This is a genomic window from Pseudomonas sp. 14P5.3.2, from assembly GCF_057799175.1.
The window spans coordinates 1-55,908 of record NZ_JBYOKU010000006.1 but is presented as its reverse complement, the minus strand read 5'-3'; the positions used below and the strand labels follow the sequence as shown (position 1 = coordinate 55,908).

53 protein-coding genes are annotated in these 55,908 nt (G+C 61.4%); 32 read left to right on the top strand and 21 right to left on the bottom strand.

Features of this window, described 5'->3' with window-relative positions:
* Positions 1–371 precede the first annotated feature (371 nt).
* Together AC27VU_RS06790 and AC27VU_RS06785 are read left to right on the top strand one after the other, a co-directional pair.
* Complete coding sequence (locus AC27VU_RS06790) at positions 372–764, top strand: GFA family protein (RefSeq protein WP_045122797.1); 393 nt, start codon at positions 372–374, stop codon at positions 762–764.
* A gap of 84 nt (positions 765–848) precedes the next feature.
* Positions 849–1,301, top strand: coding sequence for a hypothetical protein (locus tag AC27VU_RS06785; protein ID WP_400505473.1), 453 nt, complete (start codon positions 849–851; stop codon positions 1,299–1,301).
* Here AC27VU_RS06785 and AC27VU_RS06780 read toward each other — a convergent pair.
* Positions 1,294–2,199: a LysR substrate-binding domain-containing protein gene (locus AC27VU_RS06780; RefSeq protein ID WP_488723734.1), complete on the bottom strand. Its 906-nt coding sequence runs from the start codon at positions 2,197–2,199 to the stop codon at positions 1,294–1,296. The genes AC27VU_RS06785 and AC27VU_RS06780 overlap by 8 nt on opposite strands.
* 188 nt (positions 2,200–2,387) lie before the next feature.
* On the opposite strand from AC27VU_RS06780, the gene AC27VU_RS06775 reads away from it, so the two are divergent.
* From AC27VU_RS06775 to AC27VU_RS06765, 3 genes are all read left to right on the top strand, one after another.
* Positions 2,388–3,008, top strand: a complete 621-nt coding sequence (locus AC27VU_RS06775; RefSeq protein ID WP_103485879.1) for a LysE family translocator — start codon at positions 2,388–2,390, stop codon at positions 3,006–3,008.
* 74 nt (positions 3,009–3,082) lie between these two features.
* Positions 3,083–3,922 carry a glutathione-dependent disulfide-bond oxidoreductase gene (gene yghU, locus AC27VU_RS06770; RefSeq protein WP_488723733.1) on the top strand — a complete coding sequence of 280 codons (840 nt, stop codon included), beginning with the start codon at positions 3,083–3,085 and terminating at the stop codon, positions 3,920–3,922.
* A gap of 465 nt (positions 3,923–4,387) precedes the next feature.
* Positions 4,388–4,744, top strand: a complete 357-nt coding sequence (locus AC27VU_RS06765) for a hypothetical protein (protein WP_488723732.1) — start codon at positions 4,388–4,390, stop codon at positions 4,742–4,744.
* On the opposite strand, the gene AC27VU_RS06760 is transcribed toward AC27VU_RS06765, so the two are convergent.
* Positions 4,741–5,469 (bottom strand): type 1 glutamine amidotransferase, encoded by a 729-nt coding sequence (locus AC27VU_RS06760; RefSeq protein ID WP_488723731.1) that lies wholly within the window; start codon positions 5,467–5,469, stop codon positions 4,741–4,743. The genes AC27VU_RS06765 and AC27VU_RS06760 overlap by 4 nt on opposite strands.
* A 121-nt stretch (positions 5,470–5,590) precedes the next feature.
* Positions 5,591–6,787: an MFS transporter gene (locus tag AC27VU_RS06755; protein ID WP_488723730.1), complete on the bottom strand. Its 1,197-nt coding sequence runs from the start codon at positions 6,785–6,787 to the stop codon at positions 5,591–5,593.
* Between the two features lie 243 nt (positions 6,788–7,030).
* Between AC27VU_RS06755 and AC27VU_RS06750 the strand changes: the two genes are divergently transcribed.
* The 5 genes from AC27VU_RS06750 (at position 7,031) to AC27VU_RS06730 (ending at position 13,145) form a co-directional block, all read left to right on the top strand.
* Complete coding sequence (locus tag AC27VU_RS06750) at positions 7,031–7,963, top strand: AraC family transcriptional regulator (protein ID WP_488723796.1); 933 nt, start codon at positions 7,031–7,033, stop codon at positions 7,961–7,963.
* Between the two features lie 89 nt (positions 7,964–8,052).
* Entirely contained in the window at positions 8,053–8,508 is a 456-nt protein-coding gene (locus AC27VU_RS06745; protein WP_488723729.1) for a (2Fe-2S)-binding protein, read from the top strand.
* Positions 8,508–10,760, top strand: coding sequence for a xanthine dehydrogenase family protein molybdopterin-binding subunit (locus tag AC27VU_RS06740; RefSeq protein WP_488723728.1), 2,253 nt, complete (start codon positions 8,508–8,510; stop codon positions 10,758–10,760). Before AC27VU_RS06745 ends, AC27VU_RS06740 begins: the two co-directional genes overlap by 1 nt.
* Positions 10,761–10,777: 17 nt before the next feature.
* Entirely contained in the window at positions 10,778–12,130 is a 1,353-nt protein-coding gene (locus AC27VU_RS06735; protein WP_488723727.1) for a c-type cytochrome, read from the top strand.
* A gap of 10 nt (positions 12,131–12,140) precedes the next feature.
* Positions 12,141–13,145, top strand: a complete 1,005-nt coding sequence (locus tag AC27VU_RS06730) for an XdhC family protein (RefSeq protein WP_488723726.1) — start codon at positions 12,141–12,143, stop codon at positions 13,143–13,145.
* A 39-nt stretch (positions 13,146–13,184) separates the two neighbouring features.
* Here AC27VU_RS06730 and AC27VU_RS06725 read toward each other — a convergent pair whose 3' ends face one another.
* Positions 13,185–13,850, bottom strand: a complete 666-nt coding sequence (locus AC27VU_RS06725; RefSeq protein WP_488723725.1) for an O-methyltransferase — start codon at positions 13,848–13,850, stop codon at positions 13,185–13,187.
* A 111-nt stretch (positions 13,851–13,961) separates the two neighbouring features.
* Between AC27VU_RS06725 and AC27VU_RS06720 the strand changes: the two genes are divergently transcribed.
* Positions 13,962–14,597, top strand: a complete 636-nt coding sequence (locus tag AC27VU_RS06720) for a TetR/AcrR family transcriptional regulator (RefSeq protein WP_488723724.1) — start codon at positions 13,962–13,964, stop codon at positions 14,595–14,597.
* Positions 14,598–14,710: 113 nt separating this feature from the next.
* Here the strand turns inward: AC27VU_RS06720 and AC27VU_RS06715 are convergent, their stop codons facing one another.
* Both AC27VU_RS06715 and AC27VU_RS06710 read right to left on the bottom strand, forming a co-directional pair.
* Complete coding sequence (locus AC27VU_RS06715; RefSeq protein ID WP_103484147.1) at positions 14,711–15,052, bottom strand: YajG family lipoprotein; 342 nt, start codon at positions 15,050–15,052, stop codon at positions 14,711–14,713.
* 86 nt (positions 15,053–15,138) lie between these two features.
* Positions 15,139–15,783, bottom strand: coding sequence for a hypothetical protein (locus tag AC27VU_RS06710; protein WP_003225851.1), 645 nt, complete (start codon positions 15,781–15,783; stop codon positions 15,139–15,141).
* A 170-nt stretch (positions 15,784–15,953) separates the two neighbouring features.
* Here AC27VU_RS06710 and AC27VU_RS06705 point away from each other — a divergent pair, with 170 nt between their 5' ends.
* From AC27VU_RS06705 to AC27VU_RS06670, 8 genes are all read left to right on the top strand, one after another.
* Positions 15,954–16,202 carry a hypothetical protein gene (locus AC27VU_RS06705; RefSeq protein WP_488723723.1) on the top strand — a complete coding sequence of 83 codons (249 nt, stop codon included), beginning with the start codon at positions 15,954–15,956 and terminating at the stop codon, positions 16,200–16,202.
* Between the two features lie 56 nt (positions 16,203–16,258).
* Entirely contained in the window at positions 16,259–17,287 is a 1,029-nt protein-coding gene (gene ahr, locus AC27VU_RS06700; protein ID WP_103521990.1) for an NADPH-dependent aldehyde reductase Ahr, read from the top strand.
* Positions 17,288–17,395: 108 nt separating this feature from the next.
* Positions 17,396–18,553 carry a GGDEF domain-containing protein gene (locus tag AC27VU_RS06695; RefSeq protein WP_488723722.1) on the top strand — a complete coding sequence of 386 codons (1,158 nt, stop codon included), beginning with the start codon at positions 17,396–17,398 and terminating at the stop codon, positions 18,551–18,553.
* Positions 18,554–18,561: 8 nt separating this feature from the next.
* Positions 18,562–19,056, top strand: coding sequence for a PaaI family thioesterase (locus tag AC27VU_RS06690; RefSeq protein ID WP_488723721.1), 495 nt, complete (start codon positions 18,562–18,564; stop codon positions 19,054–19,056).
* Between the two features lie 227 nt (positions 19,057–19,283).
* Positions 19,284–19,649, top strand: coding sequence for a 50S ribosomal protein L7/L12 (gene rplL, locus AC27VU_RS06685; RefSeq protein ID WP_488723720.1), 366 nt, complete (start codon positions 19,284–19,286; stop codon positions 19,647–19,649).
* A 276-nt stretch (positions 19,650–19,925) separates the two neighbouring features.
* Positions 19,926–20,798, top strand: a complete 873-nt coding sequence (locus AC27VU_RS06680; protein ID WP_488723719.1) for an AraC family transcriptional regulator — start codon at positions 19,926–19,928, stop codon at positions 20,796–20,798.
* Positions 20,799–20,883: 85 nt separating this feature from the next.
* Entirely contained in the window at positions 20,884–22,428 is a 1,545-nt protein-coding gene (locus AC27VU_RS06675; protein ID WP_488723718.1) for a methyltransferase regulatory domain-containing protein, read from the top strand.
* Between the two features lie 225 nt (positions 22,429–22,653).
* Positions 22,654–24,783 carry a TonB-dependent receptor family protein gene (locus AC27VU_RS06670; RefSeq protein WP_488723717.1) on the top strand — a complete coding sequence of 710 codons (2,130 nt, stop codon included), beginning with the start codon at positions 22,654–22,656 and terminating at the stop codon, positions 24,781–24,783.
* 37 nt (positions 24,784–24,820) lie between these two features.
* Here AC27VU_RS06670 and AC27VU_RS06665 read toward each other — a convergent pair whose 3' ends face one another.
* Positions 24,821–25,189, bottom strand: a complete 369-nt coding sequence (locus AC27VU_RS06665; protein ID WP_003225866.1) for a lysozyme inhibitor LprI family protein — start codon at positions 25,187–25,189, stop codon at positions 24,821–24,823.
* A 41-nt stretch (positions 25,190–25,230) separates the two neighbouring features.
* Here AC27VU_RS06665 and AC27VU_RS06660 point away from each other — a divergent pair, with 41 nt between their 5' ends.
* The 5 genes from AC27VU_RS06660 (at position 25,231) to argE (ending at position 29,459) form a co-directional block, all read left to right on the top strand.
* Positions 25,231–25,461, top strand: a complete 231-nt coding sequence (locus AC27VU_RS06660) for a hypothetical protein (protein WP_096796409.1) — start codon at positions 25,231–25,233, stop codon at positions 25,459–25,461.
* 248 nt (positions 25,462–25,709) lie between these two features.
* Positions 25,710–27,029, top strand: a complete 1,320-nt coding sequence (locus AC27VU_RS06655; protein ID WP_226500237.1) for a flavin-containing monooxygenase — start codon at positions 25,710–25,712, stop codon at positions 27,027–27,029.
* A 58-nt stretch (positions 27,030–27,087) separates the two neighbouring features.
* Positions 27,088–27,504, top strand: a complete 417-nt coding sequence (locus tag AC27VU_RS06650; RefSeq protein ID WP_095136459.1) for a RidA family protein — start codon at positions 27,088–27,090, stop codon at positions 27,502–27,504.
* Between the two features lie 129 nt (positions 27,505–27,633).
* A complete protein-coding gene (locus tag AC27VU_RS06645) occupies positions 27,634–28,311 on the top strand; it encodes a DUF1028 domain-containing protein (RefSeq protein WP_488723716.1) in 678 nt (225 codons plus the stop codon).
* Positions 28,308–29,459 (top strand): acetylornithine deacetylase, encoded by a 1,152-nt coding sequence (gene argE, locus AC27VU_RS06640; protein ID WP_488723715.1) that lies wholly within the window; start codon positions 28,308–28,310, stop codon positions 29,457–29,459. Before AC27VU_RS06645 ends, argE begins: the two co-directional genes overlap by 4 nt.
* Before the next feature lie 19 nt (positions 29,460–29,478).
* On the opposite strand, the gene AC27VU_RS06635 is transcribed toward argE, so the two are convergent.
* Positions 29,479–30,390 (bottom strand): LysR family transcriptional regulator, encoded by a 912-nt coding sequence (locus AC27VU_RS06635; protein WP_045122508.1) that lies wholly within the window; start codon positions 30,388–30,390, stop codon positions 29,479–29,481.
* A 363-nt stretch (positions 30,391–30,753) separates the two neighbouring features.
* Between AC27VU_RS06635 and AC27VU_RS06630 the strand changes: the two genes are divergently transcribed.
* Together AC27VU_RS06630 and AC27VU_RS06625 are read left to right on the top strand one after the other, a co-directional pair.
* The gene (locus AC27VU_RS06630) at positions 30,754–32,169 is read left to right on the top strand and encodes a purine-cytosine permease family protein (RefSeq protein WP_488723714.1); all 1,416 of its coding nucleotides are present in this window, start codon (positions 30,754–30,756) and stop codon (positions 32,167–32,169) included.
* 104 nt (positions 32,170–32,273) lie between these two features.
* On the top strand, positions 32,274–32,897 hold the full coding sequence (locus AC27VU_RS06625; protein ID WP_262143538.1) for a glutathione S-transferase family protein: 624 nt from the start codon (positions 32,274–32,276) through the stop codon (positions 32,895–32,897).
* A gap of 60 nt (positions 32,898–32,957) precedes the next feature.
* Here AC27VU_RS06625 and AC27VU_RS06620 read toward each other — a convergent pair whose 3' ends face one another.
* The 3 genes from AC27VU_RS06620 to ptrR form a co-directional block, all read right to left on the bottom strand.
* Entirely contained in the window at positions 32,958–33,386 is a 429-nt protein-coding gene (locus tag AC27VU_RS06620; protein WP_262143537.1) for a TOBE domain-containing protein, read from the bottom strand.
* 137 nt (positions 33,387–33,523) lie between these two features.
* A complete protein-coding gene (locus AC27VU_RS06615) occupies positions 33,524–34,186 on the bottom strand; it encodes a M24 family metallopeptidase (protein WP_488723713.1) in 663 nt (220 codons plus the stop codon).
* 82 nt (positions 34,187–34,268) lie between these two features.
* The gene (ptrR, locus tag AC27VU_RS06610) at positions 34,269–35,147 is read right to left on the bottom strand and encodes a putrescine utilization regulator PtrR (RefSeq protein WP_045122799.1); all 879 of its coding nucleotides are present in this window, start codon (positions 35,145–35,147) and stop codon (positions 34,269–34,271) included.
* A gap of 103 nt (positions 35,148–35,250) precedes the next feature.
* On the opposite strand from ptrR, the gene AC27VU_RS06605 reads away from it, so the two are divergent.
* The gene (locus AC27VU_RS06605; protein WP_488723712.1) at positions 35,251–36,642 is read left to right on the top strand and encodes an aldehyde dehydrogenase family protein; all 1,392 of its coding nucleotides are present in this window, start codon (positions 35,251–35,253) and stop codon (positions 36,640–36,642) included.
* Positions 36,643–36,774: 132 nt separating this feature from the next.
* On the opposite strand, the gene AC27VU_RS06600 is transcribed toward AC27VU_RS06605, so the two are convergent.
* Complete coding sequence (locus AC27VU_RS06600) at positions 36,775–38,319, bottom strand: MFS transporter (protein ID WP_003225875.1); 1,545 nt, start codon at positions 38,317–38,319, stop codon at positions 36,775–36,777.
* 160 nt (positions 38,320–38,479) lie between these two features.
* On the opposite strand from AC27VU_RS06600, the gene AC27VU_RS06595 reads away from it, so the two are divergent.
* The gene (locus AC27VU_RS06595; RefSeq protein ID WP_051018084.1) at positions 38,480–39,376 is read left to right on the top strand and encodes a LysR family transcriptional regulator; all 897 of its coding nucleotides are present in this window, start codon (positions 38,480–38,482) and stop codon (positions 39,374–39,376) included.
* A gap of 49 nt (positions 39,377–39,425) precedes the next feature.
* On the opposite strand, the gene AC27VU_RS06590 is transcribed toward AC27VU_RS06595, so the two are convergent.
* The 6 genes from AC27VU_RS06590 to AC27VU_RS06565 form a co-directional block, all read right to left on the bottom strand.
* Positions 39,426–39,752 (bottom strand): LysR family transcriptional regulator, encoded by a 327-nt coding sequence (locus AC27VU_RS06590; RefSeq protein WP_103484169.1) that lies wholly within the window; start codon positions 39,750–39,752, stop codon positions 39,426–39,428.
* Between the two features lie 9 nt (positions 39,753–39,761).
* Positions 39,762–40,061, bottom strand: coding sequence for an antibiotic biosynthesis monooxygenase family protein (locus AC27VU_RS06585; RefSeq protein WP_103521407.1), 300 nt, complete (start codon positions 40,059–40,061; stop codon positions 39,762–39,764).
* Entirely contained in the window at positions 40,058–41,557 is a 1,500-nt protein-coding gene (locus AC27VU_RS06580; protein WP_103521406.1) for an efflux transporter outer membrane subunit, read from the bottom strand. The genes AC27VU_RS06585 and AC27VU_RS06580 overlap by 4 nt, the downstream gene beginning before the upstream one ends.
* 10 nt (positions 41,558–41,567) lie before the next feature.
* A complete protein-coding gene (locus AC27VU_RS06575) occupies positions 41,568–44,822 on the bottom strand; it encodes an efflux RND transporter permease subunit (RefSeq protein WP_488723711.1) in 3,255 nt (1,084 codons plus the stop codon).
* 13 nt (positions 44,823–44,835) lie between these two features.
* On the bottom strand, positions 44,836–46,017 hold the full coding sequence (locus tag AC27VU_RS06570; RefSeq protein WP_488723710.1) for an efflux RND transporter periplasmic adaptor subunit: 1,182 nt from the start codon (positions 46,015–46,017) through the stop codon (positions 44,836–44,838).
* 116 nt (positions 46,018–46,133) lie between these two features.
* Positions 46,134–46,781 carry a gamma-glutamylcyclotransferase gene (locus tag AC27VU_RS06565; protein ID WP_003225884.1) on the bottom strand — a complete coding sequence of 216 codons (648 nt, stop codon included), beginning with the start codon at positions 46,779–46,781 and terminating at the stop codon, positions 46,134–46,136.
* A gap of 283 nt (positions 46,782–47,064) precedes the next feature.
* Between AC27VU_RS06565 and AC27VU_RS06560 the strand changes: the two genes are divergently transcribed.
* From AC27VU_RS06560 to AC27VU_RS06550, 3 genes are all read left to right on the top strand, one after another.
* The gene (locus AC27VU_RS06560; RefSeq protein ID WP_003225885.1) at positions 47,065–47,712 is read left to right on the top strand and encodes a glutathione S-transferase family protein; all 648 of its coding nucleotides are present in this window, start codon (positions 47,065–47,067) and stop codon (positions 47,710–47,712) included.
* A 293-nt stretch (positions 47,713–48,005) separates the two neighbouring features.
* Entirely contained in the window at positions 48,006–48,602 is a 597-nt protein-coding gene (locus AC27VU_RS06555; RefSeq protein WP_003225887.1) for a paraquat-inducible protein A, read from the top strand.
* Positions 48,599–49,288, top strand: a complete 690-nt coding sequence (locus AC27VU_RS06550; protein ID WP_003225888.1) for a paraquat-inducible protein A — start codon at positions 48,599–48,601, stop codon at positions 49,286–49,288. Before AC27VU_RS06555 ends, AC27VU_RS06550 begins: the two co-directional genes overlap by 4 nt.
* On the opposite strand, the gene ydiJ is transcribed toward AC27VU_RS06550, so the two are convergent.
* Positions 49,221–52,247: a D-2-hydroxyglutarate dehydrogenase YdiJ gene (ydiJ, locus tag AC27VU_RS06545; protein ID WP_488723709.1), complete on the bottom strand. Its 3,027-nt coding sequence runs from the start codon at positions 52,245–52,247 to the stop codon at positions 49,221–49,223. The two genes, AC27VU_RS06550 and ydiJ, sit on opposite strands and share 68 nt — an antisense overlap.
* Positions 52,248–52,406: 159 nt before the next feature.
* Here ydiJ and AC27VU_RS06540 point away from each other — a divergent pair, with 159 nt between their 5' ends.
* On the top strand, positions 52,407–53,291 hold the full coding sequence (locus AC27VU_RS06540; RefSeq protein ID WP_045122511.1) for a LysR substrate-binding domain-containing protein: 885 nt from the start codon (positions 52,407–52,409) through the stop codon (positions 53,289–53,291).
* Positions 53,292–53,482: 191 nt separating this feature from the next.
* Here the strand turns inward: AC27VU_RS06540 and AC27VU_RS06535 are convergent, their stop codons facing one another.
* Both AC27VU_RS06535 and AC27VU_RS06530 read right to left on the bottom strand, forming a co-directional pair.
* Complete coding sequence (locus AC27VU_RS06535; RefSeq protein WP_488723708.1) at positions 53,483–54,088, bottom strand: DUF6338 family protein; 606 nt, start codon at positions 54,086–54,088, stop codon at positions 53,483–53,485.
* Between the two features lie 118 nt (positions 54,089–54,206).
* The gene (locus AC27VU_RS06530) at positions 54,207–55,820 is read right to left on the bottom strand and encodes a GMC family oxidoreductase (RefSeq protein ID WP_488723707.1); all 1,614 of its coding nucleotides are present in this window, start codon (positions 55,818–55,820) and stop codon (positions 54,207–54,209) included.
* Positions 55,821–55,908: the final 88 nt, after the last annotated feature.

The window sequence follows — 55,908 nt, the reverse complement described above, 5'->3', positions numbered from 1 at the left end:
TATATCTGGCATCGATCAACTCGACTGATTCGATGACCGGCAATCTGGTTTTCGCCGGCGCTGCGGCCGGAAAAATCCACATGGCGTTCACTTCACACGTCGAACTGATACGCCTGCTCAACGCACTAATGCTTGCGCGTGTACCTTTTGCTGTCGGAGGCATGTGCCCGGGTCCTGCGGAGGAAGCAGGTTTGCTGATCACCAACGGAGAGCTTGCAGGAAATTATATCGAGCTTTCCTGGACTGGCCCGCAGGAATGGGTTCTACGCCAGATTACCAACCGCTGTGACCAATGGCAGTTGGAACCTGAGGTCAGCAAGATTGCCAACACGTCATTCGATCCGGAATCGCTAAAAACCTCTTCTCGGAACTTGCGAGGCAGTTGCCTTTGCGGTGCCGTCAAATACCAGATCAACTCAAATCCAAAAGCGGTTTCTCACTGCCACTGCACGCAGTGTCGCAAAAGCCATGGAGCCGCATTTGCCAGCTATGGCAGCGTGCTGCGTAAGGACCTTGAATTGTTGGAGGGCACCGAAGACATCAAGTCTTATCCATCCTCTGAAGCAGTGTTGCGCCAATTCTGCTCTCACTGCGGCGCTTCGTTGTTCTGGTCACGCATTCAAGGCGAGTTCTCGGAGTGGATCTCGATAGCACTGGGAACACTGGATACCGCTTTCACCCCCGGTAAACAGCAGCATGTCGAGGTGACATCCAAAGCGTCATGGTATGAAATTCAAGATCACTGGCCACATCGCGAGCGTTGAACCGTCGATCAGAGTCTCGTTTCCTGCCGCCGCGTCGATCTGCTTAACTGGAACATTGCAACTCCCCACCACAGGAGATCGGCAATGCAGCTCACAACCCCGTTTGCGGTGTTATTGATGACGACCAGCCTCGCCGGTTGCGCCGGGTCAGCTGGCTCCAGCGTGTACCTCCCGCTGACCGCCACCCGGCAGAACACCGGGCAGATCGGCAATGTCACGTTGGCCGACTGGGGCCAGCGGACCAATTTCAATTTCTTCATCAGCGGCGCGCCGAGCGGTACCTCACTGCCCTTGCGCCTTTATGCCTTCATCAACAAGGGCAGTTGCCAGCAACCCGGAGCGGTGGCCTATGCGTTGAACGACAGGGTCAATACCGAACGACAGGCGATTCGTGGCTGGACGTTTTCCCGGAGCGCGCCGGTGGCCCTGTCGCCGTTGCTGTCCGGCGATTACTCCGTGGTAGTGCGCACGGCGGCGACCGATGGCAGCGTGGATATTTTTTGCGCGGACCTGCGTCAGGGCAGCATCACTAAATAGCGCCGGGCGAATCATCAGCCCCTTGAAACTGCCAGCTACAGGCGCTCATCTGCTGGGTGATCCACTCGCGGAAAACCATGGCATTGGTGCTCTGCTCAAAGGGTTGCGGCGATAACAGGCAATAACTCGAGCCGTCGCGAATGAAGCCGAATGGCACGATCAATTGGCCGGATTTGAGCTCGTCCTGAACCATCAGAAACGACGCCATGGCGATCCCTTGCCCCGCTAACGCCGCTTGAATGCACAGATAGAAGTGTTCGTAGTCGACCCGACTGACCTGCACAGTGATCATGTCGGCCAGTCGAAGCCAGTTATCCCACGCCTGTGGGCGCGTCTTGCTGCGCAGCATGCAGGCACCGCGCAAATGATCGCTTGCAGGACGACTGGACGGCACGCAGACCGGGCCGATCCACTCCTCACAAAGGGTCACCCCATGCACGGTCTCGTCCCAATGAAAATCGTCGCGCCGGATCGCCAGATCCACCCCTGAACGGGCGAAGTCGATGGGCCCGCCGGCCGTCAGCAATTGCACCTGCAACTGTGGATGCGCGCTGTGGAAGTCAGGCAAACGCGGGATCAACCACTTCATGGCGATGGTTGGCTCGCAGGACACCACCAGTACGTCATCGTGGACTTCGCGTTGCAGACGATAAACAGCGCTTTCCAACTGCTCGAACATCGGCGCGGTGACATTGAACAGCAAGCGCCCGGCGTGGTTGAGAAAGATCGCCCGATTGCGCCGCTCGAACAATTCCACGCCGATCGCCTCCTCCAGCAAGCGCACCTGGCGGCTGACCGCACCATGAGTAACGTGCAGCAGCTCGGCAGCTTTTACAAAACTCTGGGTCTGGGCGGCGGTATTGAAGAAGCGAAAGGCAGCCAATGGAGGAAGGTTCATATAGGCGATGATTTCTCACAGATTTTCGCGACTATAAATCGTTTTTTTTGCCGAAGACACTTCTCCATCATGGCGCCGCTCGCAGACGCTGGAGCAGATTCGCATCAATGACTGTTGGTCATTGGGCAGATCGAAGCTCGACATCTGTGAATTCGAGTAGCGCAAATATCGTCATGGAGAGAGCAGGAATGAACGAGTTGTTTTTGGTAATCGCGATCACCATCCTGGCCGTGATCAGTCCAGGGCCGGACTTTGCCATGGTCACCCGCAACAGTTACGCCTATGGCCGGCGCAGTGGTTTGCTGGCTGCGCTGGGCATTGCCTGCGGCGTGCAGGTTCATGTGTTCTACACCGTGTTCGGGGTGGCGCTGATCATTACTCAATCGCCGGTACTGTTCTGGATGATGAAGCTGCTGGGTGCCGGTTACCTGGTCTATCTGGGCATCAAATCCTTTACCAATAAATCGGTGCTGATATTTGCCGATGCGAGCGCTTCGGCACCCCGCGCCTGGAAAGTGTTCTGCTCAGGTTTTCTGACCAATGCACTGAATCCGAAAACCATGCTGTTCGTGGTGGCGGCGTACAGCCAGGTGGTGGAGCCAGGCAGTTCCCTGACAGCAAACTTCGCCTATGGCTTGTTCATGTCGTTCACGCACTGGGCGTGGTTCAGCCTGGTTGCACTGTTTTTCTCAACGGATCGATTACGTCGCCGGATGCTGGAAAAACAGCGGCTCATCGACAAGGTGATTGGTACGGCACTGATTGGTCTGGCGGCGTGTTTGATGATTCCCGGGGTTGCACAGTCCTGAGGTAGAGCGTTTATGCTGTCGAGTCTGATACCTGTCGAGGTATCCCTCGGCAAACCCACGATGAGGCCCATTTCATGAGTAAAGCGCCCTACGTACCGCCCAAGGTCTGGAAACACGAAGCGCCGTCCGGCGGCCAGTTCGCCAACATCAACCGCCCGATTGCCGGGCCGACCCATGAAAAGACGTTGCCGGTGGGCAAGCATCCGCTGCAGCTGTATTCGCTGGCGACGCCCAACGGCGTGAAGGTGACCATCCTCCTGGAGGAATTGCTCGCACTGGGGCATACCGAGGCCGAGTACGACGCGTGGCTGATCCGCATCAACGAGGGGGATCAGTTCTCCAGTGGCTTCGTTGAGATCAACCCGAACTCGAAGATTCCCGCGCTGCTCGACCGCAGCGCGCAGCCACCGATTCGGGTGTTCGAGTCCGGTTCGATCCTGCTGTATCTGGCGGAAAAATTCGGCGCCTTCCTGCCGAAAGATCCCGCCGGTCGCACGGAAACCCTGAACTGGCTGTTCTGGCAAATGGGCGCGGCGCCTTATCTGGGCGGCGGCTTCGGGCACTTCTATGCGTATGCGCCGGAGAAGCTCGAATACCCGATCAACCGCTTCACCATGGAAGCCAAGCGTCAGCTTGATGTGCTTGACCGGCGCCTTGGCGAGAGCCGCTACCTGGCCGGCGACAGCTACACCATCGCCGACATCGCGGTCTGGCCGTGGTACGGGCAACTGGTGCGCAATAACGTGTATTCGGCGGCTGAATTTCTATCGGCACAGGATTACACGCACTTGCAGCGCTGGGCAGAAGAAATCGCCCAACGCCCTGCGGTGATCCGTGGCCAGCGCGTCAATCGCACCTGGGGTGACGAGGCCAGCCAAGTTCCTGAACGGCATCAGGCCAGCGATCTGGATTGACGCCGCGCTCCCACAGGGGTTCGGGTTGGACATGAGGATTTGAGAGCCCCAGCAATTACAGTGGGACTTGTGCTGGACTTGGGGATCCGGGATCACAGCAATCTTTGTGGGAGCGGGCCTGCTCGCGAAGGCGCCGGCTCAGTCAGCACTGGCATCACAGACCTACCGCTTTCGCGAGCAAGCCCGCTCCCACAGGGGTTCGGGTTGGACATGAGGATTTGAGAGCCCCAGCAATTACAGTGGGACTTGTGCTGGACTTGGGAATCCGGGATCGCAGCAATCTTTGTGGAAGCGGGCTTGCTCGCGAAGGCGCCGGGTCAGTCAACACTCACATCACAGACCTACCGCTTTCGCGAGCAAGCCCGCTCCCACAGCAACATGAGTGCGCGACGCGCAATGCCCTGTTTCGCAAGACCCACCGGATAAACCCATCTCCACACCACCACTGTCACTGAAGGATCTGCAATGCCCCCTGGAAAACGTGAACTGGCGCAAATCGAGCGGCGCTTGATTGCCACGCTCACTGACGCGTGTGAGACCGCAAAAGGCGAAATCAAAGGCTTCACCTGGCTCACCCACACCGCTGACCTGAACGCGTTGGCTCAAACCCTGAAAGTCATCTGGGTGTTCGAAACCGAAGCCGACAAAAATCTCGCCCTGACTGACGCCAAGGCACGCATCCAGGAACTGACGGCCGCTGCTCTGCATGAGGCCAACATCGATGTGCCTGTTTCAGACCGCAACGTGCGTTTCGACTCCGAAGAGGAATGCCAACGCACTCACGGTGGCAACTGGCGTAATCGTCTGGCTAGGTATTCCTAGCCCTTGCGCTGCTGCTGATACTGCGCAACCAGCTTGTCGAGGAACTCGAACAGTTTCAGGTTCATCTGCTCATAAGCATGGGTTCGTAGCATCGCCGGCTGCTGAACGAAACGCCGATCCACCGCCGCCGCCAACTCGTCGCCGGACGCGGCAATCAAGCGCTCCACGACCTCCGGCGTGAACTCCATATGGCACTGGAAGCCGTAGACCAGATCGCTGTACTCGACAATCTGACGCGGGCAGCCCTCACTGGCGGCAAGGATCTTCGCCTGCGCCGTCAGCCCCGGCATATCGTTGTGCCAATGCCCGACTTCGAGCTTATCGCCGAAGTGCGCAACCTTGGCGTTGCTCTTGCCCGCCTCCGTCAAGGTGATCGGAAAATTGCCGATCTCCTTTTCCGGACTATGGCCATGTGTGGCGCCCAGCGCTTCGCCGAGCAATTGCGCACCCAGGCAAACGCCGACCACTGCCTTGTTCGCGTTGATCGCTCTGACGATCAGATCGCACTCGGCGGCCGCATCGAAATGCGGGCATTGCTCTTTGCTCGTCGCCGGCGATTGCGGACCGCCCAACACCACCAGCAGGTCGATGTTCTCCACACTCGCAGGCAACGCGTCAAACGCATGAACCCGCGAATAGCTCGCTTCATGGCCACGTTCGCGAACCCAGGTTTCATAGGCGCCGGGCGATTCGAATGCTTCGTGAACCACGAAATGAACGTTCATTGGAAATCCTTGGTGAGGAGCCGGATGAGTGATGCGCGAAAGACTATATGACACTTGGTGTCATTGACAAGTCCGTTGCTGGAGCTGAGCTGCCAACTCCACAATCACTCTCTCACTTCTCTCAACCGGTCACGTTCGACTCGACAAGATGAACCTCAACTGCACTGCGCCCCGCTAACCACGCGAGCACCGACGCAACCACCAACACCGCAGCGCTCAGCTCGAAGGTGGCTTTATAGCCGCTCAGATCAAATGCCAGGCCACCGACAATGGCCCCGGCGGCGATAGCCAGTTGAACAATGGCCACGAGCAAGCCGCCCCCGGCTTCGGCATCCTCCGGGAGCGTCTGCGCCAGCCATGTCCACCAGCCAACGGGAGCCGCCGTGGCGACCAGCCCCCACAGTCCGAGCAGCACTGCGCTGAGCAACGGCGATGCGCCGAAGTTCACAAGGGCCAGCGCAATCACCGCCATGATCAGCGGAATAACCGTCAGCGTGCGGTACAGGCCTTCAGCGATGAATCGTTCAATCACAAAGGTCCCGATGAAACCCGCAAGCCCCAGCCCCAGCAGCATCAACGACAGGGTTGCAACGCTGACCCCGGTGACGACCTCCAGAAAGGGCCGCAGGTAAGTGAACAGCATGAACTGCCCCATGAAAAATACGCTGACGGCGACCATCCCCAAGGCGACCGGCCATTGCTTCATCAGCCGCAGGGCATTGCCGCTACCGGCCTGACGCTCGAGCTTGAAGGACGGCAGGCTGATCAGTAGCCACACAGCCGCCAGCGCAGCGACCGGAACCACACAGAAGAATGCGCCGCGCCAGCCTATCAACGCGCCGAGGAAACTCCCCGCCGGAGCGGCAATCACCGTCGCCAGCGCGTTACCGCCGTTGACGATGGCCAGTGCCCGAGACACTTGATCAGGCTGCACCAGACGCATCGCGGTCGCCGCCGACAACGACCAGAAACCGCCGATGGCGATACCGATCAAGGCCCGCCCGAACATGAACGAAGGGTAGCCCGGCGCGAACGCGACCACCGTCCCCGAGACGATCATCAGCAAGGTCAGACCCAGCAACAGCTTCTTGCGCTCGACGCGAGCAGCGACCGCTGCAATCACCAGGCTGGTCATCAGGGCGAACGCCCCGGACACGGAAATCCCCTGCCCGGCCTGGCCTTCGCTGATGTGCAGTTCGGCGGCAATCGGCGTCAGCAGACTGACCGGCATGAATTCTGAAGCGACCAGCGCGAAGGCGGCCAACGACATGGCCAGCACGGCGCTCCAGCCGCGTTGCTCTGTAGAAAGGGAAGTCATGGGAACTACCTGTATTGCGAGAGGCGTCCGGGCGATTGCCCGGACGCACTGTTTTTCACGGTGCCAGGATCGCGTTGTCGAATCGCGGCTCTCCTGTAATTGTTTGACACATTCTCCCGGTCGATTGACCTCTGCCCTAGTGCATTCCTCTTGAATGCTTGCCTGATCCTCTGAGGATGCAGGGTGATGTATAGGAAACGTCTGTTCAGCGGACTAGAGTTCGATCAACAGGAGTTGCCCGACATGATCACTACCCCGCTGCGCCACGAATCACCTTTGGCGTTGAACATTGACCCGCGCGTGAGCGTGCCGGGTGACTTCCCCACGGCCATACCCGGGCTGTCGCTGTTTCGTCGCGATCAGCCGGCGCCACCGGCCGTGTGCATGATCGAGCCGAGCCTGATTCTGGTGGGCCGTGGGGAAAAGCGCTTGTGGGTCGGGGGTGAGGGTTACAGCTATGACCCTTCGCGGTTTCTGGTCACCTCACTGGATCTGCCCGCCAACTCCGAAGTGCTGGTTGCCAGCCCCGAACAGCCCTGTGTCGGGCTGGTGCTGAAACTGGATGTGAGCATGCTCGCCGAGGTCATCACCAAGGTTGGCCTGCCGGCCAAGCGGCATTCATCCACGGGTGCAGGCGCTGGCATTGGCGACATGTCGTGCGCGCTGGAAGGCGCGCTCGAACGCCTGCTGGCACTGCTCGATGAGCCCGAGGCAATCCCGCTGCTGGCGCCGTTGGTGCTGCGGGAAATCCACTATCGGCTGCTCCATACCGATCAAGGTGCGCGGCTGCGGCAGATCACTGCCGTCGATGGTCAGGGTTATCGCATCGCCAAAGCCATCGACTGGCTCAAGGTCAACTACAGCGCGGCGCTGCGCATCGATGAACTGGCGGCGCGGGTGCAGATGAGCACACCGACCTTTCACCACCACTTCCGCCAGCTCACCGGCATGAGCCCGCTGCAGTACCAGAAGTGGCTGCGATTGAACGAAGCCCGCCGGCTGATGTTGATGGAGCGTCTGGACGTTTCGCGAGCGGCGTTTGCGGTCGGCTATGAGAGTCCCTCGCAGTTCAGCCGCGAATACGCACGCCTGTACGGCACCGCACCGAGTCGTGACATGGCGCTGCTGCGGGGCGAGCCATACGCCGCAGAAGCGCTGGGCAACGCGACCAGTTGAGCAAAAGAACACGCTTTACCGGTGAGGCGCCACGCCGCGTGTCACCGCTTATAAAAATGCACGTCAACCGATGATCGAGCGGGTGAACCATGGAACTACGAATCAACCAGAAAACCTATCAGGTCGATGCCGACGCCGATACGCCCCTGCTGTGGGTGATCCGCGATGACCTGGGCATGACCGGCACCAAATACGGCTGTGGACTGGCGCAGTGCGGCGCCTGCTCGGTGCTGGTGGACGGCAACGTGGTGCGCTCGTGCGTCACGCCGGTGGCCGGCGTGGTTGGCCGCGAGGTCACCACCATTGAGGCGATCGAGGCCGATGAAGTGGGCAAACGAGTGGTCTCGACCTGGGTCGATCTGCAGGTCGCCCAGTGTGGTTACTGCCAGTCCGGACAGGTGATGGCCGCCACGGCGCTGCTCAAGCATAACCCCAAGCCGAGTGACGCGCAGATTGAAGCGGCGATGGTCAACCTGTGCCGCTGCGGCACGTACAACGCCATCCATGCCGCCGTGCATGAGCTGGCCGGCAAGGGAGACGCCTGATGAACGTGCGTATCGATCCTGCTCAGGAAGCCTCGGCACTGGCTCTGCACGAACCGATCAACGTGTCGCGCAGACGTTTCCTGGCCGGCACCGCCGTCGGCGCACTGGTGCTCGGCTTCGGTCTGCCGCTGGGTGCGACTCGGGTGCAAGCTGCCGTGGCGGCCGCGACTGCCGAGCGCGGCACGCAAGTCCCGGCGTTTCTGGAAATCCGCCCGGACAACCGCGTGCGCCTGCTCTGCCCGTTCATGGAAGGCGGACAAGGTACGTTCACCGCGATGGCGCAGATCGTCGGTGAAGAGCTGGATGCCGACCCGGCGACTTTCCTGGTGGAAGCCGCGCCGCCCGGCGAAGCCTATGTGGTGATGGAAAACGGTATGCGCATCACCGGCGGCAGCATGTCGGTGCGCATGAGTTACCCGGTGATGCGCCGCCTCGGCGCCCTCGCCCGCGCCATGCTGCTGCAGGCCGGCGCGCAGCAACTGGGGGTGCCGGTGGGTGAACTGAGCACCGAACCCGGCAAAGTCGTGCACGCCAAGTCCGGGCGTTCGGTGGCCTACGGCGAACTGGCCGAGCACGCCATGGATCTGCCGGTTCCCGATCCGGCCTCGGTGCAGCTGCGTGATCCGAGCCAGTTCCGCTGGATCGGCAAACCGGTGAAGCGCGTCGATGCCTACGACAAGTCCACGGGCAAGGCGCTCTACAGCATCGACCTGAAGGTCGACGACATGCTCCACGCCGCCGTTCAACATGCCCCACGTTTGGGGATGACCGTGGGCAACTTGCGTAACGAAGAGCAGGTCAAGGCGATGAAAGGCGTGCATTCCGTGCATCGTCTGCCGGGTGCCGTGGCCGTGGTCGCCGAGCGCTGGTGGCACGCCAAACGTGCAGTGGAGGCGATTCAGGTCGACTGGCGGGAACCCACGGCCGACAGCAAAGTACGCTCGATGCCCGCTGACTTTTCCAGCGATGCCTGGCTCAAGCGCCTGGCTGACGACAAAGGCCCGGCCAAGGATGATGAAAATGAAGGCGACGTGGCTGCAATTCTGGCAAGTGCCAAGACCCGGATCGACGCCACCTACCACAACCAGTACCTGAACCACGGCCAGTTGGAGCCGCCGTCGGCGCTGGCCCGATTCAATCCCGATGGTTCGCTGGAAGTCTGGCTGCCGAATCAGGCGCCGGACATGTTCCTTGCGGACATCGCCAAACGCACGGGGCTGGACCCGTCGCGGATTACCTTGCATTCGCCATTGCTCGGGGGCTTCTTCGGTCGGCATTTCCTCTACGACGCCGCCAGCCCCTACCCGCAGGCGATCGAGTTGTCCAAGGCGGTTGGCCGCCCGGTCAAACTGATCTGGAGCCGCGAGGAAGAGTTCCTGCGCGACGTGCTGCGTCCCGTAGCCGCCGTGAATTTCCGCGCCGCGCTGGACAACGACGGCTGGCCGCTGGCGATCGAAGCGATCAGCGCCACCGAAGGTCCGACCGAGGCGCTTGCCGGCAAACAGGGTGAAAAGCTCGACCCGACGGCGCTTGAAGGGTTATCGGGCAAGTCCTACGCGATCCCCAACAAGCGCATCGCGCAGATCTACGCCAAAGGCCCGGCGATGCTCGGTTACTGGCGTTCGGTGGGCAATTCGCTCAACGACTTCTTCTATGAATCGTTCCTTGACGAACTGGCTGACAAGGGCGGCAAGGACCCGTTCGAACTGCGCCTGCATCTGCTGCGCGACAACCGTCGACTGACCACGCTGCTGCAAGCAGTGGGCGAGCTGTCGGGTGGCTGGAAGCGTGGGCCGTTTACCGCGGCGGACGGCAGCAAACGTGCCCGAGGCGTGGCGATGGCGTCGCCGTTCGGTACCCAGACGGCGGTGATCGCCGAGGTCTCCATCGAGAACGGTCAGGTCAAGGTGCACGACATCTGGCAGGCGATCGACCCCGGCAGCATCGTCAATCCGGCGATTGTCGAAGCGCAGGTCAATGGCGCCGTGGCGCTGGGCCTCTCGCAGACGCTGGTGGAGGAAGCCGTGTGGATTGATGGCAAACCGCGCGCGCGCAACTACGACCTGTATCCGATCCTGCCGCCTGCGCGGATGGCTCGGGTCCACGTGCGTGTTGTCGAGAGCGGGGAAAAAATGGGCGGCATCGGCGAACCACCGCTGCCCGCCGTCGCGCCCGCTGTCGCCAATGCGGTGGCAACGCTGACCGGGCAACGGGTGCGCAGCCTGCCCATGAGCCGACACACCTTCACTTGATCAGCGCCGGAGCGTCCATGAATAACCGCCGATTCGCAAGAACCGCTGGCTGGCTGGCAGTGCCGTGCCTGGTCGCGGCAGGCCTGCTGGCCTGGTATGTCACCCGCGAGCCTGTCTCGCCGCTTGAACACCAACCCCTCGCCGTGGCCGATATCGACCCGGCGCTGGTGGCCCGTGGCGAATACGTCGCCCGACTCAGCGATTGCGTCGCGTGCCACAGCGTGCCGGGCGGCGCACCGTTCGCTGGCGGCCTGGAAATGGCCACACCTCTGGGCGCGATTCACGCGACCAACATCACCCCGGAGCCGGAAACCGGCATCGGTCGCTACAGCCTGGCGGACTTCGACCGTGCGGTGCGCCACGGCGTGGCACCCGACAGTCGCCGTCTGTACCCGGCGATGCCCTACCCGTCCTACGCCAAGCTCAGTGACGACGACGTGCGGGCGCTTTACGCGTTTTTCATGAAAGGCGTGGCACCGGTCAAGCAGGCGAATATCCCGAGCGCGATTCCTTTCCCGTTGAACCTGCGCTGGCCGATTGCGCTGTGGAACGGTGTGTTTGCCGATACCGAACCTTACGTGGCCAAAGCGTCGCAGGATGAAGTGTGGAATCGCGGCGCTTATCTCGTTCAAGGCGCAGGACACTGTGGCAGTTGCCATACGCCGCGCGGTCTGGCATTCAACGAGAAGGCCCTGGATGAATCCGCCACGCCGTTCCTCGCCGGCGCCTTGCTCGATGGCTGGTACGCGCCGAGCCTGCGGGATGACCACAACACCGGCCTGGGCCGCTGGAGCGAGCCGGAGATCGTGCAGTTCCTCAAGACCGGGCGCAACAGACATGCGGTGGTTTACGGCTCGATGACCGAGGCGTTCAACAACTCCACGCAGTTCATGAGCGATGACGATCTGACCGCGATTGCCCGTTATCTCAAGTCATTGCCGGGGGACCCTCAGCGCGACGGCCAACCCTGGCAGTACCAAGCGGTTTCGGCGACGGAACGTCTGGACGCGCCCGGTGCTCATACCTACGTCACGCGCTGCGCCTCGTGCCACGGCCTCGACGGCAAGGGGCAGTCGGAATGGATGCCACCGCTGGCCGGCGCCACCTCGGCACTGGCCAAGGAAAGTGCTTCGGCGATCAACATCACCCTCAACGGTTCGCAGCGGGTGGTGGCCGCCGGAGTGCCGGACGCCTATCGCATGCCGGCCTTCCGTGAGCAATTGTCGGATCAAGAGATCGCCGAAGTGCTGACCTTCATGCGCAGCACCTGGGGCAATCAGGGCGGTGCCGCTGAAGCGCAGGCAGTCAACAAGCTGCGTGAACACACCGATCCGGCCAGCAGCAGCCCGATCATCCTGCAAATGCGTTAGAGGAACTTTGATGGAAAGCATCGACTTGCTGGTCCTGCGCACCGCGCGGGACTGGCTCGCCGCCGGCGAGCGAGTGTTGCTCGCCACGGTGGCGCGGACCTGGGGCTCTTCGCCGCGCCCGACAGGGTCGATGATGGCCTTGCGTAACGACGGCCGCGTGGTCGGCAGCGTGTCCGGCGGCTGCATCGAAGACGACCTGATCCATCGCTACACCACCGCGCATGGCAGCAGTGGCTTCAAGGACGCTGCGCCCGAGGTGATGCGCTACGGCGTCAGCGCCGACGAGGCGCATCGTTTCGGTTTGCCCTGTGGCGGCACGCTTGAGCTGATTCTCGAGTTCAACCCGTCGTGGCAGGTGCTGGACCAACTGCTGGTGCAACTGGATGCCGGGCAACTGGTGCGCCGCTGCCTGGCACTGGATAACGGTCAGGTCACACTGCAAGCCACGGCAACCCCGGAGCAATTCAGTTTCAACGGCCAACAGATGCTCAATACCCTCGGGCCGGGGTATCGGCTGCTGATGATCGGTGCCGGCGCGCTGGCCGAGTATCTGGCGACCATGGCGCTATTCAACGGCTTCAAGGTCGCGGTTTGCGACCCACGTGCGGAATACATCGAAACTTGGGCGGTGAACGGCGTGGAGCGGATCATCGGCATGCCCGATGACGTGGTGCGCGACTTCGCGGTCGATCTGCGCACCTGCATCGTCGCCTTGAGCCATGATCCGCGACTCGACGACCTGGCACTGCTCGAAGCCCTTCACAGCCCGGCGTTCTACATCGGCGCCATCGGTTCGCGGCGCAATAGTCAGCTGCGTCGCGAACGTCTGATCGAGCATTTTGGTGAAACCCAAGCGTCACTCGAGCGCCTGCACGGGCCGATCGGCATCTACATTGGCAGCAAGACACCGGCGGAAATCGCGGTCAGCGTGATGGCCGAGATCCTGGCCGCGAAGAATGGCGCCAGCCTGCCGAAAGAGTTTTCAATCGCCAGATCCAAGGCGCAGGAAGCCTGACTGACTGGAACAATAGCGATCATCAGGGCCTTTCGAGGCTTACGGGTAATCACCCAATCGCATCGACAGCTCGATGTCATCAGCAAACGGCACCGACAGGTAACCGTTCTGGGGCGCGCGCACATAAGCCAGATATTCCGGGCAATAGTTGGTGTTATCCGCCACCACTAGCGCGCCCGGTTTCAGGTGTTTTTCCACCAGTTTCAACACGTCGCCATACAACGCCTTGGCCCCGTCGAGCAGGAGCAAGTCGACTGACGGCGGCAGGTCGCTGGCGAGGGTGACGAGTGCATCGCCTTCGCGGATTTCCACCAGATCGCTGACGCCGCCCTCGATGAAGTGATGGCGTGCAAGGGCGATTTTCGACGATTCGAATTCGCTGCCGATCAATACGCCGCCACCGTTGTCGCGCAGTGCCGCCGCCAGGTGCAGAGTGGACAGGCCGAACGAGGTGCCGAACTCGACAATCGCTTTGGCGTTGGTATTGCGCGCCAGCATGTACAGCAGTTTGCCGGTGTCGCGCGAGACCGGCAGCCACAGGTCCTTGAGCATGGCGTAGAGTTTCAGGTACTCGGTCTTGCTGTGCATCAGGCGCTCGCGCTCCTCGCCCGACACCGTTTCCAGTACCGGGCTGGTGGCAGCGCTGGCTTGGCTGTAGAGGCGTTCGATCAGGCTGGCCAATGGCTCAGAAGTCAGGGTGGTCATGATTGCTTTCCGTCAGTGGGGGATTAAGATGCGAGTGATTCGTCGCATTTAAATGATGCGAGTGATTCACTCGATCCGCTATTCGCGTTTCCCCCGAGGCCCGAGCCGCCCATGAGCAATCGTCAGACCGCCCGTATTTCCTCGCGCAAACAGCCGCAGCAGGCACGCTCGGCTGACTTGGTCGCGGCGATTCTTCAGGCGGCTATTCAGGTTTTGACCGAGCATGGCGCGACCCGATTCACCACCGCACGGGTCGCGGAAAAGGCTGGCGTGAGCATCGGTTCGCTGTATCAATACTTCCCCAACAAGGCGGCGATCCTGTTTCGTTTACAGAGCGATGAGTGGCTGCAGACCACGCAGATGCTGCAGCGAATTCTCGAAGATCAGCAACAGCCGCCACTGACGCGCCTGCGCACACTGGTGCAGGCGTTCATTCGTTCGGAGTGCGAGGAAGCGCAGATGCGCGGTGCGCTGAATGACGCGGCGCCGCTGTACCGCGATGCGCCCGAGGCCCACGAAGTGCGCGCCGCCGGACGGCAGATCTTTGCCGAGTTCATGCTGCAATTGCTGCCGGATGTCGATGAGGCAAGCCGCACCGCAACTTGTGATCTGATCCTGACCACGCTCAGTTCGGTGGGCAAAGACTTTTCCGGCACTGCACGCAGCGATCAGGAAATCACGGCTTTCGCCGATGGGTTGGCGGACATGTTCAGTGCCTACATAGTGGCGCTGAATCAAGTCGCCTGAACCACACAAACTCCAGCAAAAAAAAGCCCCGCAACCGAATGAGGTGCGGGGCAAAGTATTGGTTGGTTGCGGCCAACCAAAGGAGCTCGGTTAAAACGGTTTGCGCAGCCGGGTCAGATGCAATCCTGGGCGGCGCGTTCAAAGCTGGACGGCAGGAAATTCGAGGCCAGCAAATGGCGCTCGTAGATGAACACCTTGCCGCCACTGCCGGCCTTGTAGGCTTCCAGCACGTTGTCTGCCGACACCTTGCTCGGCACCACAATCCGGTAGCTGCGCTGGGTTTGCGAGACGGTCGGGTTCAGCGCACTGCCCTGCAGCTTCGGCACCACGCAATCGGCGTATTGCGCCGGGGTCTTGTTGGTGTGCAAGGTCAGCGTCGGGTCGTTCGGTGCGGAGGCGCAACCGCCGAGCAGCAAGGAGGCAACGGCCAGGGTCGGGGCAAACAAAGCACGCATCGGGGTAATCCTGAAAATAAAGGTCCGGTTAAACTGGCAGCGGTTCAGCGTCACGGCGCCGCCGCTGCCCTTTTGGTTTTGAGTGTTCAGCTGGAAGCCACCAGCGCCTTGAGCGAGGCGTCGAACTGCTTCAAGGCATTGAGTTGCAGGTCACGTTGTTTCTCGATCTGCGCGGCAATCTCTTGCGCCGCTTTGTCGTGGACCCAGACCGACGGGATCTGTTTCTCCACCGAGCCCTCGGCCTTGCCGATGTACTGCAGGTCGGCATCGTAGAAACGCGCGATGAAGTGCGCTTCGAACAGGCTGTTCTGCTGGGTCAGCAAGCGGTTGAAGGTGTCGAGTTTCACCACGATATCCGGATGCGCCAGAATCAATGCATCAAGGTTGTCGTAAACGGTCACCGACATGAACTGACGCTGCAGCGAGCTGAGCAACCAGTCGATGGCCAGCTCCGGATCGGAGCTGCGGACAAACGCTGCACGAATCCGCGAGTCCAGCGCATCCTTGGCACCGTGCAGCGCCATGTCGTGGTAACGCGTCAGGTACTGCAGGTTTTCCCGGGTGTTTTCGCTGTACAGCACACCCACGGTCTGTGAATGCTGCAAGGTCGCGCTGCTGCCGGCGATCGGTTGAAGATGACACTCACAGGCGTCGTCTGCGTAAGACGGTGCCGTGGCTACCACGCCGCTCATCAGCAGAGCGATCAGCGCCAGTCGGGTCAGTGTCTTCATCGCGCAATTTCCTTGAGCTGCGTGTTCAATGAAAGCGATTTTCCGCCTATTGAATGCAAAGCTGAACTTGCGTTTCGTGATGGTCACTATTACTTCTAGCGATAGTTACCGACGATAAAGTTTGATGCACGCTCATCCCTAATGACTAAAACAACAGTGAGGACGTCGATTTGAGAACCTTTGACCTGATCCGCGACGCGGTTTTGCCCGACTTTCGCGAGCGGGTGGCCGAATACCTGGTGCAGTACGAAAGCGTGTTGCTGGACAAGGACATCACCAATGCGCAGCTCAAGCGCGATACCGCCAACCAGTTGCGCGGCTATCTGCGCGGGCTGAACACCACGCGCGTGCTGGGTATGGCCTACTGGGAAGAACTGGATCGGCGGATCGTCGACACCTGGCTCGCGCCACAGCGATGACCGACTAGACTTGCCGGGCTGCCAATGTCCCGTCAGTCGAACCGGAGGTGTCCCCCATGAGCAACAGCGAACCTGCAACTTTCAACGGCTGGGCCGCCACCGCCGCCCGTGCCCCGCTGGAACGCTACAGCTACGATCCCGGCCCCTTGGGCGAAGAGGACGTGGAAGTCGCGGTGGAATATTGCGGCGTCTGTCACTCCGATCAGTCGCTGATCGACAACGACTGGGGCATCAGCCGCTACCCGTTCGTGCCGGGTCACGAGGTGGTCGGCAAAATCGTGCGCATGGGTCCGCAAGTGCGCGGCCTCGAACTCGGCCAGCGCGTCGGCATCGGCTGGTACAAGGGCAGCTGCATGCATTGTTCGTCGTGCATCAGCGGCTCGCAGCAACTGTGCGGCACCGCCCAACCGACCATTATCGGCAGCAACGGCGGCTTTGCCGATCGCTTGCGTTCGCACTGGGCGTGGGCGATTCCGGTGCCGGCCAATCTTGATCCGGCGATGGTCGGCCCGTTGTTCTGCGCCGGTTCCACCGTGTTCAACCCGTTGCTGCAGTTCGGCGTCAAACCCACCGACCGGGTCGGCGTGGTCGGCATTGGTGGCCTCGGTCATCTGGCGCTGCGGTTTCTCAACGCGTGGGGCTGCGAAGTCACTGCGTTTACCTCGTCCTTGAACAAACAGGATGAAGCCAGGCGTCTGGGCGCGCATAACGTGGTCGCCTCGACTGACAGCCAGGCGCTGAAAGCGATTGCCGGCAGCCTCGACTTCCTGCTGATCAGCGCCAACGCCGACCTCGACTGGACCGCGATGCTCGCCACCCTGCGCGGCAATGGGCGGCTGCATTTCGTCGGGATCGTGCCCAACGCGATTCCGGTGCATGTGTTCGATCTGATCCCCCAGCAGAAATCCCTGTCCGCTTCCCCGGTCGGCTCGCCCGGCACCATGGCGACCATGCTTGAATTCTGCGCCCGGCATCAGATTCTGCCGCAGGTCGAGATGTTTCCCATGAGCAAGGTCAACGAGGCCGTCGATCATCTGCGCAGTGGCAAGGCGCGCTATCGCGTGGTGCTGGACGCCAGTCAGTGACGATCCTGTGCGGCGCCTGCGAGGGCAGCCGCCGCACCTCCTGCCAAAACAGCCCCGAACGCTTACAATCGCCCGTCTAACCGCCCCCTCAGACAGGCGCTTCAAGAAATGCTCCTCGATCCACCAACGATGCTGACCATCTCGATCGCTCTCGCTGCCGCTGCCGCGCTGTATCTGGCGGTCGAGTGGCGCAGCATTCGTGAGCCTTCGCTGCTGTTCTGGAGCGCCGGTTTCGCCACGATTACCGTCGGTTCCACCCTGGCACTGCTACGCAGCAACGGCTTTCTGCTGGTCGGCATCTGGTTTGCCAACGGCTTGCTGGTGACCGCGCATTTCCTGTTTCTACTCGGCGTGGCGCGCTTCACCCAGATTCGCCTGTCCCGCGCCTGGTACCTGATCTTCGTCTGCTGGCTGGTGATGCTGTTGCTGCCGGACGGGCCGCTGTGGTCGAAAGTCATGCTGGCGGCCAACTCGCTGCTGGTGGCCGCCTCGACGCTCAAGGCCAGTCTGCTGCTGCGCCCGCATGGCAAATCGCTGAGCGTCGGCGCGGTGCAATTGCGCTACGTGCTGCTGGGCCATGGGATGTTCTATGTGGCCAAGGCAATGACCGTGATGATCCCGGGGACGCTGATCGACCTCGCCGCGTTCCGTGGCGTCATCATCCAGATCTCGCTGGTCGAAGGCGCGATGGCGATCATGCTGATCGCGCTGTCGATGACCGGCACCGAACGTTACCGGCGCGAAGAGCAGATCGCCCGATTGGCCGCCCGCGACCCGCTGACCGCCCTGTACAACCGGCGCGCGCTCGACGTGCGCGCGCCGCGCCTGCTGCAGGACGTCTCCCCGGCGCATCCCGGCGCCCTGCTGCTGATCGACATCGACAACTTCAAACTGGTCAACGACCAGTACGGTCACAGCGCCGGCGACCGTTTGCTCGTCGCCTTGAGCGAAATGATTCGCACCGAGACCACCGATGAGACATTGGCCGCGCGCTTGGGCGGTGACGAGTTCGTGATTTTGCTGAGCAACGCGCCCAGTGATCACATCGTCAGACTGGGCGACGCCCTGCGCGATCAGTTCCAGCGCAACGCCGCCCAGACCTTCCCCACCGCCGAACCGGTGACGCTGAGCATCGGCGCCACCCTGTTCAACCAGCCGCCGGCGAGCCTCGCGGCACTGATCGAGCAAGGCGACGCCGCGCTCTACGAATCCAAGCGCGGCGGCCGCAACCGCCTGCGCCTGACCGGGCTTACCACTTCAGGATGACCAGACCGATGACCCGTTCCGAGACGCCCCTGCAAGACCTCGCCGCCCCCGAAGGCGTCTGCTACGGCTGCGGCGGCCGCAACCCCCACGGGCTGCACGTCAAAAGCTATTGGCACGAGGACGGCGTGCACGTCATGGCCGAACATCTGCCGGCCGACAAATACTGCGGCTGGCCGGACCTGGTGTACGGCGGCCTGCTGGCGATGCTGATCGACTGCCATTCCAACTGGACCGCCATGGCCTGGCACTACCGCCATGAACAACGTGAACCAGGCAGCCTGCCGCGCATCGACTGCGTGACCGGCAACCTCGGCATCAAATTCATCAAACCCACGCCGATGGGCGTCACCCTGACCTTGCGCGCCAGGGTCGAAGGCGAAGTCGGACGCAAGACCCGGGTGATCTGCGAAGTGTACGCCGGGGAGGTGCTGACGGCGGTGGGTGATTCGGTGTTCGTGCGGGTTGATACCGGGCAACTGGCGGATGCGGCACACGGCCGCTGAATCCCCACTCCCCCGCCTCCTGAGCAGCCTACGGAAGCTCCTATAGGGAACACCGCTGGATATGAATCTTCGATGCGACGCGCAAGAAGCCAGCTCAGCAACTCCAATGGTTAGTTTTTTTGGTTTGAGAGGTAATGATTAAACAATCTGAAAAACTGTAATTTCTAACAGGTGTCAGGTCTCCGGTAAGCAGTGAAGATTAAGTCACCACTACAGGAGAAAGCCCCATGATTCTCAGAGAAGATATTCTCGCAGCAATGGCAGAAATGAGCGTAATGGATCTGAACGATCTGGTTAAAGCATTCGAGGAAAAGTTTGGAGTCACTATACCGGTGCCGAATACCACAGCTCCGGCGGACTCATCTACCGGCATTTCGAATAAGACTGAATTCACGGTAACTCTGGATTCTGTTGGTAAAGACAAGGTTGCAGTCATAAAACAAATTCGAGAGATCACTGGGCAGGGCCTGAAAGAAGCAAAAGACTTTGTGGAAAACCTTCCCTTTACAGTAAAAGAGGGCATTTCAAAGGATGACGCCGACGCCCTGAGCAAAAGGCTGATGGGCGTAGGTGCAACGGTATCGATTAAGTAGCCTGATGATACTCGTCGAGTTACCAATCAAGCGAAAGCCCTTCCTCAAGCATTTACGCCCAAGGCAGTGCGCCGCTCGAACCATCCAGAGCGCGCCAACACCTTGGGCGTTATGCTGTCCGACGACTGCTCCTGACCGGCGCGATGCGTGACGTGCATGGCAAGGTGCGCCAGGCAATTGCGCGATTACTGCATACGCTGAGCAAACCCGGCTAGGCGCGCCTACGCCAAAATCGACGAGGCTATAGCCGACCGCACTTCCAGGAGTCTCCACCCAGTGTCCGACCTGCCGACCCAGCGCGCCTACACCCGGCGCTTCAACGCCGTACTCGCCTATATCGACGCGCATCTCGAAGGCGACCTCTCGGTGAGTACGTTGAGTCAGTTGGCGAACTTTTCGGTGTTTCACTTCCATCGGCAATTCAGCGCCTTCGTTGGCGTGCCAGTGTCGCGCTATGTGCAGCTGATGCGCTTGCGCCGGGCTGCGCATCGGCTGGCCGCGCAGCCGGAGCATTCGATACTGGATGTCGCGTCTGGCGCCGGTTTCGAAAGTCCGGAAGCGTTCAGTCGAGCGTTCCGACGTGACTTCGGCATGACGCCGAGTGCCTTCAGGAAGCAACCGAACTGGCAGATCTGGAATGCGGTGTTTGCCATCCCTCATTTTTCCAGGAGCGTCATCATGCAAACACGAATCGTCGATTTCCCGACCGTGCGCGTCGCTGCGCTTGAGCACTGCGGCGCACCGGGGGAGGTTCAGCAAAGCGTGCAGAAATTCATCGCCTGGCGCATGCAAAGCGGGCAGTCGCCCGTGGCGTCGAGTCGCACCTTCGGCATTCCCTACAACAACCCCGACACCACTGCGGCGCAGGATTTTCGCTTCGCCATCTGTGGCGAGATTGATGAGCCGGTAGCACCCAATACGTTCGGCGTGCGGGAACTCGTCATTCCCGGTGGACGTTGCGTGGTGGTGCGGCACGTCGGTTCGCCGGATCATATCGGCGAAACCATCTATCCGGTCTACCGTGACTGGTTGCCGGCCAGCGGTGAGGAATTGCGCGATCATCCGCTGTTTTTCCATTACCTGAGCGTGTATCCCGAGACCCCGCAGGAGCAATGGCAGACGGACATCTATGTGCCTTTGCAATCGTAAGATTCACTTACATGTTTTTCCGCTTGTGGTGCGTAATGACAACCCTTTATAAGAGCGGCTCACTCGCGAATTGAAGGATGTAAACATGAGCAATGCCTGGAACGAAGGGTATTTCACCGACGAGGGCTACACCTACTCGTATAGCCGGGAAATCAACCCGGTGTTCCAGCGTTATTGTTTGTTGTTGCGCGGTTTTGCCACCCTCGAAGATACCGGCGGTTACCACTGCGAACTGGGCTTCGGCCAGGGTGTTTCAATCAACATCCACGCCGCCGCCAACCCGGGCAACTATGTCGGCACCGACTTCACACCGTCCCAGGCCGCGCATGCCATTGCGCTGGCGAATGACTGGAACAGCCAGGCACGACTGTATGACGACAGCTTCGAGCAGTTGCTGGCCCGTAATGACCTGCCGGCCTTCGACAGCATCAGCCTGCATGGCATCTGGACCTGGGTCAGCCGTGACAACCAGAAACTGATCGTCGAATTCGCCCGGCGCCACCTCAAGCCAGGGGGCATGTTGTACGTCAGCTACAACTGCTTCCCGGGCTGGTCACCTTCGGCACCCTTGCGCAATCTGTTCAGCCTGCACAACCGCTTTGCCAGCCAGGCCTCGACCAGCCCGGCCAAGCGCATCGATGCCGCGATGCAGTTTTCCGAAGCGCTGTTGGCGGCCAATCCGAAGTACGCCAAAGCGGCGCCGGCCCTGGGTGCCCAGTTGCAGAGCATCAAGGGCCAGAATCGTCAGTACGTGGCCCATGAGTACTTCAACCGCAATTGGGACTGCATGTACTTCACTGACGTGGTCGACGCCATGACCGCAGCCAAACTCGACTACGCCACCACGGCCGTGCCGCTGGACACAGTGGCCCCGCTGAATTTGAGTGCAGAGGGCATGGACTTTCTGGAAGGTATCGAGCACCCGATCATGCGCGAACAGGCGCGCGACTATTTCATCAATCAGAACTTCCGCCGGGATCTGTACGTACGTGGCGCCAATCGGCTGTCTGCTGCCGAGCAGCGCGATGGCCTGCTGAGAACGCGTTTTGTCCTGCTGCAAGCGATTGAGAGCATTCCCGACACGGTCACTGGTCCCGCCGGCGAGGCTGCGCTGCAAACAGAGATTTACAGCCCGGTGCTCGAAGCGCTCGCCGCCAGTGCTTACGCACCGAAAACCCTGCAGCAGTTGTCGATGGCCGTCGGCTCCGTGTCTTACGACGACCTGGTGCAGGCTGTCACCGTGCTGATCGGCATGGGCGTCGCCGCCCCGTGCCAGAGCGAAGCCGCCGAAAGGCAGGTGCAGGAACGTTGCGACACTCTCAACCTGCAACTGTGCAAACGCGCGCTGTTCAACAACAACATTCAGGTGCTGGCCAGTCCGGTCACCGGCGGTGGCGTACCGATCAGCCGCGTGCAGCAGTTGTTCCTGATTTCGATCAAGCAAGGCATGACACAACCGAGCGAGTGGGCGCAGTTGGCATGGGCCGTCATCGGTGATCAGGGCGAAGTGCTGCTCAAGGGTGACCAGCCGCTGCTCACGCCCGAAGAAAACCTGGCCGAGATGACCGAACAGGCGCGGGCATTTGCCCAGACACCGCTGGATATTCTCATGGCGTTGAAAATTGCCTGATCCTTCCATGCGCGTCGGCTGACGTGCAGGCAAACCGTGCGACTGGCCGTGATCGAAAGCGGCCAGCCGCCTGCATTTACGGCGTTTAATGCCGCCTCCTGAAAAATCCACGCCGCTACTGTCACCTCGCTCCCCGGCAAAAAAAGCAAAATTGCCATGTGTTTCCATCGTTCCTTCTTGCGTCGCACTGTTCATTGCCCGTTCCTGTCTGTCTGGAGTTTCTCGATGCCGTCGCCCAAATCCCTGCCCTCTGCCCTGTTGGGCCTGGCCCTCGCCTGCCCGGTCATGGCCGAGGAACCCAAAGGCATGGAGTTGGGGCAGGTGCTGATTTCGGCTGAGGAACAAAGCGGCGCCGATGCCTCCGTCGCCGAGGCCCAAGCGCGCCTGGCGCAAGTGCCCGGCGGCAGCAACGTGGTCGACATGCGCCAACCGTTGCAGGGTCGTGTGGCGAGCAATCAGGACGTACTGGCGTATCAGCCGGGGGTTTACGCGCAGTCGGCGGGCAACGAAGGGGTGAAGATTTCGATCCGTGGTTCGGGGATCAACCGGGCGCCGGGCGCGCACGCTTCCGGGCTGTACACCCTGCTCGACGGCCTGCCGCTGACCGGCCCCGGCGGCACGCCCTACGAATTGCTCGAACCGCTGTGGCTCGACCATGTGGAGGTGCTGCGCGGCGCCAACGGCTTTGATCGCGGCGCCCTGGCGCTGGGCGGCGCCGTCGATTACATCAGCCACACCGGTTACGACGCGCCGAAACTGCAGGTGCGTTATGCCACCGGCAGCCATGGTTATCAGCAGCGGCAAGTTAGCTCCGGACAAGTGCTGGGCGACTTCGATTACTACGTGTCGCTGACCGACTCGAACGCCGACGGCTATCAGGATCACACCGCCAGCGAGAGCAAAGGCGTGATCGCCAACTTCGGCTATCGCTTCAATCCGAACCTGGACACCCGCTTCTATATCCGCTATCGCGAGACCGACAACGACCTCGCCGGTCGCGTGACCAAGCACTCGATCGAGCACGATCCGCGGGCGGCCAACCCGGCTTATGTGTCGCGCGACGACAGCCGCAAACAACCGGGCAGCACCTTCATCGGCAACAAGACCACCTACTACATCGACGACGATTCGAGCATCCAGACCGGCCTGGTCTATCACGATTACCCGATGGACCTGCGCGAAGGCCCGAACCGTCTGAAAGTGGCCTACACCGACGTCAGCGGCACCTTCGACTACAAGCGCCGCGACACCGTGTTCGGCATGGAAAGCCGCAGCACCGTGGGCCTGCGCACCACCAAACACCTGCCCAACGACGGCGCCAGTGAATTCGTGCGCATCCCGTCCGGCAACACCGCCGCGTATGTGCCGGGCACACGCATGCGCAACTTCACCTATCAGGGTTCGGACACCGTGCTGCATGTGGGCAACGACCTGGAACTCGCCGACGACCTGTGGCTGACCACCGGCCTCGCCGCCATCTACACCCGCCGCGAAAGCGCCGTCACCTACCCGCAAAGCGGCGGCAAAACCAGCCTGAATGACTGGGATTACGCCCCGCGTCTGGGCCTGCGCTATCAGGTCACGCCGGATCTGCAACTGTTCGGCAACCTCAGCCGCTCAGTCGAGGCACCGCACCCGTGGTCGCTGATCTACAGCTCGAACATCCGCTTCCCCGCCGGCAACGGTGCGGCGACCGGCACCCAGAGCGACCCGATCAAACTGCAAAACCAGACCGCAACCACCCTCGAACTCGGCGGCCGCGGCGACAGCGCACTCGGCCAGTGGAGCCTGGCGTGGTACTACGCGCAGGTGCGCCACGAATTGCTTTCGGTACTGCCGGACGCCAACGCCGTCACCCCGTACGAACTCAACGCCAGCCCCACCGTGCACCAAGGCGTGGAAGCCAGCCTGCAAAGCACACTGTGGTCAGCGGCCGACGGACGTAAATTGAGCCTGCGCCAGGCCTACACCTTCAGCGATTTCCACTACCGCGACGACCAGCGTTTCGGCGACAACCGTCTGCCCGGCCTGCCGATGCACTACTACCAGGGCGAACTGCGCCACGACTGGCCGCAGGGCTTCTTCGCGGCGGTCAATACGCAACTGGTGTCCAAGGTCGCGGTGGATTACGCCAACAGCTACTACGCCGATCCCTACGCATTGTTCGGCGCCACCGTCGGCTACAACGCGCCGAAAAACGACTGGCAAACCTGGCTGGACCTGCGCAACCTGACCAACCAGCACTACGCCGCGACGGTCACGCCGGGGTATGACGACAAGGGCCTGGATGCGGCGCGGTCTACGCCGGGTGAAGGGCTGGGGGTTTATGTCGGGGTGTCGTGGAGTTTGCTCTGACGGCATGACCTGACCAGCAGCAGCAAAACGCAGCGGGTCAAAACGGCCCCTGCGTCATCACCCGCGTCTCGATGATGCTGCGCAGCGCAACGACCCGCTTCTGATACAGATCGGTCAAACAATCGAGCTTCGCGCCACAGGCCTTGCGGCTTTTGAGGAAGGCCTGTTGTTCGCCGATCAGAGCATCGCGCCCGCCCATCGGCAGCAGGCGTTTATCGAGGCTGAACAGCTCGCCCATGGTGACGTCCAGGTCGTTCAAGGCGCGGTTGGCGCAGACGGCTTTTTCGTCCATGGATTTGGCCTTGTCGCAGTCGAAACTGGCGGCTTGCGTCGAATTTGCAGCGATCAGCAGCGCGCAGCCGAGGGCGGCTGCGGTCACCCGTGAAATTTCTCGAACTCCCGTCATGGCTTCGTATCCAACGTTGTAGGTCAATGGAGGTATGAAAAATGAAAAGCACCGACGATATCAAGCCTGCAACACCTCATAACGCGCCACCGCTCGACTCCTCGGGCAAACCGGTGGATGTGGTGAACCGCGATCTGCAGGACAGCGACGACGACACCCGCGCCGTAGACGAGGTGATTACCCCCACCTCCACCCGCGTCATGGAACAGGACACCGAGGAACTCAAGCGTAAGACCGATGCGATCGAACGCAAGGTCGCCGACGGTAACTGACGCGACTCCCCCCTCTAAGAGTGAATTTTCACCTTCCTGTCCCGGGTTTTCCTGCCCGGGACAACCCTCCCCCTGTCCTGCAAGCCGCGTTTTTACTGGCTTCGCCCCTTCTGCTTCAGCAATTTGTATTCACATCCCAGCTTAATAATATTTTACCGATACCCCCCTCCTGCCTAGTCTGACCGCAAGCAAAACGGACAAGCCTGAAGCGATCCGAATCCACTTGCCTTGCCAGGAAGGATGTAGAAATGACCACTGAAATAATAAAAACAGACACGCTTGTCGTGGGGGCCGGACAGGCCGGTGTGGCGATGAGCGAGCACCTGAGCAAACTCGGCGTGCCACACCTGGTGCTTGAGCGCAGCCGCATCGCCGAACGCTGGCGCACCGGGCGCTGGGACTCGTTGGTAGCCAACGGTCCGGCGTGGCACGACCGCTTCCCGGGGCTGGAATTCGATGATGTCGATCCCGACGGTTTCGCCCATAAGGAGCGCGTGGCGGACTACTTCGAAGCCTATGCGAAGAAATTCAACGCGCCGATCCGCACCGGCGTTGAAGTCAAAAGCGTGGTGCGCAATGTCGGGCGTCCGGGCTTCACCATTGAGACTTCCGAAGGAGTGATCGAGGCCAGCCGCGTGGTCGCGGCGACCGGCCCGTTCCAGCGCCCGGTGATCCCGCCGATTGCGCCGCAAGACCCGCGTCTGTTGCAGATCCACTCCGCCGACTATCGCAATCCGCAGCAACTGCCCGCAGGCGCAGTGCTGGTGGTTGGCGCCGGTTCGTCAGGCGTGCAGATCGCCGATGAACTGCAGCGCTCCGGCAAGCAGGTGTACCTGTCGGTAGGTGCACATGACCGTCCGCCGCGTGCCTATCGCAACCGTGATTTCTGCTGGTGGCTGGGGGTGCTCGGCGAGTGGGATCAGGCGGCGATGAAACCCGGTCGGGAGCACGTGACCATCGCGGTCAGCGGCGCGCATGGCGGGCGCACCATCGACTTCCGTGGTCTGGCCCATCGCGGCATGACGCTGGTCGGCGTGACCGAGTCGTTCAATAACGGCGTGGTGACCTTCAAGCAGGACCTGCGCGACAACCTCAAGCGCGGTGACGAGAACTATCTGGCGCTGCTGGATGCCGCCGATGCCTACATCGAGCGCAACGGTCTCGACCTGCCGGAAGAACCCGAAGCACGCGAAACCTATGCGGATCCCGAGTGCGTGAAAAATCCGCTGCTCGATCTGGATCTGGCCAAGGCCGGAATCACTTCGATCATCTGGGCCACCGGGTTCGCCGTGGATTATTCCTGGCTGCAGGTCGCCGCGTTTGACGACAAGGGCAAACCGCAGCATCAGCGTGGCGTGTCCAGCGAGCCGGGGGTGTATTTCCTTGGGCTGCCATGGCAGTCGCGGCGCGGCTCGTCGTTTATCTGGGGCGTGTGGCACGACGCCAAACACGTGGCCGATCACATCGCCACCCAGCGCAAATACCTCGACTACCAGGATGCCGAGCAGCGTGAAGCCGCCCTGCATGCGCAGATTCACAGCAAAGCCGTCGGCACCGTCGACGCTTGATTTCCCTTTTTCGCGGCGGTGCCCGGTGCGCCGCTGAACACCTAGTCTGGAGCTGTACATGAGCAAGCCAACCCACACCCGCATCCGTATGTTCAACACCAAGGACACCTACCCGAACCAGACTCTGGACAACGACCTGTGCCAGGCCGTACGCGCCGGCAACACCGTGTATGTCCGGGGTCAGGTCGGCACCGATTTCGACGGTAATCTGGTGGGCCTCGGGGATCCGCGTGCGCAGGCCGAACAGGCCATGCGCAACGTCAAGCAACTGCTGGAAGAAGCCGGCAGCGACATGAGCCATATCGTCAAGACCACCACCTACCTGATCGACCCGCGCTACCGCGAGCCGGTGTATCAGGAAGTCGGCAAGTGGCTCAAAGGCGTGTTCCCGATCTCCACCGGGCTGGTGGTGTCGGCACTGGGGCAGCCGCAGTGGCTGATGGAGATTGATGTGGTGGCGGTGATTCCCGATTAACCCTGAAAACCGAGTCGCGACATTCGCGAGCAAGCTCGCTCCCACAGGGAAATACATGCCAACTGTGGGAGCGAGCTTGCTCGCGAAGAGGCCCGCAAGGACAACAAATTCCTCGAAAGGAGTTAGACCATGACCTTTTCAATCGCAGCCCGTTGCCCCGAAACCGGCCAGTTCGGTGTCGCCATCAGTTCCTCCAGCATCGCCGTCGGCGCGCGTTGTCCGTGGCTGCTGCCGGGTGTCGGCGCGGTGTCGAGCCAGAACATCACCCTGCCGTCCCTCGGCCCGGAAGTCCTTGCATTGATGGAGCAAGGCCACGCGCCCGACGCTGCGCTGGACCAGGTGCTGACCCGCAACGGCTACAGCCAATACCGGCAGATCACCGCGATCAACCACCTCGGCCAGACCGCGCACTTCAGCGGCGCGCAGACCCTCGGCGTGCACAACGCCGTGTCCGGCGAACAATGCGTGGCCGCCGGCAACATGCTCGCCGGGCGTGCGGTAATCGAGGCGATGGTCAGTGCCTTTGAGGACGGCGAAGGCCAGTTGGCCGACCGCTTGCTCAAGGCCTTGCACGCCGCACAAGCCCTCGGTGGCGAAGCCGGGCCGGTGCATTCGGCGGCTATGGTGGTGGTCGGCGAACAGACCTGGCCGATCGTCAATTTGCGAGTCGACTGGGCAGACGCAGACCCGATCGGCCAGTTGCAAAAACTCTGGGATGCCTATCAGCCGCAGCTGCAGGACTACATCGACCGTGCCCTCGACCCGGCCAAGGCGCCGGGCTATGGCGTTGCCGGAGATGATCGATGAGCAGCAGCGTCGCGTTGCTCAAGACGCTGGTGGGGTTCGACACCACCAGCCGCGAATCCAACCTGCAGTTGATCGAGTTCGTGCGTGACTACCTCGCTGGCTTCGGCGTGCCGTGCGAGCTGATCTACAACGCCGAGCGCAGCAAGGCCAATCTGTTCGCGACGATTGGCCCGGCCGAGCAACCGGGCATCGTGCTCTCCGGACACACTGATGTGGTGCCGGTCGACGGCCAACCGTGGACAGTGGCGCCGTTCGAACTCAGCGAGCGTGACGGCAAGCTGTTCGGCCGTGGCACCGCCGACATGAAGGGCTACATCGCCTGCGTGTTGGCCTCGGTGCCGGCGCTGGTCGCTGCAGACCTGCGCATGCCGGTGCACATCGCCTTGTCCTATGACGAAGAAGTCGGCTGCCTCGGCGTGCGCTCATTGCTCGCCGAACTGCAGCAGCGCCCGGTGAAACCGCTGCTGTGCATCATCGGCGAGCCCACCGAGCTGAAACCGGTGCTCGGCCATAAAGGCAAACTGGCGATGCGCTGCGACGTGCATGGTCATCCCTGCCATTCGGCCTACGCACCGCTGGGAGTCAACGCCATCGAATACGCCGCCGAGCTGATCGGCGAGCTGGGGCGTATCGGCCAGCAACTGAAAGCGCCCGAGCATCACGACGCGCGCTTCGATCCACCCTACAGCACGGTGCAGACCGGGGTGATCAGCGGCGGCAAGGCCTTGAACATCGTGCCTGCCGATTGCCGCTTCGACTTCGAAATCCGCGCCCTGCCCTCGCAGGATCCAACCCAGGTCGCACAACAGTTGCAGGCCTACGCCGAGCAGCAAGTGCTGCCGCGCATGCGTGCGGTCAGCGAGCACAGCGCAATTCGTTTCAGTGAGCTGTCGGCGTATCCGGGCCTGGCCACCGATGCGCAGAGTCAGGCGGCCGAGCTGATTGCGGCATTCTGTGGTTCACGGGAATTCGGCACCGTAGCGTTCGGCACCGAGGGCGGGCTGTTCGATGCGGCGGGTATTCCCACGGTGGTCTGTGGCCCCGGCAGCATGGATCAGGGGCACAAACCGGACGAGTTTGTCAGTCGTGCGCAACTCGATGCCTGCGATGCGATGCTGCAGCGGATGCTGACCTCGATCCGCGCTTGAAACACGGCTCGACGCACGCTCAGGCGTACAGTCGAGCCAACTCCTCACGGCAATGATCGACGAACAACTGCACCGGTTTGGTCAGTTGCACCCGACGCAGCCAGGCTGCCGACAAACCCGAGCCGGTCACGGTTTCCGCCAGCGGCACGCACACCACTTTCTGCCCGTCGTAGGTGTATTCGCCGAACGGCCGGGTCACCAGAATCGAAAAGCCGAAACCGCGCCCGACCATGCCGCGCACCATCTCGATCGACGGCGAGCTGAAGACGATGTGCGGGGTCAGTCCGCGCTCCTCGAAAATGCTCACGAAATAGGTGCGGCTGGGCACCACGTCGAGCAGGATCATCGGCTCCAGCACCAGATCGTGCAGCGAGACTTTCGCCTGTTGCGCAAAGCGGTGGTCGGCCGGCAGCAACGCATAGGGCTGCTGCGGCGGCATCAGCGGCGTGGTTTCGATGGTGGTGTCGAGGTCGTGCTCGAACAGCATCGCGACATCGATGCTGCCGGCGGTCAGCGCCTGCACCAGTTCCTGTTGTTCGCCATCGCGAATGCGGATTTCCACGCCCGGCCAGCGCTGCTTGAAACCGGCGATCAGGCGCGGCAGGTACAGCGGCGCGACCGTTTCGAAACAGCCGATATCGATCTGCCCGGCGACCACATCGTTGTCGGCCAGCGCGTTCTGCTCGAACTCATGCGCCACCCGCAGCAGCTCCAGCGCCTTGCGATAAAACCGCGAGCCGCTGGGCGTCAGCGAAACGCCCTGGGCGTGATGGCGGATGAACAGCTGCACGCCGAAGCTTTCTTCCAGATGCTTGATCGCGGTGGAGACCGACGGCTGGGCGATATAGAGCTTGCGCGAGGCTTCGGCGACGCTGCCGCAATCGGCGGTGGTGACGAAGTATTTGAGCTGGCGCAGGTTGTAGGCGGCCATATAAAACCTCTGCAAGTGAGACGACGCTTTTGTGGCGAGGGAGCTTGCTCCCGCTTGAGTGCGCAGCACTCACAACATCAGCGGGCGTGGCGCAGTTTTGGGGGCCGCTGCGCAGCCCAGCGGGAGCAAGCTCCCTCGCCACAGGAAAGGGTTCGCCTCTGAAAGTTTTTGTTATTGATCACTGTTGAACATACCGGACAGCCCCCAGACCCGGGGCATATATTTTTTAAGGTCTGAAGCAACAAACTTACTAATTTATCTATCCCGGGCCTTTGCACATGATCGCTTCAACAAGAAATGCGCCGTCCGTGTCGGCGCTTACCGAAGTACGTCCACGTACTCATCCTTGCCTTGGAGTTCGTCATGTCCACCTCTGCAACAACGTCCGCCCCGCTCATTGAAAAACACACGATAGGATACGTGCCCCCCGAAGATCGCCACGGAAAGGTCAGGGATCTGTTCACGCTGTGGTTCGGCGGCAACATCGCGCCGTTGCCTATTGTTACGGGCGCGCTGGGCGTGCAGTTGTTCCACTTGAATCTGGTGTGGGGCATCGTCGCGATTCTGGTCGGTCATCTGGTCGGCGGCGTGCTGATGGCGCTGCACTCGGCGCAAGGCCCGCAGATGGGCATTCCGCAGATGATCCAGAGCCGCGCGCAGTTCGGCTCGCTGGGCGCATTGCTGGTGGTGCTGATTGCCGGGGTCATGTACATCGGCTTTTTCGCCTCCAACATCGTGCTGGCCGGCAAGTCGCTGCACGGCGTGGTCGACAGCGTGCCGGTGCCGGTCGGCATCGTCATCGGCGCGTTCGGTTCGGGGATCATCGGCATCATCGGCTACCGCTTCATCCACGTGCTCAACCGCATCGGCACCTGGGTGCTGGGGATCGGCATCGTCGTCGGTTTCGGCTACATCTTCACCCATATACAAACCGATGACTTCCTCACCCGCGGCAGCTTCAACCTCTCCGGCTGGCTCGCCACCGTGTCGCTCGCTGCACTGTGGCAGATCGCGTTTGCGCCTTACGTGTCCGACTATTCGCGTTATTTGCCGGCCGATGTAAAAGTCTCGTCGACGTTCTGGACGACGTATCTGGGTTCGGCACTGGGCTCGAGTCTGGCGTTCATCTTCGGTGCCGTCGCCGTGCTGGCGACACCCGTGGGCATGGACACCATGGATGCGGTCAAGCTCGCCACCGGCTCGATCGGGCCGCTGATGCTGGTGCTGTTCCTGCTCAGCGTGATCAGTCACAACGCCCTCAACCTGTACGGCGCGGTGCTGTCGCTGATCACCCTGGTGCAGACCTTCGCCTACCGCTGGATCCCCACCGCCAAAAGCCGTGCGGTGATCTCGGTGATCGTCCTGCTGGCCTGCTGCTTTGCCGCCGTCGGCGCCTCGAAGGACTTCATCGGTCACTTCGTCGACATGGTGCTGGTGCTGCTGGTGGTCCTGGTGCCGTGGACCGCGATCAACCTGATCGACTTCTACGCCATTCACAAAGGCAAGTACGACATCCAGTCGATCTTCCAGGTCGACGGCGGCATCTACGGACGCTACAACCCGCAAGCGCTGCTGGCCTACGCGATCGGCATCGCGGTGCAGATCCCGTTCATGAACACGCCGCTATACGTCGGCCCGGTCTCGGCGCACATCAACGGCGCGGACCTGTCGTGGCTGGTCGGGCTGCTGGTGACTTCGCCGCTGTACTTCCGGCTGGCGAGTCGTGACAGCGCCTATCGGCGGCGGACGATGGGTGGGAAGCTGATGGGCAGTCTCTGAGATTGATTCGATGTAAAAAGAAGGCCCGCCGCTGTGCGGGCCTTCTGCGTTTTGGTGTGGTATTTGTTGAGTTTCTACAGGTACCCACGAGAAAGGGAAAACTCATGCTGCGAATTCTGGGCAAGGCCTCATCGATCAACGTACGCAAAGTGCTGTGGACCTGCGCCGAACTGCAGATTCCGTTCACGCGTGAGGATTGGGGATCGGGATTCAAACCCACCGACACCCCAGAGTTCCTCGCCCTCAACCCATGCGCGATGGTGCCGGTGATTCAGGACGGCGATTTCACTCTGTGGGAATCCAATACGATCATTCGGTATCTGGCGGGCGCCCATGGCGGCGCAGACCTTTACCCCGCCGAGCCGCGAACCCGCGCGCGGGTCGATCAGTGGATCGACTGGCAGGCGTCGGAGCTGAATCGCTCGTGGTCGTATGCGTTCATGTCGCTGGTGCGCCAGTCACCGGATCACCAGGACCGCGCCGCTGTGGCCAAGGGCATTGAGCAGTGGTCGCAGACCATGGGCATCCTCGATCAGCAGTTGCAGAAGACTGGCGCCTACGTCAGTGGCGAACAGTTTTCCCTCGCCGATATCCCCATCGGGCTGTCGATCAACCGCTGGTTCGAAACGCCGCTCGCGCATCCGGACTATCCCGCCGTCAGCGCGTATTACCAGCGTCTGAGCCAACGCGAAGGCTTTCGCCTGTATGGCCGAAACGGTACGCCATAACGAAAAAACCTCTGGTTCTCGATCACGGAACCAGAGGTTTTTATTGGCCTGAAACGTAGATCAGGCCGGAACACCCAGAATGATGTGCGACGCCTTGATCACCGCCGTGGCGCTCACACCTTTGGCCAGACCCAGCTCGGCAACGGCATCACGGGTAACGATCGAATAAACCTTCGAACCGCCGGCCAGCTCGATCACCACTTCAGCATTGACCGCGCCGTCGGTGACGCTCAGCACTTTGCCTTCCAGGCAGTTGCGCGCCGACAGGCGAATGTCGCTGGATTCGGTCATCAGCATCACCCAAGGTGCCTTGACCAGCGCAACGGCTTCCTTGCCAACGGCGATGCCAAGGTTCTTGATGCTTTCCATGGTCACGACGGCAACCAGTTGCTCGCCCCCGGCCAGGGTCAGAACCACTTCGGCGTTGACCGCACCGGCCTGCACCTGGCTGACGTTGCCTTTGAATACGTTGCGTGCGCTGACTTTCATGACGGGCTTCCTTTTTTGACTTTAGAGTTAGGAAAAACGGCCTGCATCATCAGAGTTAGCGTTATATAGAAACAACTACAGCGCTGCGCTCTGTTGTCACACTTGCACTGTGCAAACACCTGTCGAGCAACAATAGATCAGATCAACAGATCTTCATAAAACGCGCCAAACGGTCGCTGCGGGTGGGCGATCTGGATTTCCAGAATCCACACCCCGGCATTTGGCGTCTGCTCGAAATCGCCGAGATTGCCGCCGCGATGGATCGCATGAGGGAAATCGCTGACGCGGTGGCCCTTGATGTCGAGATTGAGCTTCCAGCCCATGGCGTCTGCCTGATCGCTGGCGTAACGGTACAACTCGACACCGCTCACGCCTTGGCGCCATAACGCCTCGACCCGCTTGAACAGCTCTTTGGACGCCGCTGCACAGGCGATCATTTCCGGATCGGATCCGGTGGTGAAGGTTTCGCCGGCATCGCCTTCGTGCCCCTGCCAGACCACGCCCATGTCGATGAAGAAAATATCGTTCTCACCGAGTACCGGATCGCCTTCGGAACGTTCCTTGAACGCCTTCAGCGTGTTGGCGCCAAAGCGGATCAGCAGCGGGTGCCAGATGCGGTCCATGCCCAGTTCGGCGAGGATCTGTTTGCCCTGTTCCTGGGCTTCGGATTCACGCATGCCGGGCTTGATCACCTTGGCGATGGCATCAACGGCGTTCCAGGTCAGGCCCTGCGCATGACGCATGGTTTCCAGCACAAACCGCTCACCGACTGCTTCTTTACCGCTCAGGGCTGCACTCATGTCCTTGTCCTCATGGCTACGCTGTATAGTTTTTTATATTGCGAAACGCCGATCAAGATACAGCCATGACACAACGTGTCAATTACTCTTCTGCGCGCACCACGCCGCGCTCCTCCAGCAAACGCACGAACATGCTCAAGCTGCGCGACACCGTGCCCCGGCGCCAAACCAGCCACGTGGTCAGATAGCGAAAATCCGCTGCCAGCGGCCAGACGCTGACCGTCGCGCTGCCGGGCATGCTCTGCAGCATTTTGCGCGGCATCAACGCCAGCCCGGCCCCGGCGCTGACGCAGGCGAGCATGCCGTGATAGGACTCCATCTCGAAGATCTTGCCCGGCACCGCAGCGTCGGTGCTGAACCATTTTTCGAAGTGATGACGATAGGAGCAGTTGGAGCGAAACGCATAGATGTTCTCGCCGTTCACATCCGCCGCGCGCTGCACCGGCGCGTGATTGAGCGGCGCGATGATGACCATCTCTTCCTCGAACGCCGGCACGCCTTCGAGCGTTGGATGCAACACTGGGCCGTCGACAAACGCAGCGGCCAGACGCCCAGAAAGTACGCCGTCGATCATCGTCCCGGATGGCCCGGTCGACAGATCCAGATCGACTTTCGGGTGAAGCTGGTTGTACGCCGCCAGCAGTTCGGGAATGCGCACCGCTGCGGTACTTTCCAGCGAGCCGAGAGGAAACGCGCCCTGCGGCTCTTCGCCAGCGACGGTGGCCCGCGCCTCCTGTACCAGATCGAGAATACGCCGCGCATATTCGAGAAAACTCCAGCCGGCGGGCGACAAACGCAGACGGCTTTTCTCGCGGATGAACAGGTCGACGCCCAAGTCCTGCTCCAGTTGCTTGATCCGCGTGGTCAGGTTCGATGGCACGCGATGAATCTGCGCCGCCGCAGCGCTGATGCTGCCGTGCTCGGCAACGGCCTTGAAGATTTCCAGCTGCACGAGATCCACAGTCATTCTCCAATCGTGAAAGAAACGATCTTTATTATTCAGTTTCCAGAAAACAAACGCCACCCTACTCTAGGCCCATCCACTGAACTCGCAGGAGCCAGCCATGAGCCAGATTTCCAGCCAGACCCAGGCCATCTCGATCAACCCCGCCACCGGCGAGCAGATCGGTCACTACGCCTTTGAATCAGCCGAGGCTCTCGACGCTGCGCTGACCCGCGCCGCGTTCGGTTTCTCGAAATGGAAACGCAAGCCGCTGCAGGATCGCTCCCGTGCCTTGACCGCCCTTGCCGGCGCTCTACGCGAAACTGCCGAAGCCATGGCGACCATGATCACTTTGGAAATGGGCAAGCCGATCACTCAGGCCCGTGGCGAAATCGAGAAATGCGCCAAACTCTGTGAGTGGTACGCCGAAAACGGCCCGGCCATGCTCGACGCCGAACCGACCCAGGTCGAAGGCGGCAAGGCGCGCATCGAGTACCGACCGCTCGGCCCGATCCTCGCGGTGATGCCGTGGAACTTCCCGATCTGGCAAGTGCTGCGCGGCGCCGTTCCGGCGCTGATCGCCGGCAACACCTACGTGCTCAAGCACGCGCCGAACGTGATGGGCAGCGCCTACCTGCTGCGCGACGCGTTCAAGCGCGCCGGTTTCGCTGACGGCGTGTTTGAAGTGATCAACGTCACCCCTGAAGGTGTTTCCAGCGCCATCGCCGACCCGCGCATCGCCGCCGTCACCCTGACTGGCAGCGTCCGCGCCGGCATGGCCATCGGTGCCCAGGCGGGTGCCGCGCTGAAGAAATGCGTGCTGGAGTTGGGCGGTTCCGACCCGTTCATCGTGCTCAATGACGCTGATCTGGACGAAGCCGTGCAGGCTGCCGTCGTCGGCCGCTACCAGAACTCCGGCCAGGTCTGCGCCGCGGCCAAGCGTCTGATCATCGAAGAAGGTGTGGTCGAGGAGTTCACCCGCAAATTCGTTGAGGCCACCCGTCAATTGAATGTCGGTGATCCGCTGTCCGCCGACACCTACATCGGCCCAATGGCGCGTTTCGATCTGCGTGACGAACTCGACCAGCAAGTGCGCGACACCCTCGAAGAAGGCGCCACCCTGTTGCTCGGCGGCGGCAAGGCCCAAGGCCCGGGCAACTACTACGAGCCGACCGTGCTGGCGGATGTCACCGACCGCATGACCTCGTTCAAACAGGAACTGTTCGGCCCGGTCGCCTCGATCATCACCGCCCGCGATTGCGCCCACGCCATCGCCCTGGCCAACGACAGCGACTTCGGCCTGACCGCGACGATCTACACCGCCAACGTGCAACTGGCCCAGCAGCTGACCAGCGAACTGGAAACCGGCGGCGTGTTCATCAACGGCTACTCCGCCAGCGACCCGCGCGTGACCTTCGGCGGCGTGAAGAAAAGCGGTTTCGGCCGCGAACTGTCGCACTTCGGCGTGCGCGAGTTCTGCAACGCGCAGACCGTGTGGCTGGATCGCAAATAATCAGGACTCCAACACGCACTGGTGGGAGTGGGCTTGCTCACGAAGGGGTCGGCATGTTCAGCATTGATAGTGACTGATCTGACGCCTTCGCGAGCAAGCCCGCTCCCACACTCGAAAATTCCGCACACACCGCTATAGCAAGTCGGGCGTTGCTTTTTGCGGCTGCGCAACCGCCCGATCCTTGCTCAGCAGCCCCAGCACCACTGCCGCCGAAGCCAGCGTGATCACGGTCAGGATGTGCAGCAGGTACTGGAACGCCGAGGCATAACCTTGCACCAGACGCTCGCTGGCCAGCCCCGCAATGGCGTTGATCGCGTGCGCCATGTCGCCCGTGGTAACCCGGTGCGCGGTCTCGGCAATCAACCCCGTGTCGACACTGCCAGCCACCGCGCTCGACAGATCGGTGTGCAGCAGCGAAGCGAGAATCGCCGCGACACTTGCCAGGGCAATGCCCTCACCCGCCACGCGCACCGTATTGAAAATCCCCGCGGCCATCCCTGCACGTTCTTTCGGCACCACGCTGACCGACAAGCCATCCATCAAGCCCCATGGCAGGCCGGCGCCAACACCGATCAACACCATTGGAATGACCAGAGCGAATTTCGGCTCGCCAACGTTGTACAGACTCAGCCAGTGCAGACCCAGCGCGGCGATCAGAAAACCGATCCCCGACAGGATGCCCGCCGAGACAAACCGGGTCATCGACGCCGCCAGCATCGGAACCACCAGCATCGGTGCGGACAGCGCGAGCAACAGCAGACCGGCGTCGATTTCACTCAAGCCTTCAACCCCGATAAAGCGCAGCGGCAGCATTACAACCAGCACGATGTAGCAGTAGCAGGTACCGATCGGCAGCATTTGCACGCCGATGAAACGCGGAAAACGGAACAGGGTCAGGTCAAGCATCGGCCGTTCGACGCGCATTTCGATGATCACGAACAACGCCAGCAACAATGCCGACGCACCAAGCAGACCGACCACCAGCGGGCTGCCCCAACCGCTTTCCGGGGCCTGGATCACGCCGAACGTGAACAGCGCCAGCATCGCGCTGAAGGTGACAGTACCCGGCCAGTCCAGGCCCGTGGCGTCCGGGTCACGGGTTTCGCGCATGCGGGGCAGGCCGAAGACCATGGCGATCACACCGATCAACGCGGTGAACACGAAAATCGCCCGCCAATTGAACGCTTCGATCAAGGCCCCGGCCGTCAACGGACCGAAGGCCAGACCGATACCAAACGTAGTACCGAGCATGCTGTACGCACGAGTGCGGGCATGGCCTTCGAACTCCTGGGCCAAGGCCGCTGAACCACTGGCCAGCGCTGCAGCCCCCGCCACACCCTGAACGGCGCGCAGCACGTCGAGCCAGAACACCGACGGCGCTAGGCTTTGCGCCAGCGAGGCTGCGGTAAACAGCAACATGCCGAAGGTAAACAGGCGCTTGCGGCCGTAGACATCAGCCAGTGCACCTGCGGCCATCAGCAAGCTGCCGAAAGACAACATGAACGCGTTGGTGATCCACGTCAGGGCGACAGGGCTGCCGCCCAGATCACGGCCGATGGCGGGGGTTGCCACCGCGCCGCCGGTAAAACTTAACGGAAGAACCAGTGCCGACAGGCAGATGGCCGCGAGGATCAGCAGCTTGTCGCGCTCACCCCGCTGTTGAGCAACAGATGTCATGAGTCAATCCTGTGTCAGAAGGAAAAAACGCTGCTCGAAGGCAACGCGTAAACAGCCCGATCCCTGTAGGGGGACGCCGTTGGAAGGCCATTGTTGATGACGCCAAGCTATTGATAAACTCCGCCAATCGAGACGCTTAGTCGCTCAAGGGGAGACAATCATGGAACGTGCCGATACTTCATTTCCCGACATCGCTGCGTTTGTCGGCGTCGCCCAGACCGGCAGCTTCACCCGCGCAGCGGAGAACCTGGCGACCAGCAAATCTAACGTCGGAAAGGCCGTTCAGCGCCTGGAATCACGCCTGGGCACCAAGCTGTTTCAACGCACCACCCGCGCGGTGCGTCTGACCGAAGACGGCGAGACTTATCTGCTGGCCGCGCAAGCCGCACTCGATGGCTTGCGCGACGCCGCCCAGGCGCTGGCAGCGCGCAAGGAAGAACCGATCGGCCGTGTGCGTCTCGACATTCCCTCGGGTTTTCGCCAGTTGTTTCTGCCAACCCTTTCCGAGCTGCGTCATCGTTACCCACAGGTCACGCTTGAGCTGTCGATGACCGATCGCATGTCAGATGCCGTGGGCGAAGGCTGGGACATCGTCGTGCGTGCCGGCGTCCTGCCCCAGGACAGCGAAATGACCGTGCGCAAACTGTGCAACACCACGTTGAGCCTGTACGCATCGCCGGACTATCTGGCCCGCCATGCGCCGATTGAAACGGCGGCGGACCTGGTGCACCACGATGCGGTGATTTTCCGTGGTTTCACCGGGAAGCTGCGGCCATGGTCGCTGACCGAAAACGGGCACTTTCGCGAACTGGCGCCACCGCCGGTGCTGGTGCTTTCCGACGGTCAGGCGATGATCGATGCGACGGTGGTGGGCCTCGGCATTTCACAGCTGTTCAACCAGGTCGCCCAGCCCTATGTCGATTGCGGACGTCTGGTCCCGGTATTGCCGGCACTGGATTCGCCCGGGCCTCCGGTGCACGCGCTGATCCCTCTCGGCAATCGCATGCCGGCGAAAACCCGCGCCGTGCTCAACTACCTCGCCGATCGCTTGCGCTAGCCTTGCAATACATCACTGCGGGAACGGGCTTGCTCGCGAAGAGTCCGGGTCAGTCACCATCACGTTCACCTGACACAGCGCATTGGCGAGCAAGCCCGCTCCCACAGGTAATCAGGCATTCGATCGTGTGCATCGCCGGGAGCAGCGTCGCTGCGAGTTCAACGGCCCGGGCCGTCGGGCGTACGCCCCGGCCCGTGCGTACAAACAAGGGATCGGCAAACCGCACCCGCAACCGCGCCAGTGCGCCACTCACGGCGGGCTGACCGACCTTGAGCAGCGCCGCCGTGCGCGAAACATTACGCTCGCGAAACAGCACCACAAATGTCACCAGCAGGTTCAGATCGACACCACGAAAACTCGCCTCGTTGATTGCCATCGCCCTGCCTCACACATGACTCGCGGTGAAACTGCTGGCCGCGACGCGCTTGACCGCGCGACAATCGAGCAGCCGTTCCAGATCATTCAACGCCGGATGGGCGAAGTGCGCACGCATCGCCGCCGTCGACTCCCAGTAGCCGGTGATGATCCACAGATCGGCATCCGCCAGGCTGCGCACCGCCTGATAGGACAGACATCCCGGCACCTCGCCCAGGGTTTGCAGCAGCCGGTCGATCGGCGCACGCAAGTCTTGCGACTGGCCGCTGACCGCCAGCACTTCGATCACATTGACCGCAGCGGTTTTCATATCGATTTCTCCCCAGCATTGCCCCAGCCGCCCCCCAGGGCACGGATCAGATTGACCGTTGCCACCGCCTGCGCGCCCTGCAGTTGCACGGCGGCCCGACGCGATTGCAGCGCCGTGCGTTCGGCGTCGATCACCGACAGATAAATCACATCGCCCTCGGTGTATTGCGCCTGCGCCAACCGGGCCGCACGCGCCGATGCATCCACGGCTTGCGCCTGAGTCTTTGTCTGCTCTTCCAGCACCCGCAGGTCGGACAGGTTGTCTTCCACTTCGCGGAACGCCACCAGCACCTGCTGCCGATAGTTGGCCACGTCCTCTTCATACTCGGCGTTGGCCTTGGCCAGATTGCCCTTGCGCAAGCCGCCGTCGAAGATCGGCAGGTTCAGCGCAGTGCCGGCCAGCGGCCCGAGCAGGAAGGTCCGGCTGCTCCAGTGGAACAGATTGCTCAGCGAGCCGGACTCGAACCCGGCCGAGCCCGTCAATGTCAGCGACGGAAAGAATGCCGCTTTCGCCACACCGATCCGCGCATTGGCCGCCGCCATTTCCCGCTCGGCCGCAGCGATGTCCGGCCGCCGCTCCAGCAGCGACGACGGCAGCCCCGCGGGAATGCGCAAGGTCACTGGATCGAGCGGACTGGCCGCCAGGGAAAACTGCGCCGGACTTTTGCCCAGCAACACCGCCAGGCTGTGCTCGGACACTGCGCGCAAGCGCTGCACGGTCATCGCATCTGAACGCGCCGTGGCCAGCTCGGTCTCGGCCCGGGCCACGTCCAGTTCGCTGATGTCGCCCAGCGAATAGCGCTGCTGCACCAGCTTCAGCGCTTGTTCGCGCAACCGTACCGTCGAGGCATAAACCTCGTTTTCGGCATCGAGTTGGCGCAAGGTGAAGTAGTTCTGCGCCAGGTCCGCCTGCAACGCCAGCAACACCGAACGGTAGAGTGCCTCGCTGCGTTGGGTTTGTGCATCGGCAGCCTCTACCGTCGAGGCCACCCGACCGAACAGGTCGACCTCGTAAGACACGCCCGCCTGCGCACGCCACAAGGTCTGGCTGGCACCCTTGCCGCTATCGGATTCATATTGCGAGGCTGGCGAGACCCGTTGCCGGGTCGGACCGACACCGGCGTCCACCGTCGGGAACAGTTGTGAGCGCTCCGCCTGATTCAACGCCCGCGCCTCCTTCAACCGCGCCGCTGCCGCCAGCAGACTCTGGTTGGCATCGCGCGCCTGTTGCTGCAAGTCGTTCAACTGCTGATCGCCGAACACCGTCCACCATTCACCACGAGCGATGCCCTCCGACGGCTGCGCGGTTTTCCAAGACCCGGCTTCAGCGGCAGACAACGCGGTACGCGGCTCCTGGGTCTTCTCTTCCTTGTAGGCCGGTGGCATCGACACATTGGGTTTGAGGTAAGTCGGCGCCAGCGAGCAACCGGCGGTGGCCAGTACCGCGGCGAGCCAGACACTGCCCACCAGCAAACGATTCAAGGCAAATACTTTCATGTCGTTCTCCTTACTTCTCGTAGGCCGCTTGCGGCGTGCGCGGCAAAGTCGGGTGGGTCGAAACGCCGTGAGTGACAATGCTGTGATCGTGGGCCGTTGCGTCGGCGTCCGGGTGCGGATGCCTGCCGTGCGTGTCGACCAGATGCTCGACACCGGACAGCTTGCGCAGCAGCACGTAGAACACCGGCGTCAGCATCAGCCCGAACAGGGTCACGCCGAGCATGCCGAAGAACACCGCGATGCCCATGGCCTGGCGCATCTCGGCACCGGCGCCGGTGGAGAACACCAGCGGCACCACGCCCATGATGAACGCGATGGAGGTCATCAGAATCGGTCGCAGCCGCAGCCGACTGGCCTCGATCGCGGCTTGCACCACGCTGCGGCCCTGCATCTCCAGTTCACGGGCGAATTCGACGATCAGGATTGCGTTCTTCGCCGACAGCCCCACCAGCACCATCAAGCCGATCTGGGTGAAGATGTTGTTGTCGCCATGGGTCAACCACACCCCGGCCAGCGCCGAGAGAATGCTCATCGGCACGATCAGGATGATCGCCAGCGGCAAGGTCAGGCTTTCGTACAGCGCCGCCAGCACCAGGAACACCAGCAATACGCTGATCGGGAACACCCACAGCGCCGAATCGCCGGCCAGCACTTGCTGGTAGGTCAGGTCCGTCCATTCGTACCTGATACCGCGCGGAAACACCTCTTTCGCAATCCGGTCGACCGCAGCCTGCGCCTGACCGGACGAATAACCCGGGGCCGGCCCGCCGTTGATATCGGCAGCGGTGAAGCCGTTGTAACGCACGACCATTTCCGGGCCGTAAGTGGTGGTGACCTTGATCAGCGACGACAGCGGCACCATCTCGCCCTTGTCGTTGCGGGTTTTCAGCACGCCGATATTTTCGGCGTTGGCACGGAACGGGGCATCGGCCTGAGCCCGTACCTGATATACACGGCCAAAGGCGTTGAAGTCGTTGACGTACATCGAGCCCAGATAGATCTGCAGGGTGTCGAATACATCCGTCACCGACACCCCCAACTGCTTGGCCTTGACCCGATCCAGCTCGACATTCAGTTGCGGCATGTTGATCTGGAAGGTCGAGAACGCCGGGCCGAGTTCCGGCGCTTTGGCGGCTGCGGCGAGGAAGTCCCGCGTCGCCTTGTTCAGCGCCTCGTAACCCAGCGCGCCGCGGTCTTCGATCATCAGCTTGAAGCCGCCAACAGTGCCCAGACCGGCCACTGGCGGGGGCGGGAACACGGCAATCGCGGCGTCCTTGATACCGGCGTATTCAGCGTTCAACCGGGCAACGATCGCCGAGGCGGATTGCTCCTTGCTGCGGTACTTCGAGGGCTCCAGCACCGGAAACACCAGGGCGCTGCTCGGCGAGTTGGCCAGGCTGACCGACAGACCGGGGAACTGCGGCAAGTTCTTCACCCCGGGAATCGCCAGGGCGATATCGCCCATGTCGCGCACGACTTTCTCGGTTCGGTCCAGGGTCGCGCCGCTCGGCAGTTGCGCGATCGCTACCACGTAATCCTTGTCCTGCCCCGGCACAAAACCGCCGGGCACAATTTTGCCCATCCACACCGCCGCGCCGAGCAACACGCCATAGATCACCAGCATCACCAGTTTGCGGTTGACCACATGGCGCACGCCTTTGCCGTAATTGTCCGAGCCACGATTGAACACTCGATTGAAGACGTTGAAGAAGCCACCAAGCAGCGTGTCCATGATCCGCGTCAGACGATCTTTCGGCGCGTCATGCCCCTTGAGCAGGATGGCCGCGAGTGCCGGCGACAAGGTCAGCGAATTGAACGCGGAAATCACCGTCGAAATCGCGATGGTCATCGCAAACTGCTGGTAGAACTGCCCGGTGAGTCCGGACATGAACGCCAGCGGCACAAACACCGCCACCAGCGTCAGTGCAATCGCGATGATTGGCCCGCTGACTTCCTGCATGGCTTTATAGGTCGCATCACGGGGCGACAGACCGGCTGCAATATTGCGCTCGACGTTCTCCACCACCACGATCGCGTCGTCGACCACGATGCCGATGGCCAGCACCATGCCGAACAGCGACAAGGCGTTGATGGTGTAACCGAACCCCAGCAGCAGCGCGAACGTACCAATGATCGACACCGGCACCGCCAGCAACGGGATCAGCGACGCACGCCAGGTTTGCAGGAACACGATGACCACCAGCACCACCAGCGCGATGGCCTCAAGCAGGGTCTGGATCACCGCGTGGATGCTGTCGCGGACAAACTGGGTCGGGTCGTACTTGATGCCGTAATCGACACCGTCCGGCATGTCCTGTTTGATTTCCTCCATGACCTTGCGCACGTCATCGGAAATCTGCAGCGAGTTGGCACCCGGCTGCTGGAAGATGATCATCTGCACTGCAGGCTTGTTGTCGAGCATGGCGCGCAAGGTGTATTCGGATGCGGCCATTTCCACCCGTGCCACGTCCGACAGATGCGTCACCGCGCCGGCGCTGCTCTTGAGGATGATGTCGCGAAATTCCTGCTCGGTCTTCAGTCGGCCCTGGGCGTTGACGCTCAGTTGCATTGGCACGTCGGTGAGCATCGGTGCACCGCCGACAATGCCGGCAGCGACCTGTACGTTCTGCTCGCGAATGGCTTTCACCACGTCCAGCGCGGTCATGTTCAGACGTGCGACTTTCTGCGGATCGAGCCAGATGCGCATCGAATAATCGCCCGCACCCCACATCACCACTTCACCGACGCCGGGAATCCGCGCCAGGCGATCCTTGACGTTGATCAGCGCATAGTTGCGCAGATAGGTCAGGTCATAACGCTGATTGGGCGAAAGAATGCTCACGCCCATGGTCAGGGTCGGCGACGACTTGATGGTGGTCACACCAAGGCGCTGCACGTCCTCAGGCAAGCGCGGCAGGGCCTGGGCCACGCGGTTCTGCACGAACTGCTGAGCCTTGTCCGGATCGGTGCCGAGCTTGAACGTCACGGTAGTGGTCATCTTGCCGTCACTGTTGGCCAGAGACTGCATGTACAGCATGTCCTCGACACCGTTGATCTGTTCTTCGATTGGCGAGGCCACGGTTTCGGCGATGACTTTCGGGTTGGCGCCAGGGTATTCGGCACGCACCACCACCGAGGGTGGCACCACTTCGGGGTATTCGGCAGTCGGCAGCCGGGTCAGGGCGATCAGCCCGGCCAGCACGATTACCATCGACAACACACCGGCAAAGATCGGCCGGTCGATAAAGAATTTTGAGATGTTCATGGCGATTCCCGGATTAAGCCGCAGGCCTGGCGGCGCGATTGACGCTGACCATGTCGACGGTATTGACGTGAACGGCGTCGTTGGGGCGTACACGCTGTACGCCGCTGACGATCACCCGGTCTCCTGCCTTGAGGCCGGACGTGACGATGCGCAGCCCTTCATGCAGGTTGCCCAGCGTCACTTCGCGGTACTCGACGCGATCCTGGGCGCCGACCACCAGCACGAACTTGCTCGCCTGATCGGTGCCGATCGCCGAGTCGTCAACCAGCACGGTCTCGAACGGCTTGCCGCCACCGACCTTGATCCGCGCATACAGACCCGGCAGCAGCGCGCCGTTGGCGTTGTCGAAACGCGCCCGGACGCGGATGGTGCCGGACTGGGTGTCGAGCTGGTTGTCGATCGAATCCACTGCGCCCTGACGCGAATAGCCGTCTTCGTCGGCCAGCCCCAGGGACACGGGGGCGCCGCTGCCGGACGCCTGATTGAGGTAGCGCAGGTAGGTTTGTTCATCGACATCGAACGAGGCGTAGATCGGCGAGACCGATACCAGGCGGGTCAGCAGCGGCGCCGTTGCGCCGCTCGACACCACGTTGCCGACCGTCAGTTCGGCGCGGGAAACTCGACCGGCCACCGGTGCCTTGATCTCGGTGTACGACAGGTTGACCCGAGCGGCATCCAGCGCTGCTTTCGCCACCTTGACCTGAGCCACGGCTTCACGGGCGGCGTTTTGTTTCTCGTCAAAATCACGCTTGGCGATCGCGTTCTGTTCCACCAGCCGGGCGGCACGTCCGGCGTCGGTGGCGGTATAGCCGGCACGGGACTCGGCAGCAGCCAGTTGCCCGGCGGCGCGATCGACTTCCGCCAGATAGGGACGCTGGTCGAGGGTGAACAGCAGATCGCCCTTCTTCACCAGCGTGCCATCCTTGAAGTGCACGCCGACGATGGTGCCCGGCACCAACGGTCGGATATCCACTTTGTCGACCGCCTCCAGGCGCCCGGAATAGCTTTGCCATTCACTGATCGTCTTGAACACGACGGTGGCAACATCCACCTCGGCTTTGGCGGCTGGCGCGGTGTCGGCATGAGCGTTGGCTATCGGTCCGAAATGATCGCCATAGTTGACGACGATGCCGGCCGTGCCGGCCACTAAGAGCGTACTTAATGCGACGGAAAGCCGTTTACGACTGGCGACCATTTCACTTCTCCCGAAACTATTGATGATGTTCAAAACTTATTAAAAAACTGCAACTTCAAGACGCACGCATCCCTGCAATAAAACTTCACTGCATAACTTCCCGATACGCGATTAGTTCAATCCATGAGTTCTGCCGACAAGGCGCCGATGTATTCATCGACAATGCCGCTTTCACTCAGCGCGCAACACAGTCGGTGCACATAATCTGCGTTCGTCCCCATCGGTCCTTCGGCGAGTGCCACACTACCGGCGATGGTCTCAATCCGTGCATCCGCCTCGAACAGCGGGTGATCGGGATCCGCGACAAACACCAGCGCCAGTACGTCACGACCATCGGCCAGTTGCACGCCGGTCCAGATCGGCCGGTAGGCACCGGTGGGCATTTCGCGGATCCACAGTGAAATCAGTTCGTCGCGAGCCACCGCCTGGCTGATCTTGAACGCGACGCCGTGGGTTTCCCCGCCGCGCTGCAGGGCCAGCATCCGACCCGGCAGTGCCACTGTCGCGCGCCCGGCGATCATCCGCAGGCAGAAACTGCGATGCCAACCGTGCAGGGTCGCCAATTGGTGCTCGGCAAATTCGAACAGCGGGTTCCAGATCAGCGAGCCGTAACCGAAGACCCAGATGTCGCCCTCGCCGGGACGCGCGTTCAGGGTGTCTTCCATCGACTGACCGATCCGCTCCAGCGTCCACAACAGTTCCGGGGGAACGTCGCTGAACTTCTCCAGATAAGCGCCTGAGCTGATCAACTGTTTCGTCAACATCGCCGTGGTCTCTGCGGTGGGCATTTGCCGTTGAGCGAATGGTGGCCGAGACCTGACGCCGGATAAACAACACCGGACGCTACTCTTAGTAGCTCCAGCGGAGACAATCAGGCCTGAATGCCCGCCACGGCGGGTTTGGCGGAGGGATAGCTGTGTGGCCCAATTGTCTCCATAAAAGCTACAGAGCATCACCTTTCACGGTATTTATCGCCTTAACCGCGGCGTGCAGACTGGATTTGCCGGTCCACTCCAGGGCCCCGACTTTCTCCCAAAGGTGACTACCATGAAGCTCTACATTGCCAACCAGACTTGCTCCCAGGCCGTCCAGATCATCGCCAACGAATTGGGCCTGACCCCGGAATTGGTGCACTTCGACGTATTCGGCCGGACCACCTCCAGCGGCGAAGATTTCGCGGCGGTGAACCCACTGCTGTATGTACCCGCCCTGCTGCTCGACAACACCTTCAACGATATCCTGTCGGAAACCATCGTCATTACCTCCTACCTCGCCGACCAGCATCCAGAGTCCGGCCTGATCCCGGCGCGCGGCACGCTGGAACGGGTCAAGGTCGACCAGTTGCTGACCTTCGTCGCCACCGAGATCGCCCAGAAACACATTCCGTTGATGCGCAAATTGCTGACTGAAGACGGCACACAGTGGACACGCAACAAGATCGTCAGCGCCTATGCCCAACTCGACGCACGCCTGGCCGACGGCCGTACCTGGCTGACCGGTGACCAGTTCTCCGTGGCCGATGCGTACGTCTTCGCCACCTGGTGGCACGAACGCTCCGGCGCACAGATCGAACACCTGCCACACCTGATGGCGTGGAAGAATCGCATCGATGCCCGCCCTTCGGTGCACAAGGCGCTGACAGAAGAAGCGGCGCTGTACAGCAAACATATGGAACAACTAAAACAACTTGATTGAAGGGCTCGAAGAAACAGGTCGCTCAAGCGGCCTGTTTGCATTTGCGATATCCGTCAAGTTGATAACAACATTAAAAACCGGGCAAAAAAAAGGCCGCCTGATAACAGGTGGCCAAAACCAAAGGGTAAACAGAATAGGGATTTCATGTTTACGGTCGCGAGTTTATTCAGATCCGCGACAACTTTCTTATTGTTACCGGCAATACCTGACATCAACAAAATCCGCTTTACTGCAGGAGCAGACAGTGAGGTCTATAGTGATCAGGTCTTGTGCCCTGGCGTCGAGCGTTGCCCATGACCTCAACCGAACACCTGATCATCTGCGAGCATTGCGACTGCGTGTACGAAAAAGTCGTGCTCGGCAAACACCAGAAAACCCTCTGCGTACGTTGCGGCGGCGTGCTGCAGCGCTATAACGGCTTGACCGTCGAGCAGCGGCTGGCCTTGAGTTTCACCGCGGCGATGCTGTGGCTGTTCGCCAATTTCTATCCGGTGATGAGCATCAGCATGAAGGGTTTGAAAAACAGCGCGACGCTGTGGGATTCGGTGCTGGCGCTGAGTCAGGGACCGATCACATTCATGGCGATGGTCGCGGCGATTTCGATCATCATCGCCCCAGCGTTTCAACTGGTGCTGTTGATCTGGGTGCTGAGTTTCGCCTTGTCATCGCGCCGGGCACCGGGCTTCAAGCTGTGCATGCGCTGGCTGGAAACCCTGCGTCCGTGGAGCATGCTCGAAGTGTGTCTGCTGGGGGCGATGGTCGCGGTGTTCAAACTGGCCGGGCTGCTCGATGTGCTGCCGGGTATCGGCCTGTTTGCCCTGGCCGTGTTGAGCCTGATGATGATCCGCATTGCCGGGCGCGACATTCGTGACCTTTGGGACATCCTATGAAGCGTCCAGCGACCGCCAGCGAACTGAATCTGTGCCTGTGCCACAGCTGCGGGCTGGCCTGCGACATGACCGATGAGCCGCACCAATGCCCGCGTTGCGACGCGCCGTTGCATCGGCGCAAGACCAATTCCCTGGCGCGTACCTGGGCCTTCCTGTTTGCCGCGCTGGCGTTCTACGTGCCGGCCAATCTGCTGCCGGTGATGAACACCATGATGCTCGGCAACGGCGCCGACAGCACGATCATGAGCGGCGTGCTGGAGTTCTGGGAGGGCGGCGCGTGGGACATCGCGCTGATCATTTTCATCGCCAGCATCGCGGTGCCGGGCATCAAGTTCGTGGCCCTGTCGCTGCTGCTGATCACTGTGCAGCGCGACAGCGGCTGGGCGCGCCGTGAGCGCTCGAAGCTGTACCGTTTCGTCGAGCTGATCGGCTACTGGTCGATGCTCGACGTGCTGGTGGTCGCACTGGTCGCGGCGCTGGTGAAATTCCAGGCGCTGGGCGATATCGAACCACGCCCGGGCATCCTGTTTTTCGGCATGGTGGTGGTGTTCACCATGCTCTCGGCGATGAGTTTCGACCCACGGCTGATCTGGGACAACGCCCCGGACGACGAACCGCTCAGCGACGTACCACCTCAAGCAGCACCTGCAACGGATGGCGCAGCGCCCGATCCGACTGGCGCTTGACCTGACTGCGGCAGGAATAACCGGTGGCCAGTGCTTCGCCCTGCTCCGCCGGTGCCTCGACCTGCCGCGCCCACGATTGCTCGTAGATCACCGCCGAAGTTTCGCGGTTGCGCGCTTCATGGCCGTAGGTGCCGGACATGCCGCAGCAACCGGTGGCCTGCGTCGCCAGTTTCAAGCCGACCCGTTCGAACACTTGCTCCCACTGGCGGGTGGCGGCCGGCGCGTTGGTTTTCTCGGTGCAGTGCGCCAGGAGCCGGAATGCACTTGCCGATTTGTTATTCGCCTGCTCCGGCATCACCTTGAGCAGCCATTCCTGTACCAGCGCGACTTCCGGGCATTGGTTCATGCCGGGCACTTTCAAGTATTCCTGGCGATAGACCAGGGTCATCGCCGGATCCAGCCCCAGCAACGGTACGCCAACATCCGCCAGCTCTCGCAGTTGCCGCGCATTGCGCAGTGCCGCGCGGTTGAACGCCGACAGAAAGCCCTGCACATGCAGCGGCTTGCCGTTGGCGCTGAACGGCGCCAGATAAACCTGATAGCCGAGCCGCGAAATCAGCTCCACCAGATCCGCCAGCAGCGGCGCTTCGAAGTAACGGGTGAAGGCATCCTGCACCAGCACCACACTGCGCTCGCGCTGGGCCTGGGTCAGCGTCGACAGCGTGGAAACCGTCGCCGGCTGCACCTTCCAGCGGCGCATCGCCGCGTGGAAATCGAAGCGGCTGAGCAACGGCACATCGACCATGCCACCAAGACGCTCCAACTGTTGGCGCACGAATGAAGCGCCCATCAAACCGTTGTACAGCGCCGGAATCCGCGCCATGTACGGAATGCTGTACTCCAGCGAAGCAATCAGATAATCCCGCGCCGGGCGCAGATAACGGCTGTGATACAACTCCAGAAACCGCGAACGAAACTCCGGCACGTTGACCTTGACCGGGCATTGCCCCGCGCAGGATTTACACGCCAGGCATCCGGCCATGGCGTCATACACCTCATGGGAAAAGTCTGCGGCCTGCCCACGGCTGTTGCGCCAGCGCGTCCACAAGTTGCGGAAAAACGCCGGGCGGCGGATCGCACCCGACAACACATCCACCCCTGCCTCGCCCTGCAAACGCAGCCATTCACGGATCAGTGAGGCGCGGCCCTTGGGCGATTGCGCACGCTCGCGGGTGGCTTTCCACGACGGGCACATGGCGTCGTCGGGATCGAAGTTGTAGCAGGCGCCGTTGCCGTTGCAATGCATGGCCGCGCCGTAGCTCTGCCAGACCTTTTCGTCGATCTGCCGATCGAGTTCGCCGCGCAAGGTCACTTCGTCGATCTTCAGCAATGCCGCAGCGGTGTTGGCCGGGGTGGCGATCTTGCCCGGGTTGAACTGGTTGAACGGGTCGAACGCGGCTTTCAGTGCCTGCAACGCCGGGTACAGCTCGCCGAAAAAGGCCGGCGCGTATTCCGAGCGCAGACCTTTGCCATGTTCGCCCCACAACAGGCCGCCGTAGCGTTGGGTCAGCGCGGCGACACCGTCGGACACCGGACGCACCAGTGCCGCTTGCTGCGGATCCTTCATGTCGAGAATCGGCCGCACGTGCAGCACGCCAGCATCGACGTGGCCGAACATGCCGTACTGCAAGCCGTGGCTGTCGAGCAGTTCGCGCAACTCGGCGATGTACTCGGCCAAGTGCTGCGGCGGTACCGCGGTGTCTTCAACAAATGGCTGCGGCCGCGCTTCGCCGGCAACGTTGCCGAGCAGGCCGACGGCGCGCTTGCGCATGCCATAGACCTTGTTCACCGCCGCTTGGCCGACCGCCAGCGTATGGCCAAGGCGTTCGACCGTGGTGTCACTGCTCAAGTGCTCAAGGAAGGCTTGAACCCGGTGCTGCAGATCTTCAGGATCGTCGCCACAGAACTCCACCAGGTTGATCCCCAGCGTCGGCCGCTCGGCACTTTCCGGGAAGTATTCGGCGACGCCGTGCCAGACGATGTCCTGCATCGCCAGCAGCAACACCTTGGAATCCACGGTTTCAATCGACAGCGGCTTGAGCGCCATCAGCGCCCGGGCATCGCGCAGCGCATCCATGAATCCGGCGTAGCGGATATTCACCAGCATCGTGTGCTTGGGGATCGGCAGCACGTTGAGCTTTGCCTCGACCACAAAGCCGAGTGAGCCCTCGGCGCCGCACAACACGCTGTTGAGGTTGAAGCGGTTGTCGGCCTCGCGCAGGTGCGCCAGGTCGTAGCCGGTCAGGCAGCGGTTGAGATCGGGGAAGCGCTGCTGGATCAGCTCGCCCTGCTCGTCAATGATCTGCCGCGCACAGCGATAGACTTCACCCACCCGATCTTCACGGGCGCACAGCGCTGTCAGCTCGTCTTCCGCCAGCGCGGCGCCGTGCAGGCGTTCACCGCCGCGCAGAACCATGTCGAGTTCCAGCACATGGTCGCGGGTCTTGCCGTAGGTGCAACTGCCCTGGCCGCTGGCGTCGGTGTTGATCATGCCGCCGACGGTGGCGCGGTTGGAGGTCGACAGTTCCGGGGCGAAAAACAGCCCGGCGGATTTCAGCGCGGCATTCAACTGATCCTTGACCACCCCGGCCTGTACCCGCACCCAGCGCTGCTCGACGTTGATTTCCAGAATGCGGTTCATGTGCCGCGACAGGTCGACGACGATGCCGTCGGTCAGCGACTGGCCGTTGGTGCCGGTACCACCGCCACGCGGGGTAATCACCACTTGCTGATACGCCGGCTCGGCGATCAGCCGTGCCACCCGCGCCACATCCTCCGCATCCATTGGAAACACCGCCGCTTGCGGCAGACGCTGGTAGATCGAGTTGTCGGTGGCGAGCACTACGCGGCTGGCGTAATCGGTACTGATCTCGCCACGAAAACCACTGGCTTTCAGGGCGTTGAGGAACAGTTGGTAATCAGTGGTCAATGCAGCGGCGGGTGACAGCTGGGCAATCATCGGTGAGGAAATCTCGGTCAAAATCGGGCCGTGTGGCGGTGAACAGTTGTGCGCAATGAATGATTGCGTCACGCTCCCGCCATCTCATGGTGCTTATGTTCATTGCTTGGCGCCGTCGGGACAAACGTAAAATCGACCCGCAATCCATGACTAAAACGAATGAATCCGCGAACCCTCACCCCTTCCATGTCGTTATTGCTGGCCTTCGAGGCCGCCGCACGCCATGAAAGCTACACCCGCGCCGCCCACGAACTGTCGCTGACGCAAAGCGCAGTCAGCCGTCAGGTGCAGATTCTGGAAAAGATGCTCGGCATGCGCCTGTTCAGCCGCGAAGGTCGGCAAGTGGTGCTGACGGATGTAGGGCGCATGTACCAGCGTGAACTGGCGGAAGCCCTCGGGCAGATCCGCAGCGCGACCCTACAGGCCATGGCGTTCGGTTCAGGCATCCACAGTTTGCGTCTGGCGACGCTGCCGACCTTCGGCTCGAAATGGCTGCTGCCGCGACTCAAGGACTTCTACACCGCGCACCCCGGCATGACCGTGCACTTGCATTCACGGATCGAAGCGATTGACTTCGACACCAGCGAGATCGATGCGGCGATCTGTGTCGGTGCGGGAGACTGGCCGGGCTTGAGCGCCCTGCCCCTGCACACTGAAGAACTGGTGGTGATTGCCAGTGCACAGTTGTCATTGGCTGAACGTGATGAAGCGGAACAACACATCGCCGGGCAGTTACTGCTCAATGTCAGCAGCAACGCCCAGGCCTGGGCGGAATGGTTCACCCATCATGGTTTGCCACACCGCAGCATGCGCATCGGCCCGAGCTTTGAAATGACTTCGCACCTGATCCAGGCGGTGCGGGCGAATATTGGCGTCGGGCTGGTGCCGCGGATTCTGGTGGAGGATGAATTGCTTAACGGCGAGCTGCTGCAACTGGGGGAGCCGATCACCAGCCGGCGCAGCTATTACCTGGTGTATCCGCCGCGTAATGAGGCGTTACCGTCACTGAAAGCGTTCAGGGATTGGTTGGTGGATACGCTCTGACCGGAGATCCCACCAATGCACAACATAACGAAACGCCGCTCGATGAGCGGCGTTCGGTCAATCCCGGTACTGGCGCTTTAGCGGTGGCGGCGCACTCGGCCCTTTGACGAGGGGTTTGGCCAGCAGCTTGCCGTCCGGGCCATAAAAGAGGCGCCTGACGCTTGGCGGCATGGGAGTAGGCTCTTTTGCGCTCATGATGAAACCTCTTCGACAGAACTGAATTCGACCCACTGGACTTTCGAGGAATCTATCACCAATAGTTCGGCGCCAAAAGGCAACGCTACGCCATCCTCCCCCAACCAGCCTGGATTCAGCATGATGAACTGCCCCTCCAGCGGGCCGGAAGGCCACTCGACGGGCCAGCCAAACAATCGCCTTTCATCCGTCAAATGCAGCGTAACCAGCCGATTGTGGCGAGCAAAGGTGCTGTACCACTCGCTGGGGTAAGAGTTTTTATTCGTTACATTTTTTCTTCGTAACCATTTGTGCAATTTGTCATTCGAAGCCAGAGCACACGACAGCAAGCCAAGCCCCATTGCAACCATAAACGCCCACATAGCATGGGCTTTGCCATCCCATTTCCCTACAGAAAAGCCCTTCGAGCCTATCCATAAGCCAATAGCCCCGATCCCCAACACCACCCCATGAATCACAAACGTAAAAATCAACGCCTGCACAATCTGCCCAAAGGTGTCAGGCCGCTTGAACGAAGTGAGCGTGTAAAAAATCCAGGTAGAAACAAATCCGGGAATCAGATACTGCAACAACGGAATAACTTCCTTGACCAGATCATCCATGATCCGTGGCTCCTTGAAAGACTGCCGGCCCGATAAGTGACCGGCAATCAAAGCCTAGTGCACGCTGAAAAAATGCCGCCGCGCAACTGTCACAGCGCATTACGCCAGCCGCTAAAACCTACGCATCCTGCAAAATCAGATCAGCGCCCTTCTCCGCCACCATCAGCACCGCCGCATGCGTATTGCCCGAGGTCACGTTCGGGAAGATCGACGCATCGACAATCCGCAACCCGGCAAGGCCATGCACCTTCAGACGCTTGTCGACCACCGAAGTCTGCTCATCCGCACCCATCGCGCAGGAACCACACAGGTGATAGATCGAGCCACAGTTGTCGCGGAAGTACTGCAACATCTGCTCGTCGGTTTCCACTGCCGGTCCCGGCAGGACTTCATCAACGGTGATGCTCTTGAGCGCCGGGGCGTTCATGATCTTGCGCATCAGGCGACTGCCCTGAATCACTTCGTCAATGTCCTTTTGCGTGCTCAGATAGTTCGGATCGATCAGTGCCGCATCACGCGGATTCTTCGACGCAATTTCGACGTAGCCGCGACTGGTCGGCCGGCACGGGTTGAAGCACAGCAGGAAGCCCGAATACGGCTCCGGCTTGAGGCTGGCCTTGTTGTTTTTCGGAATCTGGTACGACAGCGGGTTGAAGTACAGCTGCAAATTGGGATGCGCCTGCTGCGCGTTGCCACGGAAGAAACCGCCCGCCTGATTGACGCTCATGGCCAGTGCGCCCTTGCGGGTCAGCAGGTATTTGATGCCGAGTTTGAGCTGGCCGAACAGCGAGCTCAGCTCATCGTTCAGCGTCGGGATATTGGCTTTGTAGTAGTAGCTCACGCACAGGTGATCTTGCAGGTTCTGCCCCACTGCCGGCAGGTGCCTGACCAGCGGGATCTGGTGCTTTTCCAGCAACGCGCGATCAGCCACCCCGGACAATTGCAGGATTTTCGGCGTGTCGACGGCGCCGGCACACAGGATCACTTCCTTGCGCGCGGTGAACGTCCGCGCCACACCATGCTGGGTGATCGAGATGCCTGTGGCGCGCTGCTGCGTCTCGTCAAACAGTACGCGATCGACCAAGGCGTAATGCTCGACGGTCAGGTTCGGCCGGCTCAGTGCCGGATGCAAATGCGCGAAGCTGCTGGAGCAACGCTGGCCGTTTTTGGTGTTGACGTCGTACAGGCCCGCGCCTTCGAATTTTGCCCCGTTGAAATCGTCGCTGCGCGGGTAGCCCAACTCTGAACAGCCCTCGAGGAACACATCGCAAATCGGGTGAGTCTGGCCCTTCATCGGAGTGATGCTGATCGGGCCGCTAGCGCCGTGGTATTCGCTGTCACCCAGCGGATGGTTTTCCAGTTTGCGGAAGTACGGCAGCACGTCCTTGAAGCCCCAGCCGTCGTTACCGTTGGCCGCCCAGTCATCGAAGTCGTGGGCTTGGCCGCGCACGTAAATCATCGCGTTGATCGAACCCGAACCGCCCTGCACTTTGCCGCGCGGGGCGTAGATTTCGCGATTGCCCAACTGCTTCTGCGGCTGGCTGTAGTACATCCAGTTGAAGGTCGGGTTGTAATACATTTTGGCGAAGCCGACCGGGATCCTGAACCACAGCGAGCTGTCCTTGCCACCCGCTTCCAGCAGCAGCACCGTGTATTGCCCGGAGGCCGAAAGCCGATTGGCCAGAACGCAACCTGCTGCGCCGGCGCCAGCGATGATGTAGTCGTATGTCATGCACGGTTACCGCGTAAGTCGTTGTACAAAAAATCGGATGAGCAACGGAATTCCCCTGTGGGAGCGGGCTTGCTCGCGAAGGGGGTGT

What these genes read in the sequence shown, in the direction of transcription:
- AC27VU_RS06585 (WP_103521407.1), bottom strand. Translation starts at nt 40,061, where the DNA reads ATGAAAACCGCTGCGGTCAATGTGATCGAAGTGCTGGCGGTCAGCGGC.
- AC27VU_RS06775 (WP_103485879.1), top strand. Translation starts at nt 2,388, where the DNA reads ATGAACGAGTTGTTTTTGGTAATCGCGATCACCATCCTGGCCGTGATC.
- AC27VU_RS06555 (WP_003225887.1), top strand. Translation starts at nt 48,006, where the DNA reads ATGACCTCAACCGAACACCTGATCATCTGCGAGCATTGCGACTGCGTG.
- AC27VU_RS06690 (WP_488723721.1), top strand. Translation starts at nt 18,562, where the DNA reads ATGACCCGTTCCGAGACGCCCCTGCAAGACCTCGCCGCCCCCGAAGGC.
- AC27VU_RS06575 (WP_488723711.1), bottom strand. Translation starts at nt 44,822, where the DNA reads ATGAACATCTCAAAATTCTTTATCGACCGGCCGATCTTTGCCGGTGTG.
- rplL (WP_488723720.1), top strand. Translation starts at nt 19,284, where the DNA reads ATGATTCTCAGAGAAGATATTCTCGCAGCAATGGCAGAAATGAGCGTA.
- AC27VU_RS06625 (WP_262143538.1), top strand. Translation starts at nt 32,274, where the DNA reads ATGCTGCGAATTCTGGGCAAGGCCTCATCGATCAACGTACGCAAAGTG.
- AC27VU_RS06715 (WP_103484147.1), bottom strand. Translation starts at nt 15,052, where the DNA reads ATGCGTGCTTTGTTTGCCCCGACCCTGGCCGTTGCCTCCTTGCTGCTC.
- AC27VU_RS06630 (WP_488723714.1), top strand. Translation starts at nt 30,754, where the DNA reads ATGTCCACCTCTGCAACAACGTCCGCCCCGCTCATTGAAAAACACACG.
- AC27VU_RS06530 (WP_488723707.1), bottom strand. Translation starts at nt 55,820, where the DNA reads ATGACATACGACTACATCATCGCTGGCGCCGGCGCAGCAGGTTGCGTT.
- AC27VU_RS06595 (WP_051018084.1), top strand. Translation starts at nt 38,480, where the DNA reads ATGGAACGTGCCGATACTTCATTTCCCGACATCGCTGCGTTTGTCGGC.
- AC27VU_RS06645 (WP_488723716.1), top strand. Translation starts at nt 27,634, where the DNA reads ATGACCTTTTCAATCGCAGCCCGTTGCCCCGAAACCGGCCAGTTCGGT.
- AC27VU_RS06535 (WP_488723708.1), bottom strand. Translation starts at nt 54,088, where the DNA reads ATGGATGATCTGGTCAAGGAAGTTATTCCGTTGTTGCAGTATCTGATT.
- argE (WP_488723715.1), top strand. Translation starts at nt 28,308, where the DNA reads ATGAGCAGCAGCGTCGCGTTGCTCAAGACGCTGGTGGGGTTCGACACC.
- AC27VU_RS06605 (WP_488723712.1), top strand. Translation starts at nt 35,251, where the DNA reads ATGAGCCAGATTTCCAGCCAGACCCAGGCCATCTCGATCAACCCCGCC.
- AC27VU_RS06570 (WP_488723710.1), bottom strand. Translation starts at nt 46,017, where the DNA reads ATGGTCGCCAGTCGTAAACGGCTTTCCGTCGCATTAAGTACGCTCTTA.
- AC27VU_RS06730 (WP_488723726.1), top strand. Translation starts at nt 12,141, where the DNA reads ATGGAAAGCATCGACTTGCTGGTCCTGCGCACCGCGCGGGACTGGCTC.
- AC27VU_RS06590 (WP_103484169.1), bottom strand. Translation starts at nt 39,752, where the DNA reads ATGGCAATCAACGAGGCGAGTTTTCGTGGTGTCGATCTGAACCTGCTG.
- AC27VU_RS06780 (WP_488723734.1), bottom strand. Translation starts at nt 2,199, where the DNA reads ATGAACCTTCCTCCATTGGCTGCCTTTCGCTTCTTCAATACCGCCGCC.
- AC27VU_RS06560 (WP_003225885.1), top strand. Translation starts at nt 47,065, where the DNA reads ATGAAGCTCTACATTGCCAACCAGACTTGCTCCCAGGCCGTCCAGATC.
- ahr (WP_103521990.1), top strand. Translation starts at nt 16,259, where the DNA reads ATGAGCAACAGCGAACCTGCAACTTTCAACGGCTGGGCCGCCACCGCC.
- AC27VU_RS06740 (WP_488723728.1), top strand. Translation starts at nt 8,508, where the DNA reads ATGAACGTGCGTATCGATCCTGCTCAGGAAGCCTCGGCACTGGCTCTG.
- AC27VU_RS06745 (WP_488723729.1), top strand. Translation starts at nt 8,053, where the DNA reads ATGGAACTACGAATCAACCAGAAAACCTATCAGGTCGATGCCGACGCC.
- AC27VU_RS06550 (WP_003225888.1), top strand. Translation starts at nt 48,599, where the DNA reads ATGAAGCGTCCAGCGACCGCCAGCGAACTGAATCTGTGCCTGTGCCAC.
- AC27VU_RS06655 (WP_226500237.1), top strand. Translation starts at nt 25,710, where the DNA reads ATGACCACTGAAATAATAAAAACAGACACGCTTGTCGTGGGGGCCGGA.
- AC27VU_RS06750 (WP_488723796.1), top strand. Translation starts at nt 7,031, where the DNA reads ATGATCACTACCCCGCTGCGCCACGAATCACCTTTGGCGTTGAACATT.
- AC27VU_RS06620 (WP_262143537.1), bottom strand. Translation starts at nt 33,386, where the DNA reads ATGAAAGTCAGCGCACGCAACGTATTCAAAGGCAACGTCAGCCAGGTG.
- AC27VU_RS06735 (WP_488723727.1), top strand. Translation starts at nt 10,778, where the DNA reads ATGAATAACCGCCGATTCGCAAGAACCGCTGGCTGGCTGGCAGTGCCG.
- AC27VU_RS06580 (WP_103521406.1), bottom strand. Translation starts at nt 41,557, where the DNA reads ATGAAAGTATTTGCCTTGAATCGTTTGCTGGTGGGCAGTGTCTGGCTC.
- AC27VU_RS06660 (WP_096796409.1), top strand. Translation starts at nt 25,231, where the DNA reads ATGAAAAGCACCGACGATATCAAGCCTGCAACACCTCATAACGCGCCA.
- AC27VU_RS06635 (WP_045122508.1), bottom strand. Translation starts at nt 30,390, where the DNA reads ATGGCCGCCTACAACCTGCGCCAGCTCAAATACTTCGTCACCACCGCC.
- yghU (WP_488723733.1), top strand. Translation starts at nt 3,083, where the DNA reads ATGAGTAAAGCGCCCTACGTACCGCCCAAGGTCTGGAAACACGAAGCG.
- AC27VU_RS06765 (WP_488723732.1), top strand. Translation starts at nt 4,388, where the DNA reads ATGCCCCCTGGAAAACGTGAACTGGCGCAAATCGAGCGGCGCTTGATT.
- AC27VU_RS06725 (WP_488723725.1), bottom strand. Translation starts at nt 13,850, where the DNA reads ATGACCACCCTGACTTCTGAGCCATTGGCCAGCCTGATCGAACGCCTC.
- AC27VU_RS06695 (WP_488723722.1), top strand. Translation starts at nt 17,396, where the DNA reads ATGCTCCTCGATCCACCAACGATGCTGACCATCTCGATCGCTCTCGCT.
- AC27VU_RS06540 (WP_045122511.1), top strand. Translation starts at nt 52,407, where the DNA reads ATGAATCCGCGAACCCTCACCCCTTCCATGTCGTTATTGCTGGCCTTC.
- AC27VU_RS06710 (WP_003225851.1), bottom strand. Translation starts at nt 15,783, where the DNA reads ATGAAGACACTGACCCGACTGGCGCTGATCGCTCTGCTGATGAGCGGC.
- AC27VU_RS06615 (WP_488723713.1), bottom strand. Translation starts at nt 34,186, where the DNA reads ATGAGTGCAGCCCTGAGCGGTAAAGAAGCAGTCGGTGAGCGGTTTGTG.
- ydiJ (WP_488723709.1), bottom strand. Translation starts at nt 52,247, where the DNA reads ATGATTGCCCAGCTGTCACCCGCCGCTGCATTGACCACTGATTACCAA.
- AC27VU_RS06670 (WP_488723717.1), top strand. Translation starts at nt 22,654, where the DNA reads ATGCCGTCGCCCAAATCCCTGCCCTCTGCCCTGTTGGGCCTGGCCCTC.
- AC27VU_RS06755 (WP_488723730.1), bottom strand. Translation starts at nt 6,787, where the DNA reads ATGACTTCCCTTTCTACAGAGCAACGCGGCTGGAGCGCCGTGCTGGCC.
- AC27VU_RS06675 (WP_488723718.1), top strand. Translation starts at nt 20,884, where the DNA reads ATGAGCAATGCCTGGAACGAAGGGTATTTCACCGACGAGGGCTACACC.
- AC27VU_RS06600 (WP_003225875.1), bottom strand. Translation starts at nt 38,319, where the DNA reads ATGACATCTGTTGCTCAACAGCGGGGTGAGCGCGACAAGCTGCTGATC.
- AC27VU_RS06665 (WP_003225866.1), bottom strand. Translation starts at nt 25,189, where the DNA reads ATGACGGGAGTTCGAGAAATTTCACGGGTGACCGCAGCCGCCCTCGGC.
- AC27VU_RS06760 (WP_488723731.1), bottom strand. Translation starts at nt 5,469, where the DNA reads ATGAACGTTCATTTCGTGGTTCACGAAGCATTCGAATCGCCCGGCGCC.
- AC27VU_RS06720 (WP_488723724.1), top strand. Translation starts at nt 13,962, where the DNA reads ATGAGCAATCGTCAGACCGCCCGTATTTCCTCGCGCAAACAGCCGCAG.
- AC27VU_RS06785 (WP_400505473.1), top strand. Translation starts at nt 849, where the DNA reads ATGCAGCTCACAACCCCGTTTGCGGTGTTATTGATGACGACCAGCCTC.
- AC27VU_RS06650 (WP_095136459.1), top strand. Translation starts at nt 27,088, where the DNA reads ATGAGCAAGCCAACCCACACCCGCATCCGTATGTTCAACACCAAGGAC.
- AC27VU_RS06565 (WP_003225884.1), bottom strand. Translation starts at nt 46,781, where the DNA reads ATGTTGACGAAACAGTTGATCAGCTCAGGCGCTTATCTGGAGAAGTTC.